This window comes from Rhizobium sp. P40RR-XXII (genome assembly GCF_012641405.1).
Taxonomy (GTDB): domain Bacteria; phylum Pseudomonadota; class Alphaproteobacteria; order Rhizobiales; family Rhizobiaceae; genus Rhizobium.
Genome location: NZ_JABAII010000001.1, coordinates 619,258 through 676,268 on the forward strand (window position 1 = coordinate 619,258; position 57,011 = coordinate 676,268).

Genomic DNA, 57,011 nt, shown 5'->3' on the forward strand with positions numbered 1-57,011 from the left:
TCCATCTGATCCGCGTCGTCGCTCCAGGCTTGCGAAGCTCGATGATCGCAAGCCTCGGTGAATCCGGCTGGAAAATCGCCTATTCGATCGCAAGCATCGTAACCCTGATTATCCTCGTTTACGGCTTCGGCCAGGCGCGCGACATGACGCCGATCTGGTCGCCGCCTTTCTGGATGAGCCATATCACCATCCTGCTGATGCTGTTCGCGATGATCTGTCTCACCGCCTCGCTGCTGCCGGCGGGGCATATCGCCGTCAGGACGAAGCATCCGATGGTGCTGTCCGTGAAGATCTGGGCCTTGGCGCACCTGCTCTCCAATGGCGACGGCGCAGCGATGCTGCTCTTTGCCGCTTTCCTCGCCTGGGGCGTGATCCTTCGCATTTCGCTGAAGCGGCGCGAGCGCGCCGGCGAAATCACCCTGCGTCCGTTCGTCTCGGCGAAATACGATCTCTACGCTGTTGTCATCGGCGCCATTGTCTGGGCTTTGATCATTTGGAAGCTTCATGCGTGGATTATCGGGGTTTCGCCGCTCGTTATGTGACGATTTCTGCCGTTCCCCCTTACATCAGCCGCAAAATGGAGTAGAAGGCCCCACTAATGGTAGAGCCGGATGATTTCAGGTCAGATCGACCTGAAATCTGAAGCTGCTCTCGGAATTTAATAGATAGAGCGTGATATCGCCCGAAAACCGCTGACACTTTTCGGCATCATGCTCTAAGCTTCTGGTATAATTTGGCCTGGGCCGGAGACGAGAATGGCATTCAATGACGATAGCTTCATCCGCGAGGTGAACGAGGAACTGCGTTCGGACCAGCTACGGTTCGTATGGCGCCGTTTTGGCAGGCTGATCATCGGCGGGGCCGTGCTTATCGTTCTCGGCACCGCGGCCTATAGCGGCTATCGCTATTGGGCAGGCAATCAGGCCGGTAGCGGCGGCGATCAGTTTATCGCCGCTTTGACGCTGGCCGATCAGAACAAGACGGACGAAGCGCTCGCTGCGCTGGCAACGATCGAAAAGAGCGGCCCTGGTTCCTATCCCTTGCTCGCACGTCTGCGCGCGGCGACGCTGCAGGCGCAAAAGGGCGACAAGGCCGGCGCCATCGCCACGTTCTCCGCGATCGGCAAGCAGACGGATATTCCCGTCGTCGTCCGCGATGCAGCGCGCCTGCGTGCCGCCTATCTTCTTGTCGACACCGGCACTTACGATCAGGTTGCCGCCGAGGCACAGGAGCTGGCGGTGCCGGCGGATGCTTTCCGCCATTCCGCGCGCGACGTTCTCGGCCTTGCTGCCTATAAGGCCGGCGATTTCGCCAAGTCCCGCCAGTGGTTCCAGGCGATCGTCGACGATCCGCAGAGCCCGCGCAACGTTGCCAACCGTGCCCAGATGCTGCTCGATCTCATTACGGCATCCGGCAAGGCTCCGGTCGCAAAAGGCTGAAGGATCACTCAATGAGTTTCACGGTCGCGATCGTCGGTCGCCCGAATGTCGGCAAGTCCACGCTGTTCAACCGCCTGGTTGGCAAGAAGCTGGCGCTCGTCGACGATACGCCGGGCGTCACGCGTGACCGCCGCCCCGGTGACGCCAAGCTGATCGATCTGCGTTTCCACATCGTCGATACCGCCGGTCTTGAAGAGGCCCAGGATGAATCGCTTCAGGGCCGCATGCGCGCGCAGACGGAAGCGGCGATCGACGAGGCCGATCTGACGCTATTCGTCGTCGATGCCAAGATGGGCCTGACCCATGTCGATAAGACGCTCGCCGAAATGCTGCGCAAGCGCGGCCGGCCCGTGGTGCTCGTCGCCAACAAATCCGAAGCACGCGGTTCCGATAGCGGCTTCTATGACGCCTATACGCTCGGTCTTGGCGAGCCTTGCCCGATCTCGGCCGAACACGGCCAGGGCATGATGGATCTGCGCGACGCGATCGTCGAGACGCTCGGCCATGAACGCGCCTTTCCGCCGGAAGAAGACGAGGCGCAAACGAATGTCAGCATTCCGCGTCCTGGCATCGGCGAGGATGGCGAGGAGATCGACGAAGAGCCTGTCTATGACGAGACGCGTCCGCTGCGCGTTGCGATCGTCGGCCGCCCGAATGCCGGCAAGTCGACGCTCATCAACCGCTTCCTTGGCGAGGACAGGCTGCTGACCGGCCCGGAAGCCGGGATTACCCGCGATTCCATCTCCGTCGACTGGAGCTGGCGCGGCCGCACCGTGAAGATGTTCGACACGGCCGGCATGCGCCGCAAGGCGAAGGTCATCGAAAAGCTCGAGAAGCTCTCCGTTGCCGATGCGCTGCGCGCCATCCGTTTTGCCGAAACCGTCGTCATCGTCTTCGATGCGACCATTCCCTTCGAGAAGCAGGATCTTCAGATCGTCGATCTCGTGATCCGCGAAGGCCGCGCCGCCGTGCTTGCCTTCAACAAGTGGGACATGATCGAGGATCGCCAGGCGGTGCTTGCCGATCTGCGCGAAAAGACCGACCGGCTGCTGCCGCAGGCGCGCGGCATTCGCGCCATACCGATTGCCGGCCAGACCGGCGAAGGGTTGGACCGTTTGATGCAGGCGATCGTCGATACCGACAAGGTCTGGAACAAGCGCGTGTCGACCGCCCGTCTCAATCGCTGGCTGGAGACGCAGCAGGTCCAGCATCCGCCACCGGCGGTTTCCGGCCGTCGTATCAAACTGAAGTACATGACGCAGGTGAAGGCACGGCCTCCGGCCTTCATGATTTCCTGCACGCGCTCCGATGCGCTGCCGGAATCCTATGTCCGCTATCTGATCAACGGCTTGCGCACGGATTTCGCCATGCCCGGCGTGCCCATTCGCATCCATTTCCGTACGTCGGAAAATCCTTACGAGAACAAGAAGAAGCGGTAATTTTCTTGAACGCCCCGCCGGGCGGAGTGGCTTCGCTCAGGCTGCGTTCTTGCTGAGCGCCTCGCGCAGCATCGTGATTTCCGCCTTCAGACGAGCCAGTTCGGCAGGCGTCTGCTCCGTAGCATCCAGAATGCATGGAGGGACGGTCGCCGCCTTTTTTTTCAGCGCCTTGCCTTCGGTGGTGAGGTGGATCAGCACTTGGCGCTCATCTTCCTTGCTGCGGATGCGATGAATGAAGCCGGCGGCCTCAAGGCGCTTCAAAAGCGGCGTCAGCGTGCTCGATTCAAGGAACAGCTTTTCACCGATACCACCGACGGTCTGGCCATCTTCTTCCCATAACGTCACCATGACGAGATACTGCGGATAGGTAAGGTTCAGCGCATCAAGCATGGGCTTGTACAGCCGATTCATGGCGTGGTTCGCCGAATAGAGGGCGAAGCAGATGAAGTTATCCAGCTTTAACAGGTCGTCGGTCATCTCAAGTCCTCCCTGAGAAGTCTTATGTAAGTCGTGCGATAAATAATTGTACACCTAAAAAGGCGCTAGGGCTACGGATTTCTTCTGGTTTTGAAAAGCCGAGCTCGGAGGAGGCGCTCTTCGAAGCCCTGTCGCCATGTTCTCCTCCATGGCAGGCACAATGAGGACCGCCGGCCAGAGGACCGGGTTGCGACCGCATATGGACGTCATCAATTATCTGGCGCAAGGTGACAGGAAATTCAACATCGAATTTGAGCGCAACCAAGGCTCAATGCCTGTGAGCCCGGCCCCGATGGTTGGCGATCCGGACGTTGCCGATGAACTGCGTGGTGGCGGCTTCCCAGGAATAGCTGAGCGCCAGGGAACGGGCGGCCTCGCGCGAGCAGGAGAGGGCGGCAAGGCAGGCAGTTGCCAGATCCGCATCCACGACGCCGGCTGCCCTGTCGCCGGCGAGAATATCCGCAGGGCCGGTGACGGGATAGGCAGCGACCGGAACGGCGCTGGCAAGCGCTTCCAGAATGGCGTTGCCGAACGTGTCGGTCTTTGACGGAAAGACAAAGACGTCGGCCTGGGAATAGGCGTATGCCAGCTCCTCGCCGAACTTCGCTCCCAGAAAATGCACATCGGGATAGAGCTTCTGCAGTTCCGCGCGCGCAGGCCCGTCGCCAACGACCACCTTGGACCCCGGCAGGTCGAGATCGAGAAAGGCGGGCAGGTTTTTTTCGAGCGCCACGCGGCCGACGGTCATGAAAATCGGGCGGGACAGGCCGAAGGGATTGTCTTCCTGAGGTTGCGGCCGAAAGAGAGAGGAGTCGATGCCGCGGCTCCAGGGCAGAAGATTGTGGATACCACGCTGCCTGAGCTCGTTTGCGAGACTTGGTGTTGCCACCATGCAGCCGTAGCCGGCGTTGTGAAACCATTTGACGAAAGCATAGAGCCAGCTTTGCGGTATCGGCAGGCGAGCGGACACATATTCGGGAAAGCGGGTGTGATAGCTCGTGGAAAAGGGCATGGCGTTTCGCACGCACCAGCGCCGCGCCGTGAGCCCGAGGGGACCTTCCGTCGCGATATGCACATAGGTCGGCCGTATCGCTTCTATTCTCGAGGCAACCTTGCGATAGCTGGCAATCGAGAGCCGGATTTCGGGGTAGGTAGGGCAGGGAATGTTGCGAAATCCGTCGGGCGTAATCATGGAGACTTCGATCCCCATGCGGGTCAGTTCGCGATTGGTGTTCTCAATCGAGCGGACGACGCCGTTGACCTGCGGATGCCAGGCATCGCTGACGATGAGCAGCCGTTCAGGTACTGCGACAGGTGTCGCCGCCTGGTTCCAGGTGGTTTGATCGATGTCCGACAAGCGTTGCAACATGCCCAAAACAGTCCATCCGCACCACATCCTCATGATGACGGTGCCAGCGATTGCGGTGCTTCAAACATGATTCCCGCGCCCACCTTATTGTGGGGGCTGTCCATGATGGAAATATTACAGTGTTTATTTGGCGACTTTCAGCTTCTGGGGAGAAACGAGCGCGCCATATTCACGAATGACCTTTGCCGCGATTTCGGCGGCGAAGCCGGCGGCGGCAACCGCATCCTGATGCTGCAGATAATGCGCCAGAAATGCACCGTTGAAGCTGTCGCCGGCGCTGGTGGTATCGACGACCTTGGCGACCTTGACCGCGGGGACAAGCGTCTCGTCGGTACCCTCGCCGATGGTCGCACCTTCCGCACCGTTCTTGACGACGATCATGTTGGCACCATGCTGCCGGTAGCGGCGAATGGTCGTGGCAATGGAATCGTCGCCGAAATGCACGGCCTCGTCGTCAAAGCTCGGCATGACGAGTGTTGCGGCGCGCGCGCCTTCCGCAATCATGGTGTGCATGGCGTCCAGGCTCGACCACAGGCGCGGGCGCAGGTTCGGATCAAAGGCGACGAGCTTGCCGGCCGCCTTGGCACGGCGCAGTTCCGCCAGCAGGGTGAAGGCGTCTTCGCGTTGGAGGATCGCCAGCGTGATGCCAGAGAAATAAAGGACGTCGGATGCCTCGATTGCCGTGCGCAAGGCGTCGCCATCGGCGGCGAGCTGGCGGGCGGCGGAGCTGTCGCGCCAATAGCTGAAAGAGCGTTCGCCGTCCTTCAGATTGATCATGTAGAGGCCGGGCGTCTTGCCGCGAAGGCGGCGGATGCTTGCCGTGCCGATGCCGGCGCGGGACATGAAAGCGATCATTTCGTCCGACATGGCGTCGTCGCCGAGCGCGGTAAAATAGTCGATCGACCAGTCTTTCGGCAGGCAGGCGCGGGCGTACCAGGCGGTGTTGAAGGTATCGCCGGCAAAGCCCTTGCGCAGGTGTCCGTCATCGGCCTGCGACAATTCCACCATGCATTCGCCGATCGATAGAAAACGCCCGCCCAAGACTTCCTCCTGCATTTTGTCCTGGTGCTGCATACCCGCAAGCCGCGGCTGGAGCAAGGCGGACGGCGGCAGCCGCCATCCACTTTTGCGATGTTAGGGCCGGTCCATATGATAGCAGGCGGCCGTCTGGCCCGGGCGCACATGCTCGGTCGGCGGCATCTTCGTGCGGCAGACATCCGTCGCCTTCCAGCAGCGGGGCGAGAAGACGCAGCCCGGCGGCGGATTGAGCGGCGAGGGCGGATCGCCCTGGAGGCGGATGCGCTCGCGGCCCCGCGCCAGCTTCGGGTCGGGGATGGGGGCGGCAGAGAACAATGCCTGCGTATAGGGATGAGCCGGATGGTCGAAGACCGTCGCGGCTTCGCCCGCTTCCACCACCTTGCCGAGATAGAGCACCAGCACATCGTCCGAGATCAGGCGCACGACGGAAAGATCGTGGCTGATGAAGATCAGGGTCAGGCCGAATTCCTTGCGCAAGCGGCGCAGGAGCGTGATGACCTGCCCCTGGATCGAGACGTCGAGCGCCGAAACCGGCTCGTCGCAGATGATGAGTTTCGGCCGGGTGATGACCGCGCGGGCAATGCCGATGCGCTGCGCCTGTCCGCCTGAGAACTCATGCGGGTAACGATTGATCATCTCGGGAACGAGACCGACAGCGGCCATGATTTCGCGAACGCGATCCTGCCGCTGCGCGCGTGTCAGTTTCGGTTCGAAGACCGTGAGCGGCTCGGCGATGATGTCGCCGACGGTCATGCGCGGGTCGAGCGAGGCGATTGGATCCTGGAAGATGATCTGCATGTCGCGGCGGGCGGCACGCATCTCCTCATCGGAGAGATCGAGGAGATTGCCGCCCTGCCAGAGGATGCGGCCTTTCTGCGCCCTGATCAGCCGCAGGATGGAGCGGCCGAGCGTGGACTTGCCGCAGCCGGACTCGCCGACGATGCCGAGCGTGCGGCCGGTCTTCAGCTCGAAGCTGACGTCGTTGACCGCCGTCAGTACCAGCGGCGGCTTGAAGAGGGATTTCGACGGCAGTTCGAATTCGGTGGTCAGATGCTCGACCTTCAGAAGGGTTTGTTCAGCCATGGACGCGGCTCCGTTCCTGGTCAGCCGAAAGGGGGTGGAAGCAGGCCGCGCAGCGACGCGGCGCGAGCGGATCGAGCGGTGGCGCCGCGTCCAGACAGTCGTCCTGGACATGCGCGCAGCGCGGCGAGAAGGAGCAGCCGCGCGGCAGGTGCATCAGGTTCGGCGGCCGTCCCGGGATGACGGCGAGATCGTCGACATCCTGGTCGGGCCGCGGGATCGCGGCGTGAAGCGCTGCCGTATAGGGATGGGCCGGGCTTTCGAACAGCTCCTCGACTGGCGCCTCCTCTACGATGCGGCCGGCATACATAACGGCGACGCGATCGGCGAGGCCGGCAACGACGCCAAGGTCATGAGTGATCATGACGAGCGCCGTGTGCATTTCCGCCGTCAGCTCGTTGAAGAGATCGAGGATCTGTGCCTGGATCGTCACGTCCAGCGCGGTTGTCGGCTCGTCGGCGATGAGGAGTTTCGGCTTGGTGAGCAGCGCCATGGCGATGACGATGCGCTGGCGCATGCCGCCCGAAAGCTCGTGCGGATAGAGATTGAAGCGGCGCGTCGGGTCGGGAATGCCGACGCGTTTCAGCATATCGAGCGCCGCAGCCGAAGCCGCGCGCGCCGAAAGCCCGCCGTGAACCTCGAGCTGTTCCGTCAACTGCCGCGATATGCGCAGCGACGGGTTGAGCGCGGTCATCGGGTCCTGGAAGACCATGGCCATGTCCTTGCCGCGCACATGGTCGAGTTCGCGCTGTTTCAGCGTCAGCAGGTCCTTGCCGTCGAGCAGCGCCTGGCCGCTGGTGCGGCCGTTCTTGGCGAGCAGGCCCATCAGGCCGAGGAAGGTCTGGCTCTTGCCGGAGCCGGATTCGCCGACGATGGCGATGCGCTCGCCGCGGCCGATCTTGAGGTTCATTTTCGAGACGGCCGCCACCTCGCCTTCCGGCGTGCGGAAGGTGATGGAGTAGTCTTTGAGTTCGAGAAGTGTTTCTGTCATGTCAGCGATCCTTCGGATCGAATGCGTCGCGCAGGCCATCGCCGATGAAGAGTAGGCTCATCAGCAGCGCGACCAGGAATCCGGCCGGGAAGAACAGCAGCCAGGGCGTCGTCTCCATGCCGGCGGAGCCTTCGGCAATCAGCGTACCGAGCGATGTCAGCGGCTCCTGAACGCCGAAGCCGAGATAGGAGAGGAAGCTTTCCGTCGCGATGATTTCCGGGATGGTGAGCGTCGCGTAGATGACGACCGGACCGACGAGGTTCGGCACGATGTGCTTTAGGATGATCTTGAACGATCGTTGCCCGGAGGCCCTTGCGGCTTCGATGAACTCCCGCTGCTTGATCGAGAGGGTCTGGCCGCGCACGATACGGGCCATGGTGAGCCACTCGAGCGCGCCGATCGCCGCAAACAGCAGATAGACGTTACGGCCGAAGATCACCATCAGCAGGATGACGAAGAGGACGTAGGGCAGGGCGTACATGATATCGACGAAGCGCATCATGATTGCATCGACACGGCCGCCGAAATAGCCGGCAACGGCGCCATAGAGCACACCGATGATGACCGAAACGAGGGTTGCCACCAGGGCAACGGTCAGCGAGACCCGCGTGCCATAGAGGGTACGCGACAATAGATCACGACCATTGCCGTCGGTGCCGAAATAGTGGCCAGCAGCAAAGTCCGGCGCACCTCGAAACGAATTCCAGTCCGGATCCTCGTAGTTGAACGGCAGGAAATACGGGCCGAATATAGCGACCAGAACCAGTACTGTCAGTACGACCAACGACAGTGCCGCGGCCTTGTTGCGGAGCAGGCGACGCATCGCATCGCCGGTTAGGGAACGCCCTTTGGGTGCGAGCCCCTCTGCCGAAAGCAATTCCGCTTCCAGCAATTCTCTCTTGGCGGAATTGAGGATCATCGCATTCTCACTTTCGGATCGAGCCAGGCATACGCGATGTCGACCAGCAGGTTGAGGACCACGATCAGGACCATGTAGAAAATGACCGTGCCGAGGACCATGCCGTAGTCGCGGTTGAGCGCCGCGCCGACGAAATAGCGGCCGACGCCGGGCAGGCCGAAAATGCTTTCGACGACCAGCGAACCGGTGAGCAGGTAGCTGGCCGCCGGTCCGAGATAGGACACGACGGGCATCAAGGCCGGCTTCAATGCGTGCCGCATAACCGTCAACCGCGGACCGATACCCTTGGCCTTGGCCGTGCGGATGAAGTTCTGGCCCATCACCTCTATCATTGAGCCGCGCATCAGGCGCGAAATACGGGCAGCGTGCGGCAGGGTCAGGACGACGATAGGCAAGATCAGGAACTTGATCGAGCCATCGCCCCAGCCGCCGACTGGCAGCCATCCGAGCGTATTGCCGAAGACGAGCTGGAGGATCGGGGCAATAAGGAAGTTCGGCATGACGAGGCCGATCAGCAGGCCGCCGCCCAGCCAGTAATCGGCGCTGCGGTTTTGATAGAGCGCCCCAAGACAGCCTATCAATACGCCGACGACAGTCGCGAGCACGAAGGCGGTGCCGCCGATGGTCAGCGTATAGGGAAAGCCGGACATGATCTGCTGGGTGACGGTGAAGTCCTGATTGGCGAAGGAGGGGCCAAGGTCGCCCTTCATGACGTCGCCGACATAGATCAGGTATTGCTCAACCAGAGGCTTATCGAGGTTGTAGTGAGCCGCGAGGTTGGCTTTGACTTCCGGCGGCAATGGCCTTTCGCCATCGAAGGGGCCGCCGGGAGCGAGGCGCAAAATGAAAAAACACACTGTCACGGCAATCCACAAGACAGGGATTGTCGACAGCAAACGACGGAGAGCATAGCCAAACATGATCTTAGACGGCTCCCTCCCGGTTGTGTCCGGGAGGGAGCCTGTTCCCAATTATTCTTTGACCGACAGCCAGCGCGTGCGATGGATGTCCTGGATATTGTCGACGAAGCCCTGGACCTTCGGGGCGACGATGTTCTGGGAAACGTAATAGTAGATCGGGATCGCGGCGCTGTCATCGAGGGCCAGTTGCTCGGCCTTCTTGTAGATTTCGGCGCGCTTCTTCAGGTCGATTTCTTCGTTGCCCTGCTTGATCAGAGCATCGTAGTCCTTGTTGCTCCAGCGGCCGTAGTTCATTTCCACGCCGGTGGAGAGCAGGTTCAGGAAGTTGATCGGGTCGTTGTAGTCGGCAAGCCAGCCGGCACGGCCGATCTGCACCTCGCCGCGCTGCATTTCATCGTAATGCACCTTGGTTTCGGTGTTGTAGAGCTCGATATCGACGCCGAGCGGCTTCCACATGGCGGCGATCGCAACGGCGATGCGCTTGTGGTTGTCGTTGGTGTTGTAGCGAAGTTGTGCCTTCAGTGGATGATCGGGGCCGAAGCCGGCTTCCTTCAAGAGCTTCTTTGCTTCTTCGACCTTCTGTTTATAGGGCTCGTCCTTCCAGCTGACATAGGCCGGTTCGCCGTAATTGGCCGTGCCCGGCGGCACCCAGGAATACATCGGCAGTTCGCCGGTGCCGAGGATCTTCGGGCCGATGACTTCGCGGTTGACGGCCATGGAGAGCGCCTGGCGGACGCGCTTGTCGTTGAAGGGCGGCTTGGCGGCGTTCATGACGTAGTAATAGGTGCCAAGGAACGGCACCACATGCGCCTGACCGGGGAGGTTCTTCTGGATCCACTCATACTGATCGGCGGGGAACGAGGTCAGAATATCGAATTCGCCAGCACGGTAGCGCTTCAGGGCGGCAGCCTGATCTTCTAGCGTGTAATAGTTGACGTTGTCGATCTTGATGTCCTTGGCGCCGTAATACTGGTCGCTCTTGACCATGCTGACATGCGAACCAGGCACCCATTCGGTTGGCTTGTAGGCGCCGTTGGTGACGATGTTGCCGATCTTGACCCACTGGTCGCCCTTGGCTTCGACGACGTGTTTCGGCAGCGGATAGGCCGTGTAGTGCATCAAGGCGTTGAGAAAGTAGGGGGTGGGGTTCTCAAGCGTGATTTCGAGAGTCTTGTCGTCGATCGCCTTGACGCCGAGCTGGGTCAGATCCTTGATCTCACCCTTGTTGATCTTTTCCGCGTTCCTGATCGTGTATTGCAGATAGGCGTACTGCGCGGCGGTCTTCGGATCCATCAGGCGCTGGAAAGCAAAGACGAAGTCCTGAGCCGTCACCGGCTGACCGTCAGACCACTTGATGCCGTCGCGAAGCTTGAAGGTGTAGACCTTCTGGTCGGGCGAAATGGTCCAGCTTGCAGCCTGGCCGGGAATTGGGTTGTCCTTAGGATCTTCGGTCACCAGCCCTTCGAAGATATCGCCGTCGATGCGGTTCTCCCAATCGCCGGAAATTTTTTGCGGATCGAGCGAAGTCGGGTCGCCGCCGTTGTGGATATTGAGGGTCGCGGCATGCGCGGAAACGCTCAATATCGTGCTGACGAAAGCCGCAGCGATAAATTTTCTGGTGATATGCGCCATATGTTTTCCCACCTTTCTGGAGTTATTGTCCTTGTTTTACAAGGGTGTTTTTGATCCGCAGGTGACCTGTACGTGCAGGTCAATGCGCGAAGTTATCGAAAGCGACGTCGCTTTCAAGCCCCTAAAAGACGCAGGAGCTTCATGTGTGAACTTTCATATTGATAATTCTCTAAAATTGATACCGCGAATTTACCCGCCCAGGTAGTCGAGTTTGCCGCATGGCTGTTTGCGGCTTGCCGCTTGAGGCGGAGTGTGCAAACTGAGCGGGCTGGTGCGATATCGAGGCGGTTTGATGAAATCGACGAATAAAGCGGCGGGAGCCGACTGGTGGCGCGGGGCCGTGATCTATCAGGTCTATCCGCGGTCGTTTCAGGATACGGATGCCAACGGGCTCGGCGACATCAAGGGAATTACCCGACGCCTGCCTCACATTGCCGCACTTGGGGTCGATGCGATCTGGCTGGCGCCGTTCTTCACCTCGCCGATGGCCGATATGGGCTATGACGTCGCCGAGTATTGCGACGTCGATCCGATCTTCGGCACGCTTGCCGATTTCGACGAGATGATGGCGGCGGCGCATGGGCTGGGGCTCAAGGTCATTATCGATCAGGTCATCTCGCATACGTCGGACCGGCATTCCTGGTTCGTGGAGAGCCGTGCAAGCCGCGACAATCCCAAGGCGGATTGGTATGTCTGGGCCGATCCGAAGCCGGACGGCACGGCGCCGAACAATTGGCTGTCGATCTTCGGCGGTCCCGGCTGGGAATGGGATGGCGTACGCCGGCAATATTACCAGCACAATTTCCTGACCTCGCAGCCGGACCTGAACTTCCACAATCCGGAGGTTCAGGATGCGGTGCTGGCGGCGGTGAAATTCTGGCTCGACCGCGGCGTCGACGGCTTCCGCCTAGATACGGTCAACTATTATTTTTGCGATAAGAAGCTACGCGACAACCCGCCGGCGCTCGTCGCGACTGGCGGGCTCGATGCCCCCGAGAGCAACCCTTACGGGATGCAAAACCATCTCTACGACAAGACGCAGCCGGAGAATATCGGTTTCCTGAAGCGGTTCCGGGCGTTGCTCGACCAATATGAGGATCGCGCGACCGTCGGCGAAGTGGGGGATGGTGCGCGGTCGCTGCAGACCGTTGCCGCCTATACCAGCGGCGGCGACAAGCTGCATATGTGCTACACCTTCGACCTGCTGGGGCCGGATTTCACCCCGGCGCATTTCCGCCGTTGTGTCGGCGATTTTCAGGATAATGTCGTCGACGGCTGGGTTTGTTGGGCCTTCTCCAACCATGATGTCCAGCGCCATGTCAGCCGCTTTGCCGAGACGGAGGAAGAGCAGCCACGCGTCGCGAAGCTCGCGATCTCGCTGCTATCAACCCTGCGCGGCTCGATTTGCCTCTATCAGGGCGAAGAGCTCGGCCTGCCCGAGGCGGAGCTTGCCTTCGAGGATCTGCGCGATCCCTACGGCATTCGCTTCTGGCCGGCCTTCAAGGGACGCGACGGCTGCCGCACGCCGATGCCCTGGGAAGCGAGCCGCGCCCATGCCGGCTTCACCACCGCCGACAAGTCATGGCTGCCGGTACCCTATCAGCATGCGGCGCTCGCGGTCGACAAGCAGGAGGCCGACGAAGATTCGGTGCTGCACCACTATCGGCAGACACTGGCCTTCCGCGCCGAACATTCGGCCTTGCGCGACGGCGACATGACCTTCCTCGACACGGCAGAAGATGTCCTCGCCTTCACACGCTCCAAGGGCGACGAGACGCTTCTGTTCGTCTTCAATCTCTCTCGCAAGCCGGTGAAAGTTGCACTTCCCAAGGATATCAAACTCGGCAGGACGATCGCCATGCCGGGGTTTGGCACGGCGGATGCCGGAGCGGCGGTGGCGCTTGCCGCACTGGACGTCTATTGCGGCCGGGTCGAATAATCGAAGTTGGCCGAAGGCCTATTGTTTGACAGGGACCAAGGCGCCGCCGGGTTCGCCGTTTACCGATAGAATCTGCGCGGCACCCCTAAGGGCCGTACGGAACGCATCGTCGAAACTGACGCCTCGCACCTGCCATGTCACGTCATGCGGTTCAATGCCGCTTTGTTGATCGCTTAGCGTCCATGTCGCGACCCAGCCTAGAGCGCTCCCATTCCACTCCAAATCGCCCGATAAGGGAATGGCGCCCGCTGTTGAGCCGGCTTGGAACTTCCCCTCAGCAGGGAAAACGACGTCGATGCCGGTGAGATCGGACGCTGCCGTGAATGCTTCGCGCATGGCCAAATCGCGACCGCTCTCGGCCGTTACCTGATAGCTCAAGTCACCACGACGGACTGTCAACAGGATTTCGAGCACCGGCCGCTTGGCGAGCCAAGGGCGGGTGCCGAGCCTCTTGAGCAGATCGTCGATGCGTTCCTTGCGAAAGCGGCATGTGAGGTCGAAGGGTCGGTCGTGGGTGCCTTGCTCATCATGGATAGGACGGCCCGCGAGCCTGTCGCGATAAGTGAATTCCTCGACGTAGTCGGCCGCATGCTCGCGAGCGGTCCGCATGAGAGGGCCGTCAGCCAATCGCGAATTGCCGGAAACGCGGGGCAGAACCTTATCCAGACAATCGGCAAAGCCCTTGGCTCGATTTTCCGGTCCCTGGCCGGTAACGACACAGACGCTCGTGTAGACATCGTCAGGCATGAAGGCTTGGGCCTGAGATGCAGGAAGAGATGCGGTCAACAGCAACGCAAGTAGCTGCCAACTCGTCGCATAAGCGAGATTTCGCACCATTCCCTCCCTGCGGCTTCCGAGCCTGTAAGCAGAGACGATAAGACAGGCTCGGGGATCGAGACAAGGATGGACGAATAATTGTCGCTGTCACCCGATCAGCATGAACTTGTCGACATCGACGAGGCCTTTGTCCGATATCTTCAGATGCGGGATGACGGGCAGGGGCAGGAAGGCGAGCTGCAGGAAGGGTTCTTCCAGCGTCGCGCCAAGGGCGTAGGCCGCCTGGCGCAGGTGGTGCAGCGTATCGCGGACGCTTTCATAGGGTTCCAGGCTCATCAGGCCAGCGATGGGGAGGGCGATCTCGCCTGTGACGGTGCCATCCTCGACGACGACGAAACCGCCGTTGATCTCGCTCAGGCGGTTGGCGGCAAGCGCCATGTCGTCCTCGCTAACGCCGACGACGCAGATATTGTGGCTGTCATGGCCGACGGTCGAGGCGATGGCGCCCTTCTTCAGCCCGAAACCCTGGACGAAGCCGTTGGCATGATTGCCGTTCTTGCCGTGCCGCTCGATGACGGCGACCTTGATGACATCGTTGCCGAGGTCGATATCGGTTTGATTGCCCTTTGCGGGCAGACGATAGCGGCGATGTTGGGTGATGATCTTGCCCGGAGTCACGCCGATGACGGAGCTTTCTCCTTCGTTGGCCGGCACACCGAAATCGGCGGCATTGATCGGGCGGGCCTTGACGCTGTCGAGGCCGACCGGGGCAACGGAATTGCGGGTCGCGAAGAGCTCGGCCGTCACCTGCCTGCCTGCGGCGAAGACAATGTCGGCCTTGCAGTTCTCTAGGCTATCGATGACGACGAGATCGGCGCGCCAGCCGGGCGCCACCAGGCCGCGATCCCGCAGGCCGAAGGCGCGGGCGGCGGAGATGGAGGCGGCGCGGTAGATAGCCAGCGGCTCGACGCCATGCGCGATCGCCGTGCGGATCATATAGTCGAGATGTCCCTGTTCGGCGATGTCGAGCGGGTTGCGGTCGTCCGTGCAGAGCGCGAGGTAAGGCGACAGGCGCTCCGTGATGATGGGCATCAGCGCGTGCAGGTCCTTGGAGACGGAGCCCTCCCGCACCAGGATATGCATGCCCTTGCGGATCTTTTCCAGAGCCTCTTCTGATGTCGTCGATTCATGCTCCGTGCGGATGCCGGCTGAGAGATAGCCATTGAGGTCGTTGCCGCGCAGCAGGGGGGCATGGCCGTCGATATGGCCGTCCTGGAAGGCTTCGAGCTTCGCCATGCAGACAGGATCCTTGTGGATCACGCCGGGAAAATTCATGAATTCGGCAAGGCCGATCACCTTCGGATGATTGCGGAAGGGCAGGAGCTTCTCGATCGGCAGATCGGCGCCGGAGGTTTCCAGATGTGTTGCCGGCACGCAGGAGGAAAGCTGGACGCGGATGTCCATGATGGTTTCCAGCGAGCTATCCAGGAAATAGCGGATGCCGTCCGTGCCGAGCACGTTGGCGATCTCATGCGGGTCGCAGATAACGGTGGTGACGCCATAGGGCAGGACGCAGCGGTCAAATTCGAGCGGCGTCACCAGCGAGGATTCGATGTGGAGGTGCGTGTCGATGAAGCCCGGCACGACGATGCGGCCGGAAATATCAATTTCTTCGCGACCCTGATAATCGCCACAGGTTCCGACGATGCGATCGTCGCAGATGGCGATGTCCGACGCGACCAGCTCGCCCGTCACCAGATCGAAGAAGCGTCCATTTTTCAGAACGATGTCCGCAGGCTCCCGGCCGACGCCCTGGTCGATATAGCGTTCGAGTTTGGTGGTCATGGTGTTTTCCTGCGTTCGCTGTGATTCCGTATAGCTCCTCACCCTAGCCCTCTCCCCGTTTTACGGGGAGAGGGGATCTGTCCGAATTTGTTGATAGGGCTGTGTTTCTAGGCTCGATAGGCTCCCTCTCCCCGCCTGCGGGGAGAGGGTTGGGGGTGAGGGGCTATTTCATAGATGCCGCTGGAAAGAATCTAAAATCGCGAGCTATAACAGTTTCTGTCAATCTGCCGTCGCAGATGGCCACGATGGTTTCGAGAACGGATGGCATGGCCGTAAGGATGTCAACGTTCCAGAAGCGTGCGACAGACCAGCCGTTGTCGAGCATGTAGCGATCACGCGCTGCGTCTCGCGGACTATCGGCATGCTGGCTTCCATCAACCTCGAGGATGAGCTGTTTTCCGCGACACGCAAAGTCTGCGAAATAAGGTCCGATCGGAAATTGCCGTACGAACTTAATGCCATTCAAGCGGCGGTCTCGGAGTTCCGACCATAATTTTGCTTCCGCATCATTGTCTGATCGTCGGAGGCTGCGTGCGCGCTGTGTGGTCTTAGGCTCTGGGCCGCGCATCTTATCGTCCTCGTGATCGGCCCCTCACCCTAACCCTCTCCCCGCAGGCGGGGAGAGGGGACTTTTCGAGTTCGGGAATCGCATCGCGATCCATAAAAGGCGAACTAGATATTGTTCTGCAAGATCTCTCTCAGCTTGCCGAACAGCTCGTCGATGTGATGCTTTTCGATGATCAGCGGCGGCGAAAGCGCGATGATGTCGCCGGTGGTGCGGATCAGCAGGCCCTTCTCATAGGCCTTCAGGAAGGCGGTGAAGGCGCGTTTGGTGGGTTCGCCGGCGATGGGGTCCAGCTCGATGGCGCCGATCAGGCCAGTGTTTCTGATGTCGATGACATTCGGGCAGTCCTTGAGGGAATGCACGGCATCGGCCCAGTAGTCGGAAAGTTCCGCCGCGCGGGTAAGGAGGCCCTCTTCCTTGTAGGTGTCGAGCGTCGCAAGGGCTGCGGCAGAGGCGATCGGATTGCCGGAATATGTGTAGCCGTGGAAGAACTCGATCATATGCTCGGGTCCTTGCATGAAGGCGTCATGGATTTCCGAGGTAACGAAGACCGCGCCCATGGGAATGACGCCGTTGGTCAGGCCCTTGGCGGTCGTGATCATGTCCGGTTTGACATCATAATATTGCGCGGCAAACGGTGTGCCGAGACGGCCGAAACCGGTGATGACTTCGTCGAAGATCAGCAGGATGCCGTGCTTGGTGCAGATTTCGCGCAGCTTCTGCAGATAGCCCTTCGGCGGGATCAGCACACCGGTGGAGCCGGCAACCGGCTCGACGATGACGGCGGCGATCGTGGAGGCGTCATGCAGCGTGACGATGCGCTCGAGTTCGCTTGCGATGTCGCCGCCATGCTCGGGCTCGCCGCGTGTGAAGGCATTCTTGCCGGGAACATGCGTGTGGGGCATGTGATCGACGCCGGTCAGCAGTGTGCCGAACATCTTGCGGTTCGAGACGATGCCGCCGACGGAGATGCCACCGAAATTGACGCCGTGATAGCCGCGCTCGCGGCCGATGAGGCGGAAGCGCGAGCCGTTGCCCTTCACGCGGTGATAGGCAAGCGCTACCTTCAAGGCCGTCTCGACCGACTCCGAACCGGAATTCGTATAGAGGACATGACCCAGGCCTTCGGGCGCGATGTCGACCAGGCGGTTCGCCAGCTCGAAAGCCTTGGGATGGCCGAGCTGAAAGGCGGGGGCATAATCGAGCTCGCCCGCCTGCTGGCTGATCGCTTCGGTAATCTTCGGGCGGCAGTGCCCGGCGTTTACGCACCACAGGCCCGCGGTTCCATCCAGAACCTGGCGGCCGTCATGGGTGGTGTAATACATGTCCTTGGCGCTGACGAACAGGCGCGGTTCCTTCTTGAACTGGCGGTTGGCCGTAAACGGCATCCAGAAGGCACGCAAATCATTAGGGGTGGCATTCAAACGGTCCGACATGCTGTTCTCCAACGGCCATTCGGGGGCCATTTTCCCGATCGCGGCGCCGCGCCGCGTGATTATATTTACTAGCTGGTCAAATTATCAGCCGACCTTTTTGCGTCAAGGCAAAGATGGCGCCGAAAGCGGGGGAGAGGCCATGGATCACAGGCGGGATCGATAGACGCCAAGGCACGCCCCCGTCCCATAGGCTGAAGCCCGCCTTGGGGCGGCCCATCTTGGTGCAAATACGAAAAAACTGGCAAGTCCGAAGACTTGCCAGCCAAATTGGTAAAACACCTGGTAATGAAAGGAAGTCGATCTTTCGGGGTCTTTAAGTGTCCCTTACGGATCGTTCGTCGGCGGACGCAGAGCTATTGAAAGCTCTTAAGCAGCCGATCTACTTTTTTCCGGCTCACAATAAATGTCTTCCAGCGTTTCAAGAACCCGAATGACGGATTCCGATGTGCTGGAGTAGTAAATCGTCTGCGCATCACGACGCGTCTTCACCAGCTTCTGAGCGCGCAGCTTCGAAAGATGCTGGGACAGTGCCGACTGGCTTAATCCGACCTGATTGGCCAAAACGCCAACGGGAACTTCGCCTTTAACAAGACTGCAAAGGATCAAAAGACGCTTTGGGTTCGCCATTGCTGATAGTAATGCTGCCGCAACATTAGAGTGTTCGGCCAAATTTCTTGTCTTCATGTGTTAATCTTCCCAATGCGGAGCGTACATCAGAAATTGTGCTGTTTTTAAACCGGCACCTAACCGATATCTAACAATACCAAGACCGGTCGAAGATTGTATATACCTAAATTTAAGGTATCGAGTATGCTATTTTAGGTATGTATGTATGACGCTGCGGCAATGGCGTAAAGGCCGCTTGATATGCCCTACACGGCCTGAATTAGCCCAAAATAGGTCGATTATTGGCGTTCCCGACTGCAAATATGCCAACTTTGGTCAAACAGGGCTGTATCCTACCAATAATGGTCGACGCCGCGTCGGAGTGGCCGCCTACTAATTCTCGCACTATTGTATGATTTTATGGCCGGCCGATTTTGCTTTCGGTTTGAGGCATCGTCAGGTCTCTTGATGACAAAATATATGCCTTCCCGAAGCCGCCGTTCAGGCTGGCGTCAAGCGGAACGAGGCGGAAGAAGCAGAAATCCGGAAAGTCGATATAGAGCTTGGACTTCGGGTGACGATCGAGAAAGCCACCTCGAATGCGTTCATGCGCTTCGCTTTGCCGGTCGATGCGCTGTGCGTTGCATCGCACGGTCAAGCGAGGATGGGCGAGGGGATCACCCTTGCCGGCTTCACCGAAAAGCATCGAAGCACGCGGGTCCTTCCCCAGGGCCTTGGTATGCGCGGAAAGGCCGGAGACGAGAATGACCGGAACGCCGTCGGTATCCATCGCAATCAGAACGCGGCTTACTGAAGGAAAGCCGTTTTCAGGGTCGATGACGGCCAGCGCCGCATGCGCGGCCGTATGCATGAGGTCGCGCGCCTGTTTGCGCGCTTCCTCGTCCGTTTCCCTGATCACTGAGGGCTTATCGTTCATGAACTGCTCCGTGAATTGGGGAGCAGCCGTGAACGGCTACTCCTTACGCCGGTGGCTGGTGAGACCGGCCACCACATCTTGCGCCGAGATCGTTCCGATAATCGTGCCGTTGTCAACGACGCCGATATTGCCCGGCTGGCGCGTCAGGGCGTCGAGGATATCGACGAGCGGCGTGGCGGCGGTTGCCGTGGCGGTGACGGAGCCGGCGTTGGCGGAATGGCCGACGCCTTGCTGCATGACATCGCGTGCCGTCAGCATGCTGATCGGGTTCATATGCTGCACGAAATCGGCAACATACTGATCGGCCGGATTCTTGACGATCTCCTGCGGCGTACCGCACTGGATAATGTGTCCGCTTTCCATGATGGCGATGCGGTTACCGATGCGGAATGCCTCGTCCAGATCGTGGCTGACGAACAGGATGGTGCGTTTCAGGCGGCGCTGGAATTCCAGAAGCTCGTCCTGCAGGCGGGTACGGATCAAGGGGTCGAGCGCGGAGAACGGCTCGTCCATGAGCAGGATCGGTGCGCCGGTCGCAAAGGCGCGGGCGAGACCGACGCGCTGCTGCATGCCGCCTGAAAGCTCGTTCACCTTGCGATTGGCCCATTGCGCGAGATTGACGAGCTGAAGCTGTTCGTCGACGCGCTTCTTGCGCTCAGCGTCCGGCACGCCGGCAAGCTCGAGGCCGAAGCCGACATTGTCGGCGACCGTGCGCCAGGGCAGAAGCGCGAACTGCTGGAATACCATGGAGACGGTATGCATGCGCAGATCGCGCAGCGCCTTGGGGCTGCAGGTGTAAGGGTTGATCGGACCGTTCTTGGTGTTGACGACGACATCGCCGCGCACGACCGGCGCAAGGCCGTTGACGGCGCGCAGCAGGGTCGATTTCCCCGAGCCCGAGAGACCCATGAGCACGAGAATTTCGCCTTCCTCGATCTCCAGCGAGGCGTTGGCGACGCCGAGCACCATGCCCGTTGTCTTGCCGATCTCATCGCGGGATTTACCTGCGTCGACGAGTTTCAGCGCGGCGTCGGGGCGATCGCCGAAGATGATGCTGACATTCTTGAAGCCGACAGCGACGGTCATGAGCGATCTCCTTCGCCGGGGGCACGGAACATGCGGTCGAGAATGATCGCCAGAATGACGATGCAGGCGCCGGAATCGAAGCTTTTTGCAACGTTAACGCTGTTCAGCGCGCGCAGAACCGGCACACCAAGGCCGGGAGCGCCGACGAGAGCCGCGATCGACACCATCGAGAGCGACAGCATGATGGTCTGTGTCAGGCCGGCCATGATCTGCGGCGTGGCGAAGGGCAGCTCGACCTTGCGAAGCACCTGCCGCGGCGTCGCGCCGAAGGATTCGGCCGCTTCCACCAGAGAAGGCGGTGTGGAAATGATGCCGAGACGCGTCATGCGGATCGGAGCGGGAATGGCGAAGACGACGGTGGCGACCAGACCCGGCACCATGCCGAGGCCGAGCAGGATCATTGCCGGCACCAGATAGACGAAGGTCGGGATGGTCTGCATCAGATCAAGGATCGGGCGCATGAAAGCATAGAGCCAGGGGCGCCGCGCCGCTGCAATGCCGAGAGGCACGCCGACGAGCATGCTGACGAAGGTGGAGGCCAGCACCAGCGCGAGCGTTTCGGTCGTTTCCTTCCAGTAACCCTGGTTGATGGTAATGAGCAGGCCGATGAATGTCAGGGCCGTGACCGCAACGCTGCGGCGCATCCAATAGGCAATGACGGCGAAGACGACGACGACGATCAGCGGGTGCGGTTTCTGCAGCAGGAACAGCATCGCGTTGATCACATGCGCGACGACGAAGGAAAGACCGTCGAAGAACCATGTGACGTTGGTCGTCAGCCAATCGACGACGGCTTTGGCCCACGGCCCGATGGGAATGCGGTAATCGGTTAACCAGTTCACGTCTTTGCCCACGTTTGGGGCGGCGTTTCCGATTGTTACTTAGGATGCCGGAGGTGCCGCCGAAGAATACGGTCTGTCACGCCACACGGGCCGTTGTCCGGGCGGTGGCGGGACGCGAAAGCAAGCAGTCCATGCAAGGAAGAGAAAGGGGCGGTTTAGCCGCCCCTCCGTCCACCCATGTTACAAGCCAAGCTTGGCCTTTACCGCCGCCGGGCCGTCACCGCCGTCCTTGGTGGTGACGCCGGCAAGCCACGGCGTGACCGCCGCCGGATTGGCCTTCAGCCATTCCGTGGCAGCCACTTCCGGATCCTTGCCGTCATTCAGGATCTTGCCCATGATTTCGTTTTCCATCGGCAGCGAGAAGACGAGATTCTTGACGAAGGCGCCGACGTTCGGGCATTCCTGCAGGTAGCCGGCCCGGACGTTGGTATAGACGGTTGCGCCGCCGAAATTCGGTCCGAAGACATCGTCCCCGCCGGTAAGATAGGTCATCTTGTAGGTGGTGTTCATCGGATGCGGCGCCCAGCCGAGGAAAACGATCGGCTTGCCTTCCTTGTCGGCACGCGAGACCTGGGCAAGCATGCCCTGCTCGGAGGATTCGACCACTTCGAAGCCCTTGAGGCCGAAGGTGTTCTTGTCAAGCATGTCGATAACCAGGCGGTTGCCGTCATTGCCCGGCTCGATGCCGTAGATCTTGCCGTCAAGGTCATCCTTATGGGCGGCGATGTCCTTGAAGTCCTTGATGCCGAGCGCGGCACCCTTTTCGTTGGTCGCCAGCGTGTACTTGGCGCCTTCCAGATTGGCGCGGACGGTTTCGACCGACTTGTCCGCGGCGAACGGCTTGATGTTCTCGGCCATGGAGGGCATCCAGTTGCCGAGGAAGACATCGATGTCCTTGTTCTTGAGGGATTGATAGGTCACCGGCACGGCGAGCACCTTGACGTCGGTGTCGTAGCCAAGCGCCTTCAGGAGGACGGAGGCGGTAGCCGTGGTGGAGGTGATGTCGGTCCAGCCCACATCGGCGAAATGCACGGTGCTACAGCTTGCCGGCTCAGCGGCCGCCGCGGGCGTGGCGCCCAATGTCAGTGTGGAAAGGGCTGATGCGAAAGCGAATACAGTAAGGGTCTTTTTTATCATTGCGTGACTCCCAGTCTAACGTTCCCAAGCAACCATCAATAACCGACATTTTCAAGCGACCACAGTGTATTTGCGGCGGTTTAAGGGGGCTGATTGCGACGCCTGCCTTTTTCCGCCCGATCGTTTTCAGAGCATTTGCCGTAAACCCACCGCTCCTGAATCCTGTGGTTTTTGCCGTGGATATCTTTTCTTATCATCTCGCAGCACCCATGAAGCATTCAAGGAGAATGTCATGGCCAAGCTCTATTTCCATTATTCGACGATGAATGCAGGCAAATCGACCATGCTGCTGCAGGCGGCCTACAACTATCAGGAGCGCGGCATGCGCACCGCCGCCTTCATCGCAGCTCTCGACGATCGCGCCGGCCGCGGCACGATCGCCTCCCGCATCGGCCTGACGATGGATGCCATACCCTTCGAGATCGGCGACGATCTTTATGCGCTGGTCGGCGAAATGCATGCGAGCGAGCCTCTGAATTGCGTCTTCGTCGATGAAGCCCAGTTCCTGACGCGCGAGCAGGTATGGCAGCTCGCCCATATCGTCGATCGCCTCGGCCTGCCGGTCATGGCCTACGGGTTGCGCACGGACTTCCACGGACGCTTGTTTCCAGGGTCGCAGGAGCTGTTGGCCATCGCGGACGAATTGCGCGAGGTGCGGACGATTTGCCATTGCGGCCGCAAGGCGACGATGGTGGTGCGGCTGGATGCCGCCGGCGAGGTCGTGCGCGAAGGCGCGCAGATCGAGATCGGCGGCAGCGACAAATATGTTTCGCTCTGCCGACATCATTGGGAAGAGGCGATCATCTGCGAGTGACGGCATTTCGCTGCGTGGCCGGTGGGAAGAGTTGGAATTCGATCGGGAGGGACGATGAAACTGCTTTGCGTGGCGCCGGCCGTCATCATGCTTGTCGCCGCGTCTTCGGCGCTTGCTGACGGAGGTGCGGTTGCGGGTGCCATCGTTTTCAGGAAATGCGGCGCCTGTCATACGGCGACCGCGCCTGAAAATCGCATCGGCCCTTCCTTGATGGGCGTTGTCGGCCGGCCCGTCGCAAGTGCGCCCGACTATGCCTATTCGCCGGCGATGAAGGCGTTCGGCGCCGATGGCAAGGTCTGGGACGAGGCCCTGTTGCGGAAATACCTGCCGGGGCCGCAATTCCTGGTCAAGGGTACCCGGATGACGTTTCCGGGCCTCAAGAGCGACAGGGATCTCGACAATCTCATCACCTATCTGAAGAATCCCGCGGCTGCGCAATAGCGTTTTCTTCACAGCCGGAAGCGCTTAAAGCGCGGCGCGAGCTTTCAGGTTCGCTCCGTGCGCTTTAAGCTCCCGGTTTTTGCATGTCGTTATCGCAAAACCGCTACACACTTTTGCGCGACATGCTTTAGTCTCACTCCAAAGGCAGGAGAGAGATGCATGGTCAGGCCTCATTCCTTCGATGGCATGCTCGACAAGGCAAGCGCGACACTCGATGATGCCATCAATGGCGTAAACGCGGCCGTCGCGACGCTGGCCGGCCACGCGAAGGGCGAGGGGCGCAGCGCCGCCATCAACTTTCCCATGGAGGAAGTGCTGGTGCGCGAGGCCGTCGAGCTGCTCGACCGCTGGAAATCGCTCGCACTTTCGTTGGTGAAGGAGCTCGATCGCGCAACGCAAGAGGCCGATCTGCAGCATCGACGATTGTTTGACGAGAAGATCGGCCTTGAAGATGCGAGCCTGCTCGCGAGGAGGATGGCGCGCGGGCCTGCGAAGCCTCAGGCTATCATCACCGATCTCGAAGCGGTTCTGGATGTTTCGGCCGAACTCGATCTCCTCTTCAAACAGGCTAGGCCCGCCTTGTCGCGATGCTTTCATGATTGCGAGCTCCATCTCGAAGGCTTGATCGAGCACCGGCGGAAACTCGATTTCGATATTGAGGAAGTCCAGCGCCGAGCCGATGCCCTGACGGCAAAACTCACGTATCAGCGGCGTAATCGTCCCTCATCGCGCCATGCCGATTTGCAATCCGATCTGGAGACGGATTATGGCGATCTGCTTGCCGAGCAGGAGGATATTCGGCGGCAGGAGGCCGGGCTTCAGTCGGATCGAACGGCAGGCCAGCGCCTGATCGACATCTATGAGGGCATGGCTGCCTCCTTGAATGTCCAGGTTGCCGCCGTCAGCGCCATGACAGCCAAATCGGCCGTCGATATCGAGCAACGGATCGCCCTGCTCAAGGCATTGGCGTCAAATGCGGATGGCCCTGCGGTCGTGGCTGCGCGAACGGCCGCGGTCGAGAACTTGATCCAGGCCTTCGAGGCAAACGTGCTGGCCGGGCATGACCTAGCTGCGCGCAAGGCGCATGCCGATGCCGTGTTCACGAGACGGCTGGAACCTCGACCGCTGCCCGTGGCCGAGGATGCGGGTGAAACTGCCGGCGACGCGCAACCGGAGAGATGAATTCCGGCCAGCATCGAAAATTCGGCGCAGACGGTTGTTGTTTTTCTCAAGAACACATATTTGCTGGAACGCGAATGGCGATAAGGCCTATCCTATGAAAATCGAAAGGGATTTTCGGAAGGGCCGGTGCGCAGGTTCAGTGTGGTGCGTCCTTCGCGTGTGGGCAGGATGCGCGGTTGCGGTTTAGGAGGCGTGTCCATGCTTGACTCGATCACGGCGTTCTTGAAGCGGATCTGGGCCGCCATCATACGATGGCTGGGCTTGGTTTTCGTCGGGCTCGCATGGCCGTTTCTTGCCGCGCGCGGCTGGTATCGCCACAGCAACTGGCTGATCAAGCTGCCGGTCATCGCTTTCGTGACGCTGCTGGCGGTGCTTTACATCTATTTCATCTGGCAGACGCAGATCTGGTCCGGGTTCAATCCGGTCTATCCCGACGTCTACAAGTTCTCCGAACGCAAATTCTCCGCCGGAGAAGAGTTGCCGGCGGCGCAAGGGCAGCAGGCTGCGGCGTCAAAGGCCTGCCAGACCTCGGCAGTCGTGGATGTCGCCGCGGATCTTACCGATTTCAACGTCAACCAGAATGCCTGGATCTCCTCGATGCTGCTTTACAAGCTCGGGTTCTTCAGCATTTCATGGGACGACACGCCTTTCCTCGACAACAAGGCGTCCTTTCAAAGAGGCATAAACTCGGTGGTTCGCCGCACCTCGGCGGAATTGGTCGACACGATCGGCCGCGTGCGCGGGACCTCCGGCATCAACGGCGACCTGCAGAAGGCCCGCGGCAACCTGCAGTTCGACGAATCGAGCTGGTATTTCGGTCTGCATCCGTTCGGGCCGAAGACGCCAACCCCGAGCTATTATCGCGCCGCGATCACCAACCTGCGCAGCTTCAATACTGATCTCAGCAACTGCAAGGCGGTTTTCGATGGACGCGCGGACAATCTCCTGCAGTTTCTCGACCATGTCGCTGGCGACCTTGGCAGCACGGCAAATATATTGGCGGACCGGTCGCAAAACTACAGCTACGGCTGGTTCGACATGCGCGCGGACGATCGGTTCTGGTTTGCCTATGGCCAGCTTTATGCCAATTACGGCATTCTGAGCGCGGCCGGCGCGGATTTTCAGCAGGTGATCGCCGAGCGCAATGTCGGCAGGCTCTGGAACGACACGCTCGGGATGCTGCAGACGGCACTCCGCATTCAGCCGATGATCATCTCCAACGGCCGCGAGGACAGCTCGTTCATGCCAAGCCACCTTGCGACGATGGGCTTTCACATCCTGCGGGTGCGTTCCAATCTCGTCGAAATCCGCACGGTTTTGGGTGGCCGCTGAGTGCCAGCCGGGCATTCGCCGTGATGCATAGGGAATGCGTCAAAACGAGAAGGTGGAGCGCTTTCGCTATTCGAAGAAAGCGAAATGCTCTAGCTGATCAACTTGAGGCGGATGGCCTTGGCGACCAGCTGCGTGCGATTGACGCAATCGAGCTTCTTGATCGCGTTCATCATATAGGCGTTGACCGTATGGTCGGAGAGGGAAAGGATCTGCCCGATTTCGACCGAGGTCTTGCCCTGGGCCGTCCAGCGAACGACTTCGAGTTCGCGGGCCGAGAGCGAATGCGGCACGGCGCTATCGCTGCGCTTCAGGCAATTATAGGAATCCAGCGCCTGCAGCATGATCAGGGTGAGCTCGTTGATTTCGCTCTGACCGAGACTGTTGCGATTGCCCATGAACCAGAAGAGAAGACGCTGTCCATCCGGTGAATTGACCGGGACGATTACGCTCGTCGGGCAATTGTGGTTGATCAAAAGCGTATGGAGCTCGCGCGGAAGATCGCTGTCGAGCTCGATGTCCTTTTCCAACAGATGCCAGGAGCGCGGCAACACCGAGTCCCGCGTGCGCAGCAGCATTGGGCAGCGCCGCACCAGCTGCTGTCGATCGAAATCACGCACGAATTGCGCCGGCACGGTGCCTTCGATCAGCAGCGGCGTCATCATCGTATCGTCGGGAACCGGGGCATTCATGAAAGCCATATAGCTGAAGCCGAAAGCCAACCCCGCCTGCTCCAGCGCCAGCGCAAACGCTGTTTGTGTCCGAGCGGAAGCGAGCTCGGCAGAAAGCAGCAATTGTCTCTCGGCGGTGATGATATAGGACATATAGGTTGAAGCGCCCACAGCGTGTTATCGTTATCAAATACCGGATTTATGAGTGAATGCTAGACGCAAAAATATCACAGGACCAGAAATAATTTCATTTTCATATATTTTAATATTCAGACATGTAGATTTACATAAATCTTCGCCCAAAACGGGCATTAAACGCAAAAAATGCCGTTCAGCTGGTCTTATTACGACGGCGCTGTACATATGCCGATGCCGCAGTGTCAAGGACGGAGCGCTGAGGAGGGCATGGGGATAGCAAAAATCTATCTGAATCGACGCTTCGGGTGCCACGATGGCAACCGTCTGAGGGTTGCGATTTGATACAGGAGGTGGCGTCCTGCAGCGCGATAGTTGCCGCCTTAAGTGTTGCGACAGATGGAAGAGCAAATTGAGATGGTGCCTGCACAACATGCACGCATGGCCGTCTGCTTTCATCTCGCAGCCGTTCTCCAGCGGGCGGCTCTCGCCACGCAAGACTGATCGTTTCGGCAAATGATGCGGCATTGCGCCGGCACGCCTTGCGAAGGCCCAAAGCGGTTGCTATCGGTCTTGCCAAAGCAATCGCTTCCAGGCGTGTACCTCATGGATTTTCGTTTTTTCCCGCAGCTTGCGGTGCGGTGTTGCCGAACGGTGTTGTGGTTTATCACGGCCGTTTCGCTTCTGCTCGTTGCGCCCGCCTTTGCCGAAGCAGGCGTCGCCGGTGGCACGCCGATGCGCTTCCTGCTTGTCCATGGCGAAATGGGTCAATGCCGCGCCGACAACACGTGTCCGGACTGGATCTCCGCCGAGGGGCAGATCATGTCCGACACGCCGAGAAAGCTGCAGAAGTTCCTGAAGCAGCTCGGCAATCGGCAATTGCCGATCGTCGTCAGTTCGCCGGGCGGCGATGTCAAGGCGGCGATGGAGATGGCGCGCACCATCCGCAAACAGAAGCTTTCGATCGCCGTCGGCCGCACCCGCTCGCGGGCATGCCCCTATGCCGAGCCGATCTGCCCGGCAGCCTTTGCCGCGGACGGCTCGATCAAGGGACAGGCCTTTTCCGCGGGCGCGATCTGCTTTTCGGCTTGCCCGCTGTTTTTGGCGGGCGGTGTCCAGCGTGTTTCCAGTCCCTTGGCATTGCTGGGCGTTCACCAGATCACCACGACCTACAGCGAAGTGCGCGTCCAATATCGCACCGAATATGAAATGGTGGATGGCAAGCGCAAGGTGCTTTCCAAGAAGGAGATCGGGCGAAAATTCGTCGGCAAATACGACACGACGAAGCTCGACAAGGCGCAGCGGGCGCGGCTGGTCCGCTTCCTCGACAAGATGGGCGTCGACAAGGGACTGGTCGATGTGATGCTTGGAACCGATCCGAGCGGAATTCATCTGATGTCGCAGATGGAGGCGCTGAGACTGAAGCTGACGACGGAGCTTGCCGATGCGGACGCGCTGGTTTCCGCACGCAACTGCAAGGACGGGCAATCGATCTCCGATTGTGCCGCACCGCCGCCGCCGATGACCAGCGCCTCGGCCATGGCCGGCAAATAGGCGCGGTTTCCAGCGTCAGGCGTCCTTGGCTTTGGCTTTCGCCATGATCTTTTCCAGGAAGCCCAAAAGTAGCGCCGAGATGACAAATGCCAGATGGATGATCGTGAACCACATCAGCTTGGCATTGTCGTATTGAGTGGCGTTCAGGAAAATCTGCAGCAGATGGATCGAAGAAATGGCGACGATCGAGGAGGCAACCTTGATCTTGAGGCTGCCTGAATCGAGCTTGCCAAGGAAGGAAACCTCGTCTTCGGCTTCGTCGAAACGGCTGACGAAGTTCTCGTAGCCGGAAATCATCACCATGACGATCAGGCTCGCCACCAGGGCGGCGTCGATAAGGCCGAGGATCGCCAGGATCATGTCGGCTTCGTCATAGGCCAGCACGTTGATCGCCACCTTGTAGAACTTATAGGCAAATGACACGGCGTAGACGGCGAGCGAGGCGGCAAGGCCGAGATAGAAGACCACGAGAAGCCAGCGACTGGAGAGAATGATGCGCTCGACCAGCAATTCCAGGGACTTCATATCTTTTCCTTCTTTCTCGATTCGCATTTGGAAGCCGAAAATAAGCACGTCCCTGTCGCGCGACAAGGCGGAGTGTTTCGCAGAAGACAGTCAGCAGTTGCTATTCACACTTGATACTTATTGGTTTATCCCGACAAGGAAATGACCGTGTGTTTGGGGCGAATCTAATGGCGGCGGTGGCATCGGATATCGAAATCGCTCGTGCGGCGAAGAAACTGCCGATTATCGAGATTGGCGCCAAGCTCGGCATTCCCGCGGAAGATCTCGCGCCCTACGGCTACGACAAGGCCAAAATCGGTGCCGGGTTCATCGCGGCGCAAGCCGACAAGAAGGATGGCAAGCTGATCCTTGTCACGGCGATCAATCCAACGCCCGCGGGCGAAGGAAAGACCACCACGACGGTCGGCCTTGGCGACGGCCTCAACCGTATCGGCAAGAGGGCTGTCGTCTGCGTGCGCGAGGCATCGCTCGGCCCCTGCTTCGGCGTGAAGGGCGGGGCGGCCGGCGGCGGTTACGCGCAGGTCATTCCGATGGAAGACATCAATCTCCACTTCACTGGCGATTTCCATGCGGTCACTTCGGCCCATAATCTGCTCGCGGCGCTGATCGACAACCACATCTATTGGGGCAACGAGCAGAATATCGATATTCGGCGCATCACCTGGCGGCGTGCGATGGATATGAACGACCGCGCATTGCGCGATATCGTCTCCTCGCTCGGTGGCGTCGCCAACGGCTTTCCGCGGGAAGGCGGCTTCGACATCACGGTTGCTTCGGAAGTCATGGCGATCCTCTGTCTTTCCTCGGATCTCAAGGATCTGGAAAAGCGGCTCGGCAACATCATCATCGGTTATCGCCGCGACCGGACCCCCGTCTATGCCCGCGATCTGAAGGCCGACGGCGCGATGGCCGTGCTTCTGAAGGATGCGATGCAGCCGAACCTCGTCCAGACGCTGGAGAATAATCCGGCGCTGGTTCATGGCGGCCCCTTTGCCAACATCGCCCATGGCTGCAATTCGGTGATCGCCACGCGCACGGCGTTGAAGCTTGCCGATTATGTGGTGACGGAAGCCGGCTTTGGCGCCGATCTCGGCGCTGAGAAATTCTTCGACATCAAATGCCGAAAGGCCGGCCTCTCGCCAGCCGCAGCCGTTATCGTCGCGACCGTGCGGGCGCTGAAGATGAATGGCGGCATCAAGAAGGACGATCTCGGCAAGGAGAATGTCGATGCCCTCGTCAAGGGCTGCGCCAATCTCGGCCGGCACGTCGCCAATGTCCGCAAATTCGGCGTGCCTGTCGTCGTGGCCATCAATCATTTCGTCTCCGATACCGACGCCGAAATCGAGGCACTGAAGGATTATGTGGCGCGGCTCGGCGCCGAGGCGATCCTCTGCCGGCACTGGGCCGAGGGGTCGGCGGGGATCGTCGATCTCGCACACAAGGTGGTGGAGCTCGCCGAATCCGGCCAGGCAAAATTCCAGCCGCTCTATCCCGATAATCTTTCCCTGCTGGAGAAGATCGAGATCGTTGCCTCGAAGATCTATCATGCCGGCGAAGTCACGGCCGACAAATCCGTGCGCGATCAACTGCGATCCTGGGAGGACCAGGGTTATGGACACCTGCCGGTCTGCATGGCGAAGACGCAATATTCCTTCACGACCGATCCGAACGTTCGCGGCGCGCCGGAGGGGCACATCGTGCCCGTTCGCGAAGTGCGGCTCTCAGCCGGTGCTGGCTTCGTCGTCGTCATCACCGGCGAGATCATGACCATGCCAGGCCTGCCGAAATCACCGTCGGCCGAAAGAATTTTCCTCAATGATCACGGCTACATCGAGGGACTGTTTTAAGTTCAGAATCCGCTTCAAGTGATGTCGTTTGAACTCAAGATCCCTGCCAGCCTGACATGATCTGCCGCGGATTCCCATGCCGTTCGAAGCAGAAAGGGCATCCATTCGCTTGACGCCACCGGCAACACGATCGACAACGGACATCGGCATCATCGGATACGAGAGCGGAGGCGGATCGTGACTGCAGATAGCCGTGCCAGCCTGGACGATATACGCGCTTTCCATGCGAGAATGATGGCAGCCGCCAGCCACTCGGCGGATGAAAGGCTGGAGCGCGCCTTTCGTCTGGTGCGACGCGAAGCCTTCATGGGGCCGGGACCCTGGGAGATCGTGGTCAACGGACGCTATATCGAAACGCCGAGCGACGACCCAACCTTTCTCTATCAGAATGTTTTGGTCTCCCTGGACAGATCGAAGGGCATCAACAACGGCGAGCCATTTCTCCATGCCGCCTTCTTGGGCGCCGTCGCACCCAAGCCCGGCGAAACCGTCGTTCAGATCGGGACGGGGACCGGGTACTACACCGCCATTCTCTCGACGCTGGTAACGCCGGGCGGTCATGTCCATGCCATCGAGATCGATGAAGCTTTAGCCGGCCGCACGCGCGACAATCTCGCCGCCTTTAAAGAGGTTTCCGTCGTCTGCGCCGACGCGACTTCGTTCGAGCTTCCTGATGCGGACCTGGTCTATGTGAGTGCCGGCGTGGTGGCGCCGCCGAAGTCATGGCTGCAGGCGTTGCGGCCCGGAGGCCGGCTCATCGTGCCCTGGCAGGCGAACGACAGGGTCGGGCTTGCCGTCCTGATCACGCGCGGAGATATCGGGTTCAGCGCTCACGTTTTGATGCCTGCTTATTTCATTCCATGCATCGGTGCATCGGATCCGGCGCAATCTATTAGAATCCCAAATCGAGGCCAGGCTCGATCCATCCAGTCCATCTGGCTGACCGAGGAGCATGCGCCCGATGAAACGGCCGTTGCGATCTACCGCGAGGTCTGGTTTTCGAATGCCGGCATTGGAGCATGATCGGCCCCGAATTTTAACGATGGTCGAACCATCGATTGATCGACGTGCTTTTAGAGCGTGATGCCGAAAAGTGTAGGCGGTTTTCGGACGACATCACGCTCCATTTCTTTGTTTCTAGAGCGGATTCAGATTTTAGGTCGAACAGACCTAAAATCATCCGGCTCTAGTGGCAGTAGCGAAAGCCGCCATTCCTTTCGATGACATCGAGATGGAAATGCGTTTCGTGCGCGGCGTCGCTCTCCGGGTCGAGGACAGTGGTGAAATAGAGGCAGGCGGAGGCACTGGCTGCGCGCTGGAACGCGCCCGTCAGCGTCGGATCTTCGCGCCGAGGCTCGATTGCGATGGTCTTGCCGTTTTCGAACGTGAAGCTTGCGACATCGATGGCATTGCCGCGGGCATGCTCCGAGATCTTGCCGGCGGAGGCATTGTTGCGCAGGCGACAGATATAGGTCGAAGCCTGATTGACGGTGACGATCTTGCCGTCGTCCAATGCGGCGGCTGATGGAATCACGCTCTCCTTCATCCATTGGGCCAGAGCCAGGGCCGCTTCGCAGCGCATCGTCCCTTGAGGCTTGAACTCGATCCCCGGCAACGGCGAAGCAAGCGAGATCGGCTTGTCGATGCCGCAGCCGTTGCCGTCGTCAATGCGGGGAATTTCCTTGAAGGCCGCTCCCATCGCGGTCAGTTCCTTCAGGCATGCCTGGTGTTCCTCGTCCGGTTCGGTGGCGACGGTCAGAGGTGGGCGAGGGGGACCTTGCATCTCGCCCGTCGTCTGCTCTTCTGGCTGGGTTACCGGTTTTTCCTCTGGTTCAACACTCGGCTTTTCCGCCGGAACGACGGGTTTGTCCGGAGATGTCACGGGCTTCTCTGCCGGGATTGGGGGCGCGCCGCTCGGCTCAGCCTGTTCCTGATCCGGTTTTTGTTCTGGTATCGGGCCGGTCTGGGGAAGAGAAGCGGCCATGAGCACGATGACGGCAGAGGTTAGTGAAATGGTTCTAAACAACATCAAGTAAATCAGCCAATTCTAATGATGGTGTCACTAGAACGCTTGAGGTCGCCATTTCGTTGCAATTCAGCAACGTTCGTCCTCTGTCTTTAAACATGATAATTTATTCATGATTCCGTGGATGGGATATATTGACAATAATACTCATGTTTTTTATGCGGCAGAAAGAAGGCGGGATATTTCCGTCTCATTAACAAAACTGACCTAGCCAGCCCCTTGCCTGCCTCGACGCAGCAACCAGCCAGCCCGGTGAAGCCTTCGAAAGGAATGGTTATGGTTGTCCGGCGCTCCCGTTCGGCTCTTTTGGCATGCACTGCGTTTCTGGCTCTCGGGCTGGCGACGACATCTCTTGCGCAAACAGCAACACAGAATGATGAGGCGACGGGCGAGGCCGCCAAGGGCGATCGCGTTACCAACCTGAAACCGATCGTTGTGAAGGGGAAGGGCACGGCGAACAAGGATGTGCTTGCCGACTCCCCGACCGCCAGCGAGACGACGGCCAAGGAGATCGATGACAACCAGATCACGCGCATCGAGGATCTCGGCCGCAGCACGGAAGTCGGCGTCGGTTTCAACCGCACTACCGGCGGCGTCAATATTCGTGGTCTCGGCGACGACCGGGTGCTGACGACGGTCGACGGCATCCAGATTCCTTTTCTTCTCGATGCGTCTCGCGACTCTGATGGTGGTATTAACAGCTTCGATTTCAACGCGCTTTCAAGCGTTGACGTTGTGCGCGGTGCAGATTCGAGCCGGGCCGGTTCGGGGGCTCTCGGCGGCGCCTTCGTGCTGCGTACGCTGGAACCGGAAGATCTGATCACGCCCGGCTCCACCTGGGGTGGCGTCTTCAAGTTCGGTTATAATGGTGACGATCGGAGCGTCGGCGGTGCGGCCGCCGTTGCCAAGCGCATCGACAATACGGCCGTTCTCTTTCAGGGCGGCTACACTCACGGTCACGAGCTTGAGAACAATGGCGATGTCGGCGGCTATTCGACCAAGCGTAGCGAGGCTAACCCGGCCGACTACAATCAGAGAAGCGGCCTGTTCAAGATCCGCCAATATACCGACATCGGCACTTTCGGCATCACGGCCGAGCACTACAACAAGGATAAAGACACAGACCTGATGACCCTGCAAAGCCCGACCGGAAACTTCCGGCCCGGCAACTACGATGGGACAGACAATATCGAGCGCAATCGCCTGTCGCTCGATTATAAATATGAAGCCGATAGCGCCGATTCGCTGCTCGATACCGCCAATGCCGTTTTCTACTGGCAGAATCTTGTGCGCGAAACCGGTACCGCAGGTTATCGGTATACGTCCGTTATCGGCGACTATTCACGCCTTAACGAAATGGAAGACCGCAGCATCGGCTTTAGCGGCGATGCGTCGAAGTCTTTCGACACCGGCAGCCTGCATCACCAGGTCACGTTCGGTCTCGATGTCGCCTTCGACAAGGTACATCAGTATTCGGCCGGTAAGGATAGCTGCAGCAACCCGCGCTGGCGCGCTACTTGCGCATTCCTGCACACCAATCAGTCCGACATGCCCGATGTCGACGGCAAGCGCGTCGGCGCCTTTATCGATGACAAGATCGAACTGGGCTCCAGCAATTTCTATCTGACGCCGGGCCTGCGCTTCGACTGGTATGACTATTCTCCGAAGAACACGGCCGCCTATCGCGATAGCGCCAACTACAATGGGCTGCCGTCAGGTCAGTCCGACAGCCGTATCTCGCCGAAGCTGCGTGCTTCCTATCAGCCGCAGGACAATGTCGAGATCTATGCCCAGTGGGCGATGGCCTTCCGTGCACCCAACGTTAGCGAGCTCTACGTGAACTACGGTGTCCCCGGTGGCTATGTCAGCTACGGCAATCCCAATCTGAAGCCGGAAACCAGCAACGGCATCGAAATCGGCACCAACCTCGGTGATGACGATTTCGGCGGCCATGTCGGCGCCTTCTACAACAAGTACAAGAACTTCATCGACACGCTGAACTATCGCGATCCCACAGGCACCTATCCGCTCGGGATCACCGAATACTTCAACCGCGCCAACGTCCGCATGTTCGGCGTCGAGGTCAACGCACACAAGAAGTTCGACAACGGCATCCATATCAAGGGCGCACTTGCCTATGTGAACGGCAAGGATTCCGATACGGACCAGTGGATCAACTCCGTTGCTCCGGCAAAGGCTGCCTTCACGGTAGGCTACGCGACCGAAGTCTGGGGAACGGACCTGACCTTCATCACCGCGGCTCGCGAGGCGAAGAAGACGGGCGATACGCTGCAGACCCCTGCCTATGGCATCTTCGATCTCACAGCCTGGTGGGAGCCGGAGCAGGTGAAGGGCCTCAGCATTCGCGGCGGCGTCTACAACATCTTCAACAAGACCTACTACGATGCGCTGAACTCGCCTTCTTACAGTGTTTCGCAGACACAGCCTGCATCCTACTATTCCGAGCCCGGCCGGACCTTCAAGCTGACGCTGACGCAACGCTTCTAAGCCGTCTCATCGATGCAGCAAACTTGGGCGATGCTTCGGTATCGCCTCTTTTTTGCACCTGGCGTAACATCGGGAAAATTGCGTAATTGTAAATCGCAACGTTCGGTGTTATTCGAGGCTCGCAGTCTTTCACCCGCCAAGAGAAAAGAGAGGAGGACCATATGACCAAGATAGTCTGGCATATTCGCCAGTTCGGTCCGACTCGTGCCCTGCAGATGCGTTTGCAGGGCTGATCAGAGGCTGTTACTCACTCATTCCTTCTGGTCTGCCCTTTGGGCGACGTGAGCCGCGCATTTGCGCGGCCGCGTCATGACATGTTTTCGAGCATTGGCCCGCTTGTGGCCATCGACATCGGCGTAGCGCGGCAAAAGGAGCCGTCGGCGATGTCACGGGATGCTCGATAGAGACCGGAAGAGACCATGACTCTGATCAATCTCCGCAATCTGGGCGTCACCATGAGTGCGCCGCTGTTTTCCAATCTCAACGTCACCGTCGATGCCGGTGACCGTGTCGGCATCGTCGCCGCGAACGGGCGCGGAAAGACCACGCTGCTCAACTGCATAGCGGGCAGGCAGGAGCCGACATCGGGGAATATCACCCGCGCTCGCGGCCTCCGCGTCGGCTATGTCGAGCAGAATGTGCCGGCGGAACTGCTGGACGTTTCCTTCTACGATGCCGTCCTGCGCGCCTTGCCCAAGGACCTGGTTGAGAGCGAAAGCTGGCGCGTGGATGTCACCCTCGATTCCCTCGACGTACCTGCGGCGATGCGGGAGAGGACGCTTACCCGGCTTAGCGGCGGCTGGCAGCGGCTTGCCATGCTTGCCCGCGTCTGGGTGACCGAGCCGGACGTGCTGCTGCTGGACGAACCCACCAACCATCTCGATCTTGCCAAGATCGCGCTGCTGGAAGATTGGCTGAATGCCTTGCCGCGTGACGTGCCCGTCATCATCGCCAGTCATGACCGCGCTTTCCTCGATGCTGTCTGCAGCCGGACCCTGTTCCTGCGTCAAGACCAGTCGCAGGCCTATGCACTGCCATATAGCCGCGCGCGGGCGGCGCTGGACGAGGTCGATGCCTCGGATGAGCGCCGTTATCAGAAGGAGATGAAGACGGCGCAGCAACTGCGCAAGCAGGCGGCCAAGCTTTACAATCTTGGCGTCAACTCGGGCAGCGATCTGCTGACAGTCAAGACGAAGCAGTTAAAGGCGCGTGCCGAGAAGCTGGAGGACGGTGCAAAGCCGGGCTATCGCGAACGCTCCTCCGGCTCGATCAAGCTCGCCAATCGTGGCATCCAGGCCAAGGTACTTCTGACGCTGGAGGATGCCTCGGTGACGACGCCGGACGGCACGCTGCTGTTCAAAACCGGCCAGCAATGGATTTGCCAGGGCGACCGCATCGTGCTGCTCGGGCAGAACGGAGCCGGCAAGACGCGGTTCGTCGAGATGATCCTCAGGGCGATTGCCGATCCGTCCGCCGGCGGCGCGATCAAGCCGACGCCGTCCCTCGTGCTCGGTTACAGCGATCAGGCGCTCTCCAATCTCGGTCAGAAAGACACGCCGCTCGGGATGATCACGCGCCTGTTCGAGCTCGGCGAACAGCGCGCCCGCACCCTGCTGGCCGGTGTCGGTATCGGCATCGATATGCAGGGTCGGGAGATCGGCCGTCTGTCCGGCGGGCAGAAGGCGCGGCTTGCGATGCTGTTGCTGCGGCTGACCAATCCGAACTTCTACCTCCTGGACGAGCCGACAAACCATCTGGATATCGACGGCCAGGAAGCATTGGAGGGCGAGCTGACGGCGAACGAGGCAAGCTGCCTTCTCGTTTCGCACGATCGCAGTTTCGTGCGATCGGTCGGCAATCGCTTCTGGCTGATCGACCGGAAGCGGCTGGTCGAGGTGGACGGCCCCGAGGAGTTCTTCGAAGCCGCCAGAGCGCAAGAGTAGACGAGCACGGAATGCTCAGGCGGCCAACTGACCCGAAAACAGATTGGCCGCCATGAAATCCACGAAGACCCGTATTTTCGGAGAGAGATAGCGGCTTGTGGGCCACAATACGCGGAAGATGCCTGTCTTCGCGATGTGGTCTTCGAGCAATGGCAGAAGCCGGCCGTCGGCGATTTGCGTCCTGACGGCAAAGGGCGGCAGACATGTTATGCCGAAGCCGTTCTCGGCAAGGTGGATGAGCGGCTCAATGGTGCTGGCGATCGTCGTCGTTGGCAAGGCGAGCCGCAACTCCTCCCCATTGCGCACCAGAGGCCACGGCTCCAGCCTGCCCGTGCTTGGGTAGCGGTGATGCAGGCATTTGTGCTGAAGCAGGTCTTCAGGTGCAAGCGGCATGCCTTCCGTCTCCAGATAGTCCGGTGAGGCGACGATCTGGAAGCGGAACGTGCCGAGCTTGCGGCTCATCAGCCTCGTATCCTTGACGTCGCCGGTCCGGATGACCGCATCGAAACCTTCCTCGATCACATCGACCAGCCGATCGGTAAAATCCAGATCCAGCGTGATATCGGGATAGGCGCGCATGAAAGCCGATATGGCCGGCATCAACAGCATCCCCGCCAAGGGAAGGCTGACGCGAAGATGGCCGCGAGGAGCCGTACGCGATTTCGAAAGCTCCGCCTGAGCGGTATCGAGCTCGGATATGATCCTCCGGCAGGTGTCGAGAAAGAAGCTGCCTTCTTCGGTCAATGTCATGCTGCGGGTCGAGCGGTAAAAGAGGCGAACCCCCATCTCCTGTTCGAGGCGGGCGATCGCCTTGCCGACGGCGGAGCTGGAGAGGCCAAGCCGTCGCGCGCCTGCGACGAAGCTGCCGCCCTCTGCCGTCTGCACAAAGATGCCGAGCGTTCCAAGCCTATCCATCGTCGCTCCAATTGCGGAATATAATTCCGATCTCATGAGAATACCGGATCATTTATCCGCTATCTCAACCCCGATATCCAGTGTCGGCGCGGCACATGACGCCGCTTTTTCAAAAGGAACCGCAATGAATACGAACTCCGCACATTTCATCACCCAACCGCAGCCGACCACCTTCATCGTCAATGTCATCCACGTTCATCCCGGCAAGCAGGAGGAGGCTTTCCGAGTGATCCAGGATGTCGTTCACTATGTCGCCGAACGGAAAGAAGGGTTCCTCTGGAGCAATCTCGCCAAAAGCACGGACGGTCTGACGGTTGTGAATATCGAAGCCATCAAAGGCGCTGGCAATGTCGACGAATTCTTCTCCGATCCGGTCTTTGTCGAGAAATTCCGCAGGCTCGACCAGGTTTCGAAGAGCGAATTCCACACCTACACCGTTGGTGATCTGGTTTTGCCGAAGCTCGGCCATTCTGAAAGTGGTCGCGTCTGACGAACCTTGATCGATCGCGAGCGGACGGTGCTTTCTCATGCCGGAAACTTTCCTTCCATCTTCCGCTTGCGCATCGTGGCATCTCACGCTAACAATTCCCGCCATGAACATGTCCTTGAACAACATTGCGGTTTGGTGGTGGGCGCGCTGAGGCGGCCTCGACCAATCGTGTTCAAAGACGACGAGTGAGCCGCCCGAGATTTCGAGGCGGCTTTTTTGTTATATTGGCCGCCTGTCGTCCGGGCCCGATAACGGAGTGAGGAACAATGGTAACGATCCTTCGGGATGATGGTGCGGAAATCTACGAGACGAAGGGCGGCATCACCGTCACCCGGCAGCGTCGGCCGACGCCCTATGCGGATGCGGTTTTGTCCTATATCGACAAGCTCGACGAGCGCCGTGGCGCTGTCTTCTCCTCCAATTACGAATATCCTGGCCGCTACACGCGTTGGGATACCGCCATCGTCGATCCGCCGCTCGGCCTGTCCTGCAATGGGCGCGATGTCTGGATCGAAGCCTATAACGAGCGCGGCGAAGTCATTCTCGGCTTCATCGCGGAAAAGCTGAAGACGGTTTCAGAGGTCGTTCTTGGCGCTTCGACGCCGCGCCGGCTCGATCTGGCCGTAAAGACGCCGGATCGCGTCTTTACCGAGGAAGAGCGCTCGAAAATGCCGACGGTCTTCACCGTGCTGCGCGCCGTGACCGATCTCTTCTATTCGCAGGCGGATGCCAGCATCGGCTTCTACGGTGCCTTCGGCTATGATCTCGCCTTCCAGTTCGACGCGATCAACCTGAAGCTCAAGCGCCCGGACGACCAGCGCGACATGGTGCTTTACCTGCCGGACGAAATCCTGGTGGTCGATAATTATTCCGCCAAGGCCTGGATCGACCGGTACGATTTCGCCAAGGGCGACGTATCGACGGAAGGCAAGTCGGGCGAGATCGCGCCCGAGCCGTTCCGGCACACCGATGCCATTCCGCCGAAGAGCGATCACCGCCCCGGCGAATATGCCGAACTGGTGGTCAAGGCGAAGGAGAGCTTCCGCAAGGGCGATCTCTTCGAAGTCGTGCCCGGCCAGAAGTTCATGGAGCGCTGCGAGAGCAAGCCGTCCGATATCTCCAAGCGGCTGAAGGCGATCAATCCTTCGCCCTATTCCTTCTTCATCAATCTCGGCAATCAGGAGTATCTCGTCGGCGCATCGCCCGAAATGTTCGTGCGGGTGTCGGGCCGCCGCATCGAGACTTGCCCAATCTCGGGCACGATCAAGCGCGGCGATGACCCGATCGCCGACAGCGAACAGATCCTGAAGCTGCTGAATTCCAAGAAGGACGAATCCGAGCTGACCATGTGCTCCGACGTCGACCGCAACGACAAGAGCCGCGTCTGCGAGCCGGGCTCGGTCAAAGTCATCGGCCGCCGCCAGATCGAGATGTATTCGCGCCTCATCCACACGGTCGACCACATCGAAGGCCGCCTGCGCGATGACATGGATGCTTTCGACGGCTTCCTCAGCCACGCCTGGGCCGTCACCGTCACCGGCGCGCCGAAGCTTTGGGCGATGCGCTTCATCGAGAGCCATGAGAAGAGCCCGCGCGCATGGTATGGCGGGGCGATCGGCATGGTCAGCTTCAATGGCGACATGAACACCGGCCTGACGCTGCGCACCGTCCGCATCAAGGACGGCATTGCCGAAGTGCGCGCCGGCGCGACGCTGCTCAACGACTCGATCCCCGAGGAAGAAGAAGCCGAAACCGAACTGAAGGCCTCCGCCATGCTTTCCGCCATCCGTGACGCCAAGACCGGCAATTCCGGCAAACAACAACGTGACGTCGCTTCCGTCGGCAAGGGCGTGAAGATCCTGCTCGTCGACCACGAGGACAGCTTCGTCCATACGCTTGCCAACTACTTCCGCCAGACGGGCGCGACGGTTTCGACCGTGCGTACGCCGGTGCCGGAAGAGGTCTTCGACCGGCTCGATCCGGATCTCGTCGTGCTGTCGCCAGGTCCCGGCAATCCGAAGGATTTCGATTGCAAGGCGACCATCAAGAAGGCGAGGGCGCGCAACCTGCCGATCTTCGGCGTCTGCCTGGGCTTGCAGGCGCTGGCAGAGGCCTATGGCGGCGAGTTGCGCCATCTGGCGATCCCGATGCACGGCAAGCCCTCCCGCATCCGCGTGCTGGAGCCGGGTCTGGTCTTCTCGGGCCTCGGCCGCGAAGTGACGGTCGGCCGCTATCATTCGATCTTTGCTGATCCGTCGAGCCTGCCGCGCGACTTCATGATCACGGCCGAAAGTGAAGACGGCACGATCATGGGCATCGAGCATGTGAAGGAGCCGATCGCGGCCGTGCAGTTCCACCCGGAATCGATCATGACGCTCGGCGGCGATGCCGGCATGCGGATGATCGAGAACGTCGTGGCGCATCTGGCGCGGCGGGTGAAGACGAAGGCCGCCTGAGGCGAGCGTTTAGAGCTCGGAAGTTTGATAGCCCTATGTACTCGGAAAAAGTGCATGGGGCTATTTTTCTGCCTTGAAAGAGCCAACAAACCACTCAAGAGATTGATCGATGGCGGGGGCTTTCAGTCGGTGATCTCAGGGATATTCAAAGGCATCTTCTTCGCCCTTCTTGCTGTCGTGCTCCTCGTCGGCCTTGGCATCGTTGTGCCGCGACCGCTCTGGCTTGATGATCCCGCGCGTACCGGGCGCTCCCGGCAGATCCTCATGCTCAGCAACCCTATCCATACGGACATTGCCATTCCCGTTGATAGTGATCTCATCACTCGTTTCGCATTCCTGCGGTCGGCTGGGCTGAATCTCGACAATCCGAACTTGCGCTATCTCGTCTTCGGCTGGGGCGGCCGGAGCTTTTATACGGAGACGCGGACTTGGGCCGATTTGAAGGCAGGTCCTGTGTTGAAAAGCTTTGCTCTCGACCGCTCCGTCATTCATGCGGAACTGGCGGGCGATATTCCGCTTGATGCGCCGGCTGTCACGGTCATCAACATCGATGCTGCGGGTCTTGAGGGGCTCAAGCAATTCATTCTCGGTAGCTTCGAGCAGGCCGACAATGGGCCGATGCCCCTGCCTGGCAGCAATTACGGACCGAACGATACGTTCTTCGAAGCGCGGGGTTATTTCAACGCATTGGTGGGCTGCAATACCTGGACGGCGGCGGCATTGAGACAGGCGGGTTTGACCTCGGGCTTTTGGACGGCGTTGCCCATAATGCTGCGCTTGTCTCTAAACCTGCACAACGAGGACGAGCGTTTCGTTGCAAGCCAGGCTCTGCCGTGAGGTGGTTTGACTTGCCGTGGGTTGTAAATTAATCTTCTCGCGTTCCTGTGGGGCACATCGGCATGGAGGCCGAAAGGGCTAGGCCCGCCCGCTGATTATCCTCAGCAGGAGTCTGCCCATGCCCACCCTCGATACCTATCGCAAACAAGCCAAGCTCTTGATGCGCTGGCACCGCGAGCGCGACTATTCCATCGGCGGGAGAGTTCGAACGCTCGATCGTCTCAAGGCTTTGACGGATCGTGAGATCCTAGCGATGAAGTTCCCTTTGACGCTGGCGCAGGAGATCGTCGCGGTCGAAGCAGGCCACAAGAATTGGGCCGAATTGAAGGCCATGGCGGCGGATGCGCCGAAGATGCCGGCGGCATCTGCGGAACCGCCGGTTTTCAAGAGTGTCGTTCCGATTCTTTTCGTGCGGGATGTGACGGCCAGCGCGGCCTTCTTCCGGGAGAAGCTTGGCTTCGCGCCGGAGTTCCTGCATGGGTTGCCGCCATTCTATGGTGCGGTGTCGCGTGATGGCATCTGGATCCACTTGCGGCTCGTCTATGAACCCTATTTTGCAGCTGCTGCGGCGAAAGAGGGGTCGCTGATCCTGGCGTCGATCGAGGTTTCGAACGTCCAGGGATTGTTCGAGGAGTTCAAGGCGAAAGGCGTGGAGTTCGCCCAGCCGCTCACCAAGCAGGCATGGGGCGGTACGGATTTCCATGTGCGCGACCCGGATGGTAATGTGATCTCGTTCGTCGCGTTCAGATCGTGATGTTTGCATCCGTCGTGGGCCGCTGAAGAACGGCGGCCTTTACATGTCGTCGCAGACCTGCCAGCCTTCCTCGAAGACGAGCTTGTCGAGCGGGAGCCGGTCGCGCCATCCTTTCACGGCGAGTTCCGGCATGTCGTAGAGCTCGTCGACATAGCCGACGCAGAGCCAGGCGACGATCTTCACATGCTCGGGTATGCCGAGGATCGCCTTGATGGCCTCCTCGTGGAAGATGCTGACCCAGCCGATGCCGACGCCCTCGGCTCGTGCGGCAAGCCAGAGATTCTGGACGGCGCAGACGGTCGAATAGACATCGGTGTCCGGATTATGCGTGCGGCCGAGCACGACCGGGCCGCCGCGCTTGGTGTCGCAGGTTATGCAGATGCTGAGCGGCGCCTTGCGGATGCCCTCGAGCTTCAGCCGCTGATATTGCGCGCGACGATCGCCCTCGAACATCGCGCAGGCTTCTTCGTTTGCCTGGTGAAACGCCTGCCATACGCGCTCGCGCGTCTCGGGCTGACGGATCAGGATGAAATTCCATGGCTGCATGAATCCAACCGACGGAGCCGAATGGGCCGCCTCGAGCAAGCGCCTGACGAGATCGTCGGGCAGGGGATCGGAGCGGAACTGGTCGCGCACGTCGCGACGGGTCTCGATGGCACGATAAACGGCGTTGCGCTCTTCTTCGGAGAATGCGCCGGCGGCAACCAGATGCTCCGAAGCGCCGGCAGGGGTGTCAGCAGTGACGGGCGCCGCATCGGCATCGTTTTTAAAAGAGGGCATGTTCAACCATGGTTTCATAAAGAGCGGCGGTTCATCGGCCGATATCGGAGTCTTGCACATCAGGCTGAGGCCCAGCTTAGTGCGCAATCACGGACGAAATTACCAGCAGGATTTTCCACAGGCGAGCGGGTAATCGGCTTCCTGTTGTCGCGGAACGTCGGTTTGCGGCAAATCTTGCTCGCGCTCCGGCTTGCATTCCAAGACCGCGCTTCGTTCAAGCCGTATATTGAGGACGAATTGTCGCGCGGAAAATGGCCGCCTCCTTTGACAAACTCGGCATTCTGTCCCATATGGACCGCCAATGAGCCGCCTGCGCGAAATTCGCGTGGGCGGTTTTGCATTTCAACGGCGCCTTTCTTGCAATTCATTCGCATGAGCAGGCGCGGAAGACATTGGGGAAGGGCATGAACAGTCAGGGAAACGATACGATCAGGCGGCTCGCCCTCTGGGGTATTCCGCTGTCGCTCGGCGTGATGGGGCTGAAGATGCTGGCCTGGTGGCTGACGGGCTCGGTGGCACTCCTGTCCGACGGGCTTGAATCGCTCGTCAATGTCGTGGCAGCCTTCATCGCCTTCTTCGTCATCCGCTACGCGCAGAAGCCGGCAGACCACGATCATCCGTTCGGCCACCACAAGGCGGAATATCTCTCCGCCGTCACCGAAGGCGTGATGATCGTCGTTGCGGCGGTGATGATCGTGCAGGAGGCGGTCGGGCATCTCGGCAATCCGCAGCCGATGCAGGCGCCGGTGCTCGGCCTGGCAATCAACTTCGTCGCAGGCGTCATCAACGGCGCCTGGGCACTGACCTTGATCCGGGCCGGACGGACGCACCGCTCGCCGGCACTGACGGCGGACGGTCAGCACATCATGTCCGACGTCTATACCTCGATCGGCGTGCTTATTGGCCTGCTGCTGGCACTTGGTACCGGACAGCCGATCTTCGACCCCGTGCTTGCCATTCTCGTCGCCATCAACATTCTCTATCAGGGCTGGAAGGTCATCTCCAGTTCCATCGACGGGTTGATGGACAAGGCCGTGTTGCCGGAGGAGGAGGAGATCATCAAGGATGCGATCGCCAAGAATGCCGACGGGTCGCTTGGCGTTCACGATCTGAAGACGCGCAGGGCAGGGGCTGTGACATTCGTCGATTTTCACATGGTCGTGCCCGCCGCCATGCCGGTGCGCGATGCGCATCGCATCTGCGACCGCCTTGAAGATGCCATACGGGCGATCCATGCGGGCGCCGAAATAACCATTCACGTGGAGCCGGAGGGCGAAAAGGCCCATGGCATCCGCGTCAAAGTGATCAAGGAGACCTGAGATGCCCCAAACCGATGTTTCCGGCCTGTCGATGCTCGGCAGCCAGACAGAGACCGCTGCAAACCCCGAAGCGGCCGTTCTCGAAAAAGTGCCGTCCGGCCATGCCGGCACGGATTATGTCGTGCGCTTCACCGCGCCCGAATTCACATCGCTTTGCCCGATGACGGGCCAGCCGGATTTCGCCCATATCGTCATCGACTACATCCCGAACGAGTGGCTGGTGGAATCGAAGTCGCTCAAGCTTTTCCTGCATTCCTTCCGCAATCACGGCGCGTTCCATGAGGATTGCTCGATCTATATCGCCAAGCGTCTGGTGGATCTGCTGCAGCCGAAGTGGCTGCGCATCGGCGCCTACTGGTATCCGCGCGGTGGCATTCCGATCGACGTCTTCTGGCAGACCGGCAAGCCGCCGGAGGGTGTCTGGCTGCCCGACCAGGGCGTTCAGCCCTATCGCGGCCGCGGCTGAATGAAAAAAGCCGCCATCCGGGGGTGGCGGCTTTCTGATAGATTCGATGAGACTGCGACTCAGGCGAACGAGTTGTCGTCGCCATTGTCATAGGACGAGTCGTCATAATCATCGTCCTGAGCGTCTTGGGCAGCGTCCTGGGCGTAATCGGCCGCGCTCTGATCATTCTGGCCGCTATTGTCGTCGTTGCCGAAATAATTGTTGTTGATGATCGTTTCCTGAACAGGCTGTTCGGCTGCATTGGCCGCGGTCCCGCCGAAGAGGCCGCCGAGACCCGCGCCTGCCGCCGTGCCGCCCAGATGCGGGCTGAACAGGCTGGAGAGAGATTCCGCCAGCATCACGCCGCCGGCGACACCGGCTGCCGTGCCGAGCGCGCCGCGCAGAAAACTGCCGCCAGCCGAAGGCGCTGCGGCCTGCTGGCTCCAAGGGCCTGAGGGCTGCGGTTGCGGCTGGCCAGCCCAGGGGCCGGGCTGAGGCGCATTCCGGGCATAATCGTCGTAAAGGCGGCCCTGCTGCTGCGGATTGCCGCCCTGCGGTGCGGCGGCGCGCTGCTGTTGCTGGCCGCCGCCGAAGAGGGAGCCGATCCCGCCGAGGAAACCGCCACTCTGGCCTTGCTGGTGATTGTCGGCACCCTGCTGCTCGAGCTCGTGCACGCGGGCTTCGAGCTGCTGGATGCGATCGGCCGCCGCCTTCATGCCTTGTTCCTGCATGATGACGGCCTGCGCCAGAAAATAGGGCGCATAGGGCTGGTCGCGGACCGACTGGTTGATGAAGGTCTCAGCATCGGCGTCGCGCTGGGTACTGGATGCCGTGCGCACGCGATCGAAGAGAGAAGTAAGCAATTGACGTTCTTCAGGCGACATGATGGCCTCCTTGGCTATCTGTTGCTGCAAATTCGGGGCGCGATCCTCATCGCGCTGACCTGACGTAGGATCCAATCTCGGCTTTTCAAAGCCATTCAAGTTACATTTCGGTAATCCGCAACCAATGCGCCATGTTCTCCAGTGCTATTCCCGCCTTGTCTTTTTCCAGCATTGTTTTACGCATTGAGTCGCACTATGTGCGGTGAACGACGCATCTGCTGGAGAGTTGAATGAACGACGAAGACGAACAGGAAGACAAGAAGACCGAGTTGCCTTTGGGCAAGGACGCGGAGGCGAATCTTTTCAAGTCGCGTTCGATCTTCATCTATGGCGGCATCACGCAGGAGCTGGCGCAGAAGGTCTGCTCGCAGCTCGTTGCCCTTGCCGCCGCCAGCGACGAGGACATCCGCATCTATGTGAATTCGCCCGGCGGCCACGTCGAGTCAGGCGATTCCATTCACGACATGATCAAGTTCATCAAGCCGAAGGTCTGGATGATCGGCACGGGCTGGGTCGCTTCCGCCGGTGCGCTGATCTATGTCTCCGCTCCGAAGGAGCGCCGCATTTGCCTGCCGAACACGCGCTTCCTGCTGCACCAACCGTCCGGTGGCACGCGCGGCATGGCCTCCGACATCGAAATCCAGGCACGCGAAATCATCAAGATGAACGAGCGCCTGAACAAGATTTTCTCGGAAGCCACTGGCCAGCCGATCGAAAAGATCGCCAAGGATACGGACCGTGACTACTGGCTCTCCGCCGAGGAAGCCAAGGCCTACGGCTTGGTCTCGCGCATCGTGACCTCGCAGACGGATATTTGATCCAGCGGATCTGCCTTACTGATTGAGCGTCCTTGCTTGCCGATAGGCAGGCGAGGACGTTTTTCGTTCCGGGCGCCTTGTTAGAGCCTTCAGCCGCGCGTGAGCCAGCGAAAAGCGCGGGCCATGAAGGCCTGTCCATTTTCGGTGATCGGATCGCCATGGGCCATCAGCACCTTTTCCGATGGCCAGTCCAAAATGCGCTCGACGGATGTGCGCGCCGCGCGGCGATTGGTAAATCCAACGCGAAATTTTCGCGGCACGGAAGGCTCGGGGCCAACCATAAGGTCGAGCTTGGCGATCAATGCGCGCCAGCCTCTGAACCAGTTTGGCTTAAAGTGCTGGATGAGGTCGGTGAAGAGCACTGTCTTGCTCATTTGATGAAAGAAGACGACCTCCGTCGTAATCAGGTTGCCGCGCATGACGACCAGATCGATCTCGCCCGCCCAATCCTCTTGCGCAGTTTCATCGAGATTGCCGTCAAATCGAATATCGCCGCGTTTCTGGATCAGACCGGGCGGCGCGTATGCCTTGGCGTTCGGATAGGTCCGTTGCCAATCGCCGAGAAAAACGTGATGCAGCGAGTTGGGTGGGATCAAATAGCGCACGCTGCCCAAGGTATCGATGTCAGCACGAAGTTCATCCGACATCCGCGTCGGCGACCATAAAAACAGGTTTCCATCCACCAGTCGGATAACAACCATGCGCGTGGGGTAATGAAAGCCACCCGCCGCCGTGACGATCGGGCCGTCCGCGATCCAGATATCCGGACCGAATTCCCTGAGGATTGCAGGCATTTTCACACCGTCCCCATTTTGTTGCCGAAAGTTTACATGTGAGTAAATTTACACTAATGTATAAAAATGCCAAGACTGAAGCGGACGGAACGATCCCGTGCTCTTATTCTGGATGCTGCCGACGGGGCATTTTGGGAACTGGGCTTTGCCGAAACCTCCGTCGAGGAGATCGCCTTGCGGGCGGGTCTTACGCGCAAGACGGTCTACAATCTGTTCGACTCGAAGGAAAACATAGCTCTGCAGCTGATTGCTCGCGTGGAAGCGGGCGATGCCATCTATCGGGCTCGTATCGACGCGAACGAGGATGTTTTTATTCTGCTCGAACAGGTTTTTCTCGATAGCGCGGGATGGTGCCTGGCAAATCCGTCGCTTGCAAAGCTGGCGCTTGCCCCTGCCGAAAGACCGTCGCTGGAGCCGCCATCGGATCGGCCGTCTTTTCAAGGGCTGGTTAGGGACCTTCTCATGCTTGGCCAGCGGCAGGGCGTTATTCGGAGCGACGAGGATCCCAATTTCATGTCGTTGGTGCTGCTCGGCATTTACGGACAGGCGATGTTGACGGCTCTGGCCGTCGGATCGTTCAGTGCGGATGAGATCAGGCATATCATCCGTATTGTCGTCGAGGGAATCGGCTCTCAGTCCTAGATATCGATATCTCTTGCGTACGATTTCCAATCGTACGTTGGGTGCTGGCGACGGACGCCGCCGCCGCCAGCTTTTCGCTGCTCGGGAGGTTGCAACGTTCCAAAGAGCAGCGAGCTTGAAAATCGCTTGTGGTGCGAATGGCTCTTCCTAAGCGGTAATCTCGACCGGCGTTCCGTCCGGCATGGTGATGACAGCCTCATAGAAACCGTCGCCTGTCGTGCGGGGCGCGGATTTCAGGCAGCCATCCGTCCGGCATCGCTCGGCCAGCGCGTCGACGGATGCCCTATCCCCAAGCGACACGGCGATATGATCCCAGCCGATGCGCTCATCCTGCCTGTCGGCGGCAAGCCAGGGGCCGGTCATCAGCTCGATTTGATCGCCACTCCCGGCCAGATGGACGAAGCGGGAGATGAAGCCCGGGCGGCGAAGGCTTTGATAGGGTTCGCCGACGGTTGCACCGAAATAGGTCTTCCAGAAATTGGCTGCGGCATCGAGATCACGCGTCCATAGAGCGGTATGAGCGATGCGCATCGGTCTCTCCCTGTTCTCGATTGCGGGTCACGATCCCAGCGCAGAGAGGAGCGACGCAGAGGAGCAGGGCGAGCCCCCAGAAAGCGCCGGGCAGGCCAATGTGATCCGCGACGAAACCGACTCCAGCGGGGCCGACGAGCACGCCGGCATATCCCGTCATGGTGATAGCCGCGACGGCAAGGCCCGCCGGCATGGCTTTCTGCGCGCCGCCCTTGCGGAAGAGGACTGGAACGATGTTGGCAGCGCCAAGACCGATCAGCAGGAAACCGCTCATGGCGAGGATCGCGATCGGGCTGAGGAGGAGGATGACAAAGCCCGCCACCGCGACGATGCCGCCCCACAGCATGACGGTCCTGTCTCCAACCCTTGCCGTGATGGCATCGCCACTCAGGCGGCCCGCCGTCATCGCAATTGCGAACAGCATGTAGCCAAGGCCACCATGGCTCGTATCGACCTGGCCTTGCGTGGTGAGAAGCAGAGCGCTCCAATCTAGGATCGCACCTTCGACAAGGAAGGTGGTTGCTGCCAGCGCGGCGAGCAGCAGCACGAAGCCGCGTGGCATGACGAAAAGCGGCGCGTCCTCTGCTGGGACGGTCCGCAGCAGCCGTGGCCATGCGACGATCATGGCGACGACCATCACGGCCGAGCTTAGAAGCGTCGCGGCGAGGGGACCAGCTTTGATCGACAGCAACAGCGTGACGAGCAGGGAGCCGATGAAGCCGCCGATGCTGAAGAGTGCATGGAAGCCGGACATTAGCGGCCGGTTCGCGCCTTTCTCGACCTCGACGGCGTGGATGTTCATGGCCACGTCGAGTGATCCCAAGCAGGCGCCGAAGGCTGCCAGCGCAAGGCCGAGGGTGAACGGCGTGCCGGCGACCGCGAGCGTCGGCAGAATCAATGCGAGACCGAGGCCGCCGGCGATGATGATCGGCTTACTGCCATATCGCGCGCTCAGCATTCCGGTCGCCAGCATCGCCGCCACCGAACCCAGGCCGAGGCAAAGCAGCAGCATGCCCAGCACGCCGTCATCGACCCCGAGGCGATCCTTGGCGAAGGGGACGAGGGGAGCCCAGCAGGCGAGGGCAAATCCCCCAACCAGAAAGGCAAGTCGGGTTGCCAGCCGGGTTTCCGGTCGATCGGTGGATTGCATGGACATTGCTTGTCTTTCGAGATCAGGAGGATGAGGTGACGTTGCTCGCCTTCACGAGCGAGAAGCCGGCCTCGACGGCTGTTTTTTCGTCGTCGGCAGGCAGATCATCCTCGACAACAAGCCAATCGATATCGCCAGCGGCGCCGATGCGATGCGGCGCGCGTTCGTGGAATTTCTCCGAGGTAATCAATGCGATGCGCGATGCGCTTCTCTTGAGGAGCATCCGTTTGAAGATTGCATCCGCATGTTCGTACACGCTGATGCCGTTTCTTGCCGAAACGGCACAGACACCCAGGAAACAGCGGTCGATGTTCATGGCGTCGATGGCCGCAACCGCTGACGCGTCGACGCTGCCGCCGACGATGGGATCGACCGCGCCGCCGATCAGGACGAGCGGGATGTCGCCGCGTTTCATGACGGCGCTCGCTATGTCGATGGAATTCGTCGCGATCGTCGCTTCCAGGTTCTTCGGCAGAAGATCCACCATCGCGAGATTGGTGCTGCCGCTGTCGAAAAACAGGAATTCGCCGGGCTCGATCATCGCGACAGCGGCTTTCGCCAAGGCTCTCTTGCGACCGGATTCCTGTCCGACGCGTACGGCCATGGGCTGCGACGGCGTCAGGAGAGGGAGCGCGCCGCCATAAACGCGCCGGCATTTGCCTTCCGCTGCAAGCGCCCGCAGATCGCGGCGCACGGCATCCTCAGACACGTTGAACTCGGCCGCGAGCGATGCGGCGATGATCTGCCGCCCCTCTGCAAGCCGCGATTCGATAACATCCCGGCGGGACAATGGAAGTGAATTGCTCATAATCATGTAATAACGTGCATAAATAAGAGAGTCAATCTGCGCATTTATGCACGATTTGAATCGCGTTTGATATATGCGATCTCGGTTCGCCTTGCCGCCGTCACTTCGTCCGGAAACTGCACTTGCACGTCCGATGCTTGTGATGCTCCATGCGAGCTCAATCGATCGTCGCCCCCGAGTCTCCGCCGCCATGCTCAAAGATTTTTCCATCCAAAGCCTGTTCATGGGATGCCTCACGGCTTTTGTCGGCTTTGCCAGTTCCTTCGCCGTCGTCTTCCACGGCCTGCAGGTCGTGGGTGCCACGGACGCTCAGGCGGCATCCGGGCTGACAGCGCTTTCGGTGGCGATGGGCGTTTGCGCCATCGTGCTCAGCGTGGCGACGAGGCTTCCCATCAGCATTGCCTGGTCGACGCCGGGCGCGGCGTTGCTGGCAAGTGCGGGGGCGATCGAGGGTGGCTTTCCAGCAGCTGTCGGGGCGTTCTTCATTTGCGGCCTGTTGATCGTCATTGCCGGGCTGTTCCGGCCTTTTGGACGGGCGGTCGCGTCGATCCCGGCGCCGCTCGCCAATGCCATGCTGGCCGGCGTTCTGCTCGGCCTTTGCTTTGCGCCTGTGAAGGCGATTGCTTTCAATCCGGCCTTTGGCCTGCCCATCATCCTCGCCTGGATCGTCGTCGGCGCGTTCAAGCGGCTATGGGCCGTGCCGGCGGCACTTGCAGCCTTCGCGCTGGTGCTGGCCTTCGGCGTGAAGATACCGGACGGTGCGTTTGCCTCGCTCGAACATTCGCTGCTGCCGACGGTCGAATTCGTCAAGCCGGTCTTCACGCTCGCCGGCATCGTTTCCATCGCGCTGCCGCTGTTCATCGTGACGATGGCGTCACAGAATATTCCCGGCATCGCGGTGCTGAAGGTGCATGATTACGATCCCAAGCCCGGCCCTCTGTTTGCCGTGACCGGCGTATTCTCGTTGCTTGCCGTTCCCTTTGGCGGCCATGCCGTCAATCTTGCGGCCATCACGGCCGCCATGTGCGCCGGACAGGATGCGCATGCCGATCCAGGGAGGCGCTATTGGGCGGCGATCGTCGCCGGACTTGGCTATATCGTCTTCGGATTGCTGGCGAGCGCGGTTACGGCTTTCGTGGCGCTCGCGCCGTCGATCCTCATCGAGGCGGTGGCCGGCCTGGCTCTTGTCGGTGCATTCTCCAACTCCGCCTTGAATGCCTTCCAGCAACCGGAATCGCGTGAGGCAGCCGCGATTACTTTTCTCGTGACGGCATCGGGCGTTTCCTTCGGCGGGATTTCCGGCGCCTTCTGGGGGCTGATTGCCGGCGGATTGATGCTGGCGCTGTCGCGCGGCGTGCAAATGCTGAAGAGGTGAGCAAGGGGTTGCTTCTTTTCGGTCCGGCGGCTATAAGCGCCACCATGAAGTTGACTGGCGCAAAGATTTCCGAACAGATTGCACGTGGGCGCGTTGCCCTGCGTGACAATACGCGCGCCCTTACCTCGCTTCTCCTCCTCGGCCTTACGCGCGGTTGCCGGGTCCTTTGAGGAGCGCCCGGCGGCCGAAAAGCCCGCTGGCCATCGCTCCTCGCGACTTACCCTAAAATCGACAGATCACCCGCAAGGGTCCGCATTTATCATCGCCAAGCCGCATCCGATCGGCTAAGACGCGGGACGAAATGACGGGAAAGGAAGAGACGAGACCATGGACGCGAACAGCCATTCCCCCAAAGGCATGCCCGAAGCGGCGGTGAAATACCGCGCCTATCCGCAAATCAACATTCCCGACCGGACCTGGCCGTCCAAGGTCATCACCAAGGCGCCGATCTGGTGTTCAGTCGACCTGCGCGACGGCAACCAGGCGCTCGTCGATCCGATGGGTCACGACCGCAAGGCGCGCATGTTTCAGCTGTTGCTGGATATGGGCTTCAAGGAAATCGAGATCGGTTTCCCCTCCGCTTCGCAGACCGACTTCGACTTTGCCCGCTGGTGCATCGAGCAGGGCAACGTATCGGCCGATGTGTCGTTGCAGGTTCTCGTCCAGTGCCGTCCGGAATTGATCACCCGGACCTTCGAGGCGCTGGAAGGCGCCAACAAGCCGATCGTGCATTTCTACAATTCCACCAGCGAGTTGCAGCGCCGCGTAGTGTTTGCCAAGGATGTGCAGGGTATCAAGCAGATCGCCGTCGATGCGGCCAAGATGATCAGCGACATGGCGGCCAAGGCCGGCGGCGGCTATCGTTTCGAATATTCGCCGGAGAGCTTCACCGGCACCGAGCTGGACGTGGCGCTGGAGATCTGCAACGCGGTGATCGACGTCATGAAGCCGACGCCGGACAACAAGCTGATCATCAACCTGCCGTCGACGGTGGAAATGGCGACGCCGAACATCTATGCCGACCAGATCGAATGGATGTGCCGCAATCTCGACAACCGCGAAAACCTGATCATCTCGCTGCATCCGCACAATGACCGCGGCACGGGCATCGCAGCCGCCGAGCTGGCGCTGATGGCCGGCGCGGACCGCGTCGAAGGCACGCTCTTCGGCAATGGCGAACGCACCGGCAACGTCGACGTGGTCACGATGGCGCTGAACATGTTCACGCAGGGCGTCGATCCGGAACTGGATTGCTCGAACATCGAGCGCATGAAGGAAGTCTTCGAATATTCCAACCAGATGGCGATTGGCGAGCGTCATCCTTACGTCGGCGAGCTGGTCTACACCGCCTTTTCCGGCTCGCATCAGGATGCGATCAACAAGGGCATGAAGGCCGCCAAGGTCGCCAACGATCCGGTCTGGGAAGTGCCCTATCTGCCGATCGACCCGCAGGATGTCGGCCGCACTTATGAGGCGATCATCCGCATCAACTCGCAGTCCGGCAAGGGCGGCATCGCCTATATCATGCAGCAGGACTACGGGCTGAACCTGCCACGCAATCTCCAGGTGGAATATCGCGAGGAGATCCAGCGCATCACCGACGAAGAAGGCAAGGAACTGCCGTCCAAGCGCATCTATGAGCATTTCATCGAGCGTTACGTGACGCAGCCCGATGCGCGGCTCCGCTTCGTCGACCATCACACCTTCGCTGACCCGGAGCACAGGGGGCAGCGCATCGTCGCGGCCGAGATCACCGACAATGGCGAGGTGAAGCGCATCGAGGGCAGAGGCAACGGCCCGATCGACGGTTTCATCAATGCGCTTTCGATCTATCTCGGTATCCCGATGTCGGTCGAGGATTATTCCGAGCACTCGCTGCAGCACGGCTCCAACGCTTCGGCGATCTCCTATGTCGAAGTCTCCCATCCGGGCGGCAAGCTCTTCGGTGCCGGCATCAACACCAACATCGTCGCGGCGTCTCTCGAGGCGATCGTATCGGCCGCGAACCGTGTTCTCGCGATCAGGGCGGCGTAAGGCTGAGACGGTCTCTGCAGCGCTGATTTTAAAAAGCTCCCTCGGTTTGAACTGGCCCCCGAAAGTTGGACGACAACTTCGGGGGTCAGTTCAGTTTTCGAGGGAGCTTTTTGTTGCGCGTCAGCCGGCTGCCGGCTCGTCGCCTTCGATGAAGCCGCCGGATTGATGGGACCACAGCGTTGCGTAGATGCCGTTTTGGGCGATCAGCTCTGAATGCGTCCCGTCCTCGACGATGCGGCCCTGATCCAGCACGACGATACGGTCCATGCGCGCGATGGTTGACAGGCGATGCGCAATGGCGATGACTGTCTTGTCCTCCATGATGCTATAGAGCGTGTCCTGGATGGCAGCTTCCACCTCCGAATCGAGGGCCGACGTTGCCTCGTCGAGCACCAGGATCGGAGCGTCCTTGAGGACGGCGCGCGCGATCGCCACACGTTGCCGCTGACCGCCGGAGAGCTGAACGCCACGTTCGCCCGCATGGGCGTCGAAGCCCGTACGTCCCTCCTGATCCCTTAGCTTTGCGATAAAGTCGCTCGCGGCTGCCTTCTCGGCCGCGGCGATAATTGCATTTTCCGAGAAGCGGGGATTCGCGTGCGCGATGTTATCGCGAATGGAGCGGTGAAGGAGCGACGCCTCCTGGCTGACCACGGCAATCTGCCGGCGCAAACTATCCTGCGTCACCTGCCGAATATCCTGCCCATCGATTTCGATGGTGCCGGCTTCCGGATCGAAGAAGCGCAGCAGGAGGTTGACGAGGGTCGATTTGCCGGTGCCGGAGCGACCGACAAGGCCGACCTTCTGGCCTGCCGCAATTCGCAGGGAAACGCCATCCAGCCCGCCGTCTCCCTTGCCGTAGTGATGCGTTACATGATGGAAGACTATCTCGCCCCTTGTAACGGCAAGCGGCTGAGCTGCCGGCGCGTCCGTAATGGTGAGCGGCTGTGAGATGGTCAACAGGGATTGCCGCATGGCGCCGAGATGCGCAAAGAGCGAGGAAACCGCGTCCAGCATCCATTCGGCCATGCCGGTTATGCGGAAGCTCAGCGCGAGAGATGCGGCGATGAGCCCGAGCGGCGCGCCGCCGGACTGCCATAGGACCACCGCATAGCCGACAAGCGTGACGATGAGGAAACTGCCGAGGAACAGCATGCTCGAATTGACAAGCACTTCCAGCCTCTGCACCCGAACGAATGTTTCGCGCGTTAGAGCGAAACGATGCCGGGCTTCTTTGTCTTCCGCCTTCGCATCGGCGAAAAGCTTGATGAGGTCGATATTGGCATAGCTGTCCACCAACATGCCCGTCAGCTCGGCATAGGCTCCTTGATACCACGCGGAGGCTCTCTGCAGGCGAGGGATGACATAGGCCATCAGGGCGAGATAGCAGAGGAGCCAGGCGATGAGAGGCCAGATCAGACGCGGGTCGATCGAGGCCATCAGCCAGAGCGAGCCGGCCACGTAGATCGTGACAAAGGAGAGCGTGTGCAGGATTGCATAGGTGGCACCCGTTGCCTCCGTGCCGATGTCGCGCACCTGGCTGGCGATGCGGCCGGAAAAATCCTGACGAAACCAGCCGACCGATTGCCGAAGGATGTGACGATGGGCTTGCCACCGGAACAAGGTCTCTGCATTGGGCCGGAATGCGATGTCATCAAGACTTTCGCGGAGATATCCGGCAAGAGGCCGTCCGATCAGCACAAGGGCTGCGGCCGCCAGCAAGCCCAGCCCTTCGGATGCCCAGAAATCCTCCCGGCGGGCGGTGGCGAGATTGTCCACCAGCCGGCTGGAATAGCCGATGAGCCAGATCTCGATAATGGCGCCGATCATGGTCAAGCCGAGGCTGATCGCCATGACTGTGCGAAACGGACGAAGGTTGGTTAGAAGATAGCGCCAGGTCCCGGATGATGGTTGCTGCCCGTCATGATCCTGGAACGGATCGACAAGCTCTTCAAAGCGACGAAACATAAGTGCCCTCCGCGGGCGAAAGATAACAATCTGATGATCGGGCCGATAAAGCAGCCCTTCACGGCACTGCTTTTCAGCGGTGATTTCCTGTGCCGTGATTTTTCATCCGAGTGCTCTCCTCATAGGTCGCTGCAACAGCTATAGCGTGTATCGGGGTCGATGTCAGCAGCAATTGTACCATGATCGTGCGGCGTTGCGGGCGTGGAACGCTGTCCGCGCCGAAGCGGCAGACGTCGAAACCTGCCGACGACATGTGCTTCGGTGTATGTTTTGTTCAGGCTTTGCCCTTGGTAAGTTCATCGCGCTGCTTCGTCAGGCGCTCGAGCTCTTCTTCCTGTTCGGCGATCCGTTCCGATGTCCGTTCTTCGTCGGCTGCGCCGGAAAAGGCGGCGGCCTGCTCGATCAATTCGCGAAGATTTCCCCTTATCACCGCAATGCGCCTGTCGATTTCTGGAATGGTCAGCAGAATGTCGGACATGTCGAAACTCCAGCATGATTAGCGGACCGGTGCCATTGCCGCAGGATCATTATCCATCGACCGTCATTCGGCCGCAAGCTGCAAAAA

51 protein-coding genes and 1 pseudogene (1 of these 52 running past the window's edge) are annotated in these 57,011 nt (G+C 60.0%); 23 read left to right on the forward strand and 29 right to left on the reverse strand.

Going from position 1 to position 57,011, the window contains the following annotated elements:
* From HGP16_RS03005 to der, 3 genes are all read left to right on the forward strand, one after another.
* Window positions 1–542, forward strand: the 3' portion of a protein-coding gene (locus tag HGP16_RS03005) for an NnrU family protein (RefSeq protein WP_168838523.1). It extends 40 nt beyond the left edge of the window; the window shows 542 of its 582 coding nt (coding positions 41–582); its start codon lies beyond the left edge, outside the window; the stop codon is at window positions 540–542.
* A 213-nt stretch (window positions 543–755) separates the two neighbouring features.
* Window positions 756–1,439, forward strand: a complete 684-nt coding sequence (locus tag HGP16_RS03010) for a tetratricopeptide repeat protein (RefSeq protein ID WP_168838524.1) — start codon at window positions 756–758, stop codon at window positions 1,437–1,439.
* An 11-nt stretch (window positions 1,440–1,450) separates the two neighbouring features.
* Window positions 1,451–2,878, forward strand: coding sequence for a ribosome biogenesis GTPase Der (der, locus tag HGP16_RS03015; protein WP_168838525.1), 1,428 nt, complete (start codon window positions 1,451–1,453; stop codon window positions 2,876–2,878).
* Between the two features lie 36 nt (window positions 2,879–2,914).
* Here the strand turns inward: der and HGP16_RS03020 are convergent, their stop codons facing one another.
* From HGP16_RS03020 to HGP16_RS03055, 8 genes are all read right to left on the reverse strand, one after another.
* Window positions 2,915–3,355: a MarR family winged helix-turn-helix transcriptional regulator gene (locus HGP16_RS03020; protein WP_168838526.1), complete on the reverse strand. Its 441-nt coding sequence runs from the start codon at window positions 3,353–3,355 to the stop codon at window positions 2,915–2,917.
* A 268-nt stretch (window positions 3,356–3,623) separates the two neighbouring features.
* Complete coding sequence (locus tag HGP16_RS03025; protein WP_168838527.1) at window positions 3,624–4,724, reverse strand: glycosyltransferase family 1 protein; 1,101 nt, start codon at window positions 4,722–4,724, stop codon at window positions 3,624–3,626.
* Between the two features lie 123 nt (window positions 4,725–4,847).
* Window positions 4,848–5,765, reverse strand: coding sequence for a sugar kinase (locus HGP16_RS03030; RefSeq protein WP_168838528.1), 918 nt, complete (start codon window positions 5,763–5,765; stop codon window positions 4,848–4,850).
* Between the two features lie 93 nt (window positions 5,766–5,858).
* Entirely contained in the window at window positions 5,859–6,845 is a 987-nt protein-coding gene (locus HGP16_RS03035) for an ABC transporter ATP-binding protein (RefSeq protein ID WP_168838529.1), read from the reverse strand.
* Window positions 6,838–7,833, reverse strand: a complete 996-nt coding sequence (locus HGP16_RS03040) for an ABC transporter ATP-binding protein (protein WP_168838530.1) — start codon at window positions 7,831–7,833, stop codon at window positions 6,838–6,840. The genes HGP16_RS03035 and HGP16_RS03040 overlap by 8 nt, the downstream gene beginning before the upstream one ends.
* A gap of 1 nt (window position 7,834) precedes the next feature.
* Window positions 7,835–8,752: an ABC transporter permease gene (locus tag HGP16_RS03045; RefSeq protein ID WP_168838531.1), complete on the reverse strand. Its 918-nt coding sequence runs from the start codon at window positions 8,750–8,752 to the stop codon at window positions 7,835–7,837.
* Window positions 8,749–9,672, reverse strand: a complete 924-nt coding sequence (locus tag HGP16_RS03050) for an ABC transporter permease subunit (protein WP_168838532.1) — start codon at window positions 9,670–9,672, stop codon at window positions 8,749–8,751. Before HGP16_RS03050 ends, HGP16_RS03045 begins: the two co-directional genes overlap by 4 nt.
* Before the next feature lie 51 nt (window positions 9,673–9,723).
* The gene (locus tag HGP16_RS03055; RefSeq protein WP_168838533.1) at window positions 9,724–11,304 is read right to left on the reverse strand and encodes a peptide ABC transporter substrate-binding protein; all 1,581 of its coding nucleotides are present in this window, start codon (window positions 11,302–11,304) and stop codon (window positions 9,724–9,726) included.
* 292 nt (window positions 11,305–11,596) lie between these two features.
* Here HGP16_RS03055 and HGP16_RS03060 point away from each other — a divergent pair, with 292 nt between their 5' ends.
* The gene (locus tag HGP16_RS03060; RefSeq protein WP_168838534.1) at window positions 11,597–13,243 is read left to right on the forward strand and encodes an alpha-glucosidase family protein; all 1,647 of its coding nucleotides are present in this window, start codon (window positions 11,597–11,599) and stop codon (window positions 13,241–13,243) included.
* Between the two features lie 18 nt (window positions 13,244–13,261).
* On the opposite strand, the gene HGP16_RS03065 is transcribed toward HGP16_RS03060, so the two are convergent.
* From HGP16_RS03065 to HGP16_RS03105, 9 genes and pseudogenes are all read right to left on the reverse strand, one after another.
* A complete protein-coding gene (locus tag HGP16_RS03065) occupies window positions 13,262–13,990 on the reverse strand; it encodes a DUF2066 domain-containing protein (RefSeq protein WP_168838535.1) in 729 nt (242 codons plus the stop codon).
* 177 nt (window positions 13,991–14,167) lie between these two features.
* The gene (gene ade / locus HGP16_RS03070) at window positions 14,168–15,865 is read right to left on the reverse strand and encodes an adenine deaminase (RefSeq protein ID WP_168838536.1); all 1,698 of its coding nucleotides are present in this window, start codon (window positions 15,863–15,865) and stop codon (window positions 14,168–14,170) included.
* Between the two features lie 163 nt (window positions 15,866–16,028).
* Window positions 16,029–16,433: an endonuclease domain-containing protein gene (locus tag HGP16_RS03075; RefSeq protein ID WP_168838537.1), complete on the reverse strand. Its 405-nt coding sequence runs from the start codon at window positions 16,431–16,433 to the stop codon at window positions 16,029–16,031.
* A 104-nt stretch (window positions 16,434–16,537) separates the two neighbouring features.
* Window positions 16,538–17,866 carry an aspartate aminotransferase family protein gene (locus HGP16_RS03080; protein ID WP_168838538.1) on the reverse strand — a complete coding sequence of 443 codons (1,329 nt, stop codon included), beginning with the start codon at window positions 17,864–17,866 and terminating at the stop codon, window positions 16,538–16,540.
* Between the two features lie 366 nt (window positions 17,867–18,232).
* Window positions 18,233–18,550 (reverse strand): ArsR/SmtB family transcription factor, encoded by a 318-nt coding sequence (locus tag HGP16_RS03085; protein WP_004116664.1) that lies wholly within the window; start codon window positions 18,548–18,550, stop codon window positions 18,233–18,235.
* A gap of 271 nt (window positions 18,551–18,821) precedes the next feature.
* Window positions 18,822–19,409, reverse strand: a pseudogene (locus HGP16_RS03090) (HugZ family protein); the annotation flags it as partial.
* A 36-nt stretch (window positions 19,410–19,445) separates the two neighbouring features.
* Window positions 19,446–20,495: a choline ABC transporter ATP-binding protein gene (gene choV / locus HGP16_RS03095; protein WP_168838540.1), complete on the reverse strand. Its 1,050-nt coding sequence runs from the start codon at window positions 20,493–20,495 to the stop codon at window positions 19,446–19,448.
* Window positions 20,492–21,337, reverse strand: a complete 846-nt coding sequence (choW, locus tag HGP16_RS03100; RefSeq protein WP_168838541.1) for a choline ABC transporter permease subunit — start codon at window positions 21,335–21,337, stop codon at window positions 20,492–20,494. The genes choV and choW overlap by 4 nt, the downstream gene beginning before the upstream one ends.
* Before the next feature lie 180 nt (window positions 21,338–21,517).
* On the reverse strand, window positions 21,518–22,474 hold the full coding sequence (locus HGP16_RS03105) for a choline ABC transporter substrate-binding protein (RefSeq protein ID WP_168838542.1): 957 nt from the start codon (window positions 22,472–22,474) through the stop codon (window positions 21,518–21,520).
* A gap of 232 nt (window positions 22,475–22,706) precedes the next feature.
* Here HGP16_RS03105 and HGP16_RS03110 point away from each other — a divergent pair, with 232 nt between their 5' ends.
* From HGP16_RS03110 to HGP16_RS03125, 4 genes are all read left to right on the forward strand, one after another.
* Complete coding sequence (locus HGP16_RS03110; RefSeq protein ID WP_168838543.1) at window positions 22,707–23,288, forward strand: thymidine kinase; 582 nt, start codon at window positions 22,707–22,709, stop codon at window positions 23,286–23,288.
* A gap of 54 nt (window positions 23,289–23,342) precedes the next feature.
* Complete coding sequence (locus HGP16_RS03115; protein WP_168838544.1) at window positions 23,343–23,729, forward strand: c-type cytochrome; 387 nt, start codon at window positions 23,343–23,345, stop codon at window positions 23,727–23,729.
* 159 nt (window positions 23,730–23,888) lie between these two features.
* A complete protein-coding gene (locus HGP16_RS03120) occupies window positions 23,889–24,911 on the forward strand; it encodes a hypothetical protein (RefSeq protein WP_168838545.1) in 1,023 nt (340 codons plus the stop codon).
* 198 nt (window positions 24,912–25,109) lie between these two features.
* Window positions 25,110–26,243, forward strand: coding sequence for a DUF2333 family protein (locus HGP16_RS03125; protein WP_168838546.1), 1,134 nt, complete (start codon window positions 25,110–25,112; stop codon window positions 26,241–26,243).
* A gap of 89 nt (window positions 26,244–26,332) precedes the next feature.
* Here HGP16_RS03125 and HGP16_RS03130 read toward each other — a convergent pair whose 3' ends face one another.
* Window positions 26,333–27,064, reverse strand: a complete 732-nt coding sequence (locus tag HGP16_RS03130; protein ID WP_168838605.1) for a LuxR C-terminal-related transcriptional regulator — start codon at window positions 27,062–27,064, stop codon at window positions 26,333–26,335.
* 588 nt (window positions 27,065–27,652) lie between these two features.
* Between HGP16_RS03130 and HGP16_RS03135 the strand changes: the two genes are divergently transcribed.
* Entirely contained in the window at window positions 27,653–28,600 is a 948-nt protein-coding gene (locus HGP16_RS03135; protein ID WP_168838547.1) for a hypothetical protein, read from the forward strand.
* Between the two features lie 15 nt (window positions 28,601–28,615).
* Here the strand turns inward: HGP16_RS03135 and HGP16_RS03140 are convergent, their stop codons facing one another.
* Entirely contained in the window at window positions 28,616–29,125 is a 510-nt protein-coding gene (locus tag HGP16_RS03140; RefSeq protein WP_168838548.1) for a TIGR00645 family protein, read from the reverse strand.
* 167 nt (window positions 29,126–29,292) lie between these two features.
* On the opposite strand from HGP16_RS03140, the gene HGP16_RS03145 reads away from it, so the two are divergent.
* Together HGP16_RS03145 and HGP16_RS03150 are read left to right on the forward strand one after the other, a co-directional pair.
* Window positions 29,293–30,972: a formate--tetrahydrofolate ligase gene (locus HGP16_RS03145; RefSeq protein WP_168838549.1), complete on the forward strand. Its 1,680-nt coding sequence runs from the start codon at window positions 29,293–29,295 to the stop codon at window positions 30,970–30,972.
* A gap of 177 nt (window positions 30,973–31,149) precedes the next feature.
* Window positions 31,150–31,995, forward strand: a complete 846-nt coding sequence (locus tag HGP16_RS03150; RefSeq protein ID WP_312862852.1) for a methyltransferase domain-containing protein — start codon at window positions 31,150–31,152, stop codon at window positions 31,993–31,995.
* A gap of 163 nt (window positions 31,996–32,158) precedes the next feature.
* Here HGP16_RS03150 and HGP16_RS03155 read toward each other — a convergent pair whose 3' ends face one another.
* Window positions 32,159–33,001, reverse strand: a complete 843-nt coding sequence (locus tag HGP16_RS03155; protein WP_168838550.1) for an extensin family protein — start codon at window positions 32,999–33,001, stop codon at window positions 32,159–32,161.
* A gap of 273 nt (window positions 33,002–33,274) precedes the next feature.
* On the opposite strand from HGP16_RS03155, the gene HGP16_RS03160 reads away from it, so the two are divergent.
* The gene (locus HGP16_RS03160; protein ID WP_168838551.1) at window positions 33,275–35,506 is read left to right on the forward strand and encodes a TonB-dependent hemoglobin/transferrin/lactoferrin family receptor; all 2,232 of its coding nucleotides are present in this window, start codon (window positions 33,275–33,277) and stop codon (window positions 35,504–35,506) included.
* Between the two features lie 419 nt (window positions 35,507–35,925).
* The gene (locus HGP16_RS03165; RefSeq protein WP_168838552.1) at window positions 35,926–37,449 is read left to right on the forward strand and encodes an ABC-F family ATP-binding cassette domain-containing protein; all 1,524 of its coding nucleotides are present in this window, start codon (window positions 35,926–35,928) and stop codon (window positions 37,447–37,449) included.
* Window positions 37,450–37,464: 15 nt separating this feature from the next.
* Here HGP16_RS03165 and HGP16_RS03170 read toward each other — a convergent pair whose 3' ends face one another.
* A complete protein-coding gene (locus HGP16_RS03170) occupies window positions 37,465–38,364 on the reverse strand; it encodes a LysR family transcriptional regulator (RefSeq protein ID WP_168838553.1) in 900 nt (299 codons plus the stop codon).
* Window positions 38,365–38,488: 124 nt separating this feature from the next.
* Here HGP16_RS03170 and HGP16_RS03175 point away from each other — a divergent pair, with 124 nt between their 5' ends.
* The 4 genes from HGP16_RS03175 (at window position 38,489) to HGP16_RS03190 (ending at window position 42,901) form a co-directional block, all read left to right on the forward strand.
* Window positions 38,489–38,854 (forward strand): antibiotic biosynthesis monooxygenase, encoded by a 366-nt coding sequence (locus tag HGP16_RS03175; protein ID WP_168838554.1) that lies wholly within the window; start codon window positions 38,489–38,491, stop codon window positions 38,852–38,854.
* Window positions 38,855–39,120: 266 nt separating this feature from the next.
* Entirely contained in the window at window positions 39,121–41,310 is a 2,190-nt protein-coding gene (locus HGP16_RS03180; protein ID WP_168838555.1) for an anthranilate synthase, read from the forward strand.
* A 54-nt stretch (window positions 41,311–41,364) separates the two neighbouring features.
* Entirely contained in the window at window positions 41,365–42,147 is a 783-nt protein-coding gene (locus HGP16_RS03185; protein ID WP_168838556.1) for a TIGR02117 family protein, read from the forward strand.
* 118 nt (window positions 42,148–42,265) lie between these two features.
* Complete coding sequence (locus HGP16_RS03190) at window positions 42,266–42,901, forward strand: glyoxalase superfamily protein (RefSeq protein ID WP_168838557.1); 636 nt, start codon at window positions 42,266–42,268, stop codon at window positions 42,899–42,901.
* A gap of 39 nt (window positions 42,902–42,940) precedes the next feature.
* Here HGP16_RS03190 and bluB read toward each other — a convergent pair whose 3' ends face one another.
* The gene (gene bluB, locus HGP16_RS03195; RefSeq protein ID WP_246703246.1) at window positions 42,941–43,681 is read right to left on the reverse strand and encodes a 5,6-dimethylbenzimidazole synthase; all 741 of its coding nucleotides are present in this window, start codon (window positions 43,679–43,681) and stop codon (window positions 42,941–42,943) included.
* 404 nt (window positions 43,682–44,085) lie between these two features.
* On the opposite strand from bluB, the gene HGP16_RS03200 reads away from it, so the two are divergent.
* Both HGP16_RS03200 and queF read left to right on the forward strand, forming a co-directional pair.
* On the forward strand, window positions 44,086–45,000 hold the full coding sequence (locus HGP16_RS03200; RefSeq protein WP_168838558.1) for a cation diffusion facilitator family transporter: 915 nt from the start codon (window positions 44,086–44,088) through the stop codon (window positions 44,998–45,000).
* Window position 45,001: 1 nt separating this feature from the next.
* Entirely contained in the window at window positions 45,002–45,466 is a 465-nt protein-coding gene (gene queF, locus HGP16_RS03205) for a preQ(1) synthase (RefSeq protein ID WP_168838559.1), read from the forward strand.
* Window positions 45,467–45,525: 59 nt separating this feature from the next.
* Here the strand turns inward: queF and HGP16_RS03210 are convergent, their stop codons facing one another.
* Window positions 45,526–46,329 carry a DUF2076 domain-containing protein gene (locus tag HGP16_RS03210; protein WP_168838560.1) on the reverse strand — a complete coding sequence of 268 codons (804 nt, stop codon included), beginning with the start codon at window positions 46,327–46,329 and terminating at the stop codon, window positions 45,526–45,528.
* Between the two features lie 230 nt (window positions 46,330–46,559).
* On the opposite strand from HGP16_RS03210, the gene HGP16_RS03215 reads away from it, so the two are divergent.
* On the forward strand, window positions 46,560–47,147 hold the full coding sequence (locus tag HGP16_RS03215; protein ID WP_168838561.1) for an ATP-dependent Clp protease proteolytic subunit: 588 nt from the start codon (window positions 46,560–46,562) through the stop codon (window positions 47,145–47,147).
* 89 nt (window positions 47,148–47,236) lie between these two features.
* On the opposite strand, the gene HGP16_RS03220 is transcribed toward HGP16_RS03215, so the two are convergent.
* A complete protein-coding gene (locus tag HGP16_RS03220; RefSeq protein ID WP_168838562.1) occupies window positions 47,237–47,941 on the reverse strand; it encodes a DUF4336 domain-containing protein in 705 nt (234 codons plus the stop codon).
* A 66-nt stretch (window positions 47,942–48,007) separates the two neighbouring features.
* On the opposite strand from HGP16_RS03220, the gene HGP16_RS03225 reads away from it, so the two are divergent.
* A complete protein-coding gene (locus tag HGP16_RS03225) occupies window positions 48,008–48,583 on the forward strand; it encodes a TetR/AcrR family transcriptional regulator (RefSeq protein ID WP_168838563.1) in 576 nt (191 codons plus the stop codon).
* 147 nt (window positions 48,584–48,730) lie between these two features.
* On the opposite strand, the gene HGP16_RS03230 is transcribed toward HGP16_RS03225, so the two are convergent.
* Genes HGP16_RS03230 through HGP16_RS03240 form a run of 3 tightly spaced genes read right to left on the reverse strand, consistent with a single transcriptional unit; the run spans window position 48,731 to window position 51,072 of the window.
* Window positions 48,731–49,114 carry a VOC family protein gene (locus HGP16_RS03230; protein WP_168838564.1) on the reverse strand — a complete coding sequence of 128 codons (384 nt, stop codon included), beginning with the start codon at window positions 49,112–49,114 and terminating at the stop codon, window positions 48,731–48,733.
* Window positions 49,080–50,264: an MFS transporter gene (locus HGP16_RS03235; protein WP_168838608.1), complete on the reverse strand. Its 1,185-nt coding sequence runs from the start codon at window positions 50,262–50,264 to the stop codon at window positions 49,080–49,082. Before HGP16_RS03235 ends, HGP16_RS03230 begins: the two co-directional genes overlap by 35 nt.
* 22 nt (window positions 50,265–50,286) lie before the next feature.
* On the reverse strand, window positions 50,287–51,072 hold the full coding sequence (locus HGP16_RS03240) for a DeoR/GlpR family DNA-binding transcription regulator (RefSeq protein ID WP_168838565.1): 786 nt from the start codon (window positions 51,070–51,072) through the stop codon (window positions 50,287–50,289).
* A gap of 190 nt (window positions 51,073–51,262) precedes the next feature.
* On the opposite strand from HGP16_RS03240, the gene HGP16_RS03245 reads away from it, so the two are divergent.
* Window positions 51,263–52,447, forward strand: a complete 1,185-nt coding sequence (locus HGP16_RS03245; RefSeq protein WP_168838566.1) for a benzoate/H(+) symporter BenE family transporter — start codon at window positions 51,263–51,265, stop codon at window positions 52,445–52,447.
* Window positions 52,448–52,774: 327 nt separating this feature from the next.
* A complete protein-coding gene (leuA, locus tag HGP16_RS03250) occupies window positions 52,775–54,481 on the forward strand; it encodes a 2-isopropylmalate synthase (RefSeq protein WP_168838567.1) in 1,707 nt (568 codons plus the stop codon).
* A 120-nt stretch (window positions 54,482–54,601) separates the two neighbouring features.
* Here leuA and HGP16_RS03255 read toward each other — a convergent pair whose 3' ends face one another.
* Window positions 54,602–56,446, reverse strand: a complete 1,845-nt coding sequence (locus HGP16_RS03255) for an ABC transporter ATP-binding protein (RefSeq protein ID WP_168838568.1) — start codon at window positions 56,444–56,446, stop codon at window positions 54,602–54,604.
* Between the two features lie 274 nt (window positions 56,447–56,720).
* Entirely contained in the window at window positions 56,721–56,924 is a 204-nt protein-coding gene (locus tag HGP16_RS03260; protein ID WP_168838569.1) for a hypothetical protein, read from the reverse strand.
* Between the last annotated feature and the right edge of the window lie 87 nt (window positions 56,925–57,011).

Excerpts from the sequence above, each read along its gene's own strand:
- HGP16_RS03010 (WP_168838524.1), top strand. The coding sequence starts at position 756 with ATGGCATTCAATGACGATAGCTTCATCCGCGAGGTGAACGAGGAACTG.
- der (WP_168838525.1), top strand. The coding sequence starts at position 1,451 with ATGAGTTTCACGGTCGCGATCGTCGGTCGCCCGAATGTCGGCAAGTCC.
- HGP16_RS03020 (WP_168838526.1), bottom strand. The coding sequence starts at position 3,355 with ATGACCGACGACCTGTTAAAGCTGGATAACTTCATCTGCTTCGCCCTC.
- HGP16_RS03025 (WP_168838527.1), bottom strand. The coding sequence starts at position 4,724 with ATGTTGCAACGCTTGTCGGACATCGATCAAACCACCTGGAACCAGGCG.
- HGP16_RS03035 (WP_168838529.1), bottom strand. The coding sequence starts at position 6,845 with ATGGCTGAACAAACCCTTCTGAAGGTCGAGCATCTGACCACCGAATTC.
- HGP16_RS03040 (WP_168838530.1), bottom strand. The coding sequence starts at position 7,833 with ATGACAGAAACACTTCTCGAACTCAAAGACTACTCCATCACCTTCCGC.
- HGP16_RS03045 (WP_168838531.1), bottom strand. The coding sequence starts at position 8,752 with ATGATCCTCAATTCCGCCAAGAGAGAATTGCTGGAAGCGGAATTGCTT.
- HGP16_RS03050 (WP_168838532.1), bottom strand. The coding sequence starts at position 9,672 with ATGTTTGGCTATGCTCTCCGTCGTTTGCTGTCGACAATCCCTGTCTTG.
- HGP16_RS03055 (WP_168838533.1), bottom strand. The coding sequence starts at position 11,304 with ATGGCGCATATCACCAGAAAATTTATCGCTGCGGCTTTCGTCAGCACG.
- HGP16_RS03060 (WP_168838534.1), top strand. The coding sequence starts at position 11,597 with ATGAAATCGACGAATAAAGCGGCGGGAGCCGACTGGTGGCGCGGGGCC.
- HGP16_RS03065 (WP_168838535.1), bottom strand. The coding sequence starts at position 13,990 with ATGCCTGACGATGTCTACACGAGCGTCTGTGTCGTTACCGGCCAGGGA.
- ade (WP_168838536.1), bottom strand. The coding sequence starts at position 15,865 with ATGACCACCAAACTCGAACGCTATATCGACCAGGGCGTCGGCCGGGAG.
- HGP16_RS03075 (WP_168838537.1), bottom strand. The coding sequence starts at position 16,433 with ATGCGCGGCCCAGAGCCTAAGACCACACAGCGCGCACGCAGCCTCCGA.
- HGP16_RS03080 (WP_168838538.1), bottom strand. The coding sequence starts at position 17,866 with ATGTCGGACCGTTTGAATGCCACCCCTAATGATTTGCGTGCCTTCTGG.
- HGP16_RS03085 (WP_004116664.1), bottom strand. The coding sequence starts at position 18,550 with ATGAAGACAAGAAATTTGGCCGAACACTCTAATGTTGCGGCAGCATTA.
- choV (WP_168838540.1), bottom strand. The coding sequence starts at position 20,495 with ATGACCGTCGCTGTCGGCTTCAAGAATGTCAGCATCATCTTCGGCGAT.
- HGP16_RS03105 (WP_168838542.1), bottom strand. The coding sequence starts at position 22,474 with ATGATAAAAAAGACCCTTACTGTATTCGCTTTCGCATCAGCCCTTTCC.
- HGP16_RS03110 (WP_168838543.1), top strand. The coding sequence starts at position 22,707 with ATGGCCAAGCTCTATTTCCATTATTCGACGATGAATGCAGGCAAATCG.
- HGP16_RS03115 (WP_168838544.1), top strand. The coding sequence starts at position 23,343 with ATGAAACTGCTTTGCGTGGCGCCGGCCGTCATCATGCTTGTCGCCGCG.
- HGP16_RS03120 (WP_168838545.1), top strand. The coding sequence starts at position 23,889 with ATGGTCAGGCCTCATTCCTTCGATGGCATGCTCGACAAGGCAAGCGCG.
- HGP16_RS03125 (WP_168838546.1), top strand. The coding sequence starts at position 25,110 with ATGCTTGACTCGATCACGGCGTTCTTGAAGCGGATCTGGGCCGCCATC.
- HGP16_RS03130 (WP_168838605.1), bottom strand. The coding sequence starts at position 27,064 with ATGTCCTATATCATCACCGCCGAGAGACAATTGCTGCTTTCTGCCGAG.
- HGP16_RS03135 (WP_168838547.1), top strand. The coding sequence starts at position 27,653 with ATGGATTTTCGTTTTTTCCCGCAGCTTGCGGTGCGGTGTTGCCGAACG.
- HGP16_RS03140 (WP_168838548.1), bottom strand. The coding sequence starts at position 29,125 with ATGAAGTCCCTGGAATTGCTGGTCGAGCGCATCATTCTCTCCAGTCGC.
- HGP16_RS03145 (WP_168838549.1), top strand. The coding sequence starts at position 29,293 with ATGGCGGCGGTGGCATCGGATATCGAAATCGCTCGTGCGGCGAAGAAA.
- HGP16_RS03155 (WP_168838550.1), bottom strand. The coding sequence starts at position 33,001 with ATGTTGTTTAGAACCATTTCACTAACCTCTGCCGTCATCGTGCTCATG.
- HGP16_RS03160 (WP_168838551.1), top strand. The coding sequence starts at position 33,275 with ATGGTTGTCCGGCGCTCCCGTTCGGCTCTTTTGGCATGCACTGCGTTT.
- HGP16_RS03165 (WP_168838552.1), top strand. The coding sequence starts at position 35,926 with ATGACTCTGATCAATCTCCGCAATCTGGGCGTCACCATGAGTGCGCCG.
- HGP16_RS03170 (WP_168838553.1), bottom strand. The coding sequence starts at position 38,364 with ATGGATAGGCTTGGAACGCTCGGCATCTTTGTGCAGACGGCAGAGGGC.
- HGP16_RS03175 (WP_168838554.1), top strand. The coding sequence starts at position 38,489 with ATGAATACGAACTCCGCACATTTCATCACCCAACCGCAGCCGACCACC.
- HGP16_RS03180 (WP_168838555.1), top strand. The coding sequence starts at position 39,121 with ATGGTAACGATCCTTCGGGATGATGGTGCGGAAATCTACGAGACGAAG.
- HGP16_RS03185 (WP_168838556.1), top strand. The coding sequence starts at position 41,365 with ATGGGGCTATTTTTCTGCCTTGAAAGAGCCAACAAACCACTCAAGAGA.
- HGP16_RS03190 (WP_168838557.1), top strand. The coding sequence starts at position 42,266 with ATGCCCACCCTCGATACCTATCGCAAACAAGCCAAGCTCTTGATGCGC.
- bluB (WP_246703246.1), bottom strand. The coding sequence starts at position 43,681 with ATGCCCTCTTTTAAAAACGATGCCGATGCGGCGCCCGTCACTGCTGAC.
- HGP16_RS03200 (WP_168838558.1), top strand. The coding sequence starts at position 44,086 with ATGAACAGTCAGGGAAACGATACGATCAGGCGGCTCGCCCTCTGGGGT.
- queF (WP_168838559.1), top strand. The coding sequence starts at position 45,002 with ATGCCCCAAACCGATGTTTCCGGCCTGTCGATGCTCGGCAGCCAGACA.
- HGP16_RS03210 (WP_168838560.1), bottom strand. The coding sequence starts at position 46,329 with ATGTCGCCTGAAGAACGTCAATTGCTTACTTCTCTCTTCGATCGCGTG.
- HGP16_RS03215 (WP_168838561.1), top strand. The coding sequence starts at position 46,560 with ATGAACGACGAAGACGAACAGGAAGACAAGAAGACCGAGTTGCCTTTG.
- HGP16_RS03220 (WP_168838562.1), bottom strand. The coding sequence starts at position 47,941 with ATGCCTGCAATCCTCAGGGAATTCGGTCCGGATATCTGGATCGCGGAC.
- HGP16_RS03225 (WP_168838563.1), top strand. The coding sequence starts at position 48,008 with ATGCCAAGACTGAAGCGGACGGAACGATCCCGTGCTCTTATTCTGGAT.
- HGP16_RS03230 (WP_168838564.1), bottom strand. The coding sequence starts at position 49,114 with ATGCGCATCGCTCATACCGCTCTATGGACGCGTGATCTCGATGCCGCA.
- HGP16_RS03235 (WP_168838608.1), bottom strand. The coding sequence starts at position 50,264 with ATGCAATCCACCGATCGACCGGAAACCCGGCTGGCAACCCGACTTGCC.
- HGP16_RS03240 (WP_168838565.1), bottom strand. The coding sequence starts at position 51,072 with ATGAGCAATTCACTTCCATTGTCCCGCCGGGATGTTATCGAATCGCGG.
- HGP16_RS03245 (WP_168838566.1), top strand. The coding sequence starts at position 51,263 with ATGCTCAAAGATTTTTCCATCCAAAGCCTGTTCATGGGATGCCTCACG.
- leuA (WP_168838567.1), top strand. The coding sequence starts at position 52,775 with ATGGACGCGAACAGCCATTCCCCCAAAGGCATGCCCGAAGCGGCGGTG.
- HGP16_RS03255 (WP_168838568.1), bottom strand. The coding sequence starts at position 56,446 with ATGTTTCGTCGCTTTGAAGAGCTTGTCGATCCGTTCCAGGATCATGAC.
- HGP16_RS03260 (WP_168838569.1), bottom strand. The coding sequence starts at position 56,924 with ATGTCCGACATTCTGCTGACCATTCCAGAAATCGACAGGCGCATTGCG.